This is a genomic window from Mesorhizobium onobrychidis (assembly GCF_024707545.1).
Lineage (GTDB): Bacteria > Pseudomonadota > Alphaproteobacteria > Rhizobiales > Rhizobiaceae > Mesorhizobium > Mesorhizobium onobrychidis.
Map to the genome: position 1 here is coordinate 7,182,594 of NZ_CP062229.1, position 57,671 is coordinate 7,240,264.

Here is a 57,671-nt window from a genome sequence, read left to right on the forward strand (position 1 = left end):
CAGGTTCTGGAGTACAGGGAAAAGCCGGCGGTCGCTGCTGGTCGCTGCGTGGCGGCGACAATTACACCGAACTCGGCGGCTTAGAGCAGGAATGCAAGTTCGACGAGGGTCTTGATATCAATCCCGGCCCGTGGCGTATCGCTTACCATCACCATGCCGTGCTGGATTACTGCAAGCGGCTCGGCGTCAAACTCGAGGCGTTCGTGCAGGTGAACCACAACGACTACTTGCATTCGGTCAAGGCGTTCGAAGGCAAGCCGCAGCGCTACCGCCATGTCAGCGCGGATTTCAACGGCCATGTCGCCCAGCTGCTTTCCAAGGTAACGAAGCAGGGTGGACTCGACCAGGCGGTCTCGACGGAGGACCGGGAGAAGCTGCTGGAAGCGTTGCAGAGCTGGGGCGCGCTTGACGAAAACCACGCTTACGTCGCTGGCACTCACAGCAGCGAGCGGCGAGGCTTTGATATTGAACCGGGCGGCGGCCAGATGCCGCTGGCCAAGCCATCGCAGCCGATAGGGCTCTCCGATATCGTGCAATCCGGCCTGTGGAGCAGCCTTAGCACTGGCAGTCTCTATGACTACCAGACCACGATGCTGCAGCCGGTCGGCGGCATGGACATGATAGCGATGGCGTTCGAGAGGGAAGTCGGCAGCCTTACCAAATACAACGTGAAGGTCACGGAGATCGACCAGGACGACGAAAGCGTCACCATCCGCTACGAGGATGCGCGAAAGGGCGGCGAGGCGCAGACCGCCACCGCTGACTGGTGTATGAGCGGCAAATCGCGGTCGAGGACGATGACAGTACGGTCCGCCATCTGCATCCCGATTTCTACTATCCGCAGACCGACACGGTGCATGAGCATTTCGCGCTCAACGCCGACGGAACCTCCCCATTTGCGGATTATGTTCAGCACGCTGAGAGCAAACGGCAGGCCTATCGGCGGAAGGAGATCGATTTTTTCGAGACCACTTTGGCGCAGGCGAGCAGCGAGACGCTGCTCAGCACACTCGAATTGGAGTTGGCGCGGCGCGCGGTTCACTTCCAGCGCAAGAGCTATGCCGAGATCACGAAGGCGGGCCACGCTTTTCTGGCGGCCCTAAGCACGTGCAATGCGTGTCCAAAGCCTGACAGTGGCGGACAAAATGTCAGGTTCAGAACAAACATTGGCAAAAATGTCAGGTTCATTACAACCGGCCATGTGGGGCACTGCAGAGGTTTTTCAAAGCATATTCATGCACTTACCGCGCGCTGAGCCCGCTGGCAAGGCCCTTGCAACCCTTGAGCAGGACGGCACGCAATGGAGCAAGACGAGGATGTTCTCTCCCCTGAACCGGGTGCCGTCTATGACAGGGAAATAAGCTCGTGCAGAAAATCTCGCAACCTTTGACAACAGCTTTGGAGAGCAACGTAGTGTTGCAGATCGAGTCCCCGGCTCCTTCGATTCAAGCGGAAACCTGGCTGCGTGGCGAGCCCCTCACCAGCTTCGAGCCCGGCAAAGTGTACATCGTCGAATTTTGGGCAACTTGGTGCGCCCCTTGTGTGGACGCGATGCCCCATCTGATCCAGCTGCAGGAGAAATACAAGGACAGCGGCGTTGAGATCGTCGGAGTCGCGGCTTCTGAACGCGCTCCGACGGCCGATGAGGCCCGAAGCAAGTTGGACGCTTGGTTGACCGAAAAGCTCACGGATCTGAACTTTCGGATCGCGTTCGACTCCACAGGCGAAATGAAAAAGCTTTGGATGGAGCCCAGCTTTTCTTTCGGGATTCCGACCTCGTTCGTGGTCGACCGAGATGGTCACATCGCCTTTATCGGTGGTCCGACGGAACTCGATGAGGTCTTGCCGAAGGTGCTTAACGGCAGCTGGCGCAGCAGCGATCAGGCAAAATCCGCCGATGCGGAGCGGATCGCGGAAGGCGAAACCATGGCGCGCGAACAAGCGCTGACCAAGCCCATATACGACAAATTTCGGCCGGCAATGGAGGCCGAGGATTGGAAGACGGCGCTCTCGGTAATCGAAGAGGGCATCACCTTGATGCCGGACAACCTCAATTTCCGCGTGCGTCATGCGCAACTGTTGCTTCACAATATGCGCGACATGCAGGCCGGCTTGCCCGTAATGCGCCAATTCGTTCGCGACGCGATCGACAGAAAGTCCTGGGGATGGATGTATTGGGCGCTATTCCAACTCTTCACGCCGGGCTTTGATTATTCCGGCTTTCCGTCTGCTGAGCGCTTCGCGATGGGTGAAGAGCTGTCCAAACACATCGTGGCACTGCCGCAAGGCGACGGCTATAAGTTCCTGTCTTATCCGGTGGTCGCTCAGTACTATCATGAGAGCGGCAAAGATCGCGCCATCGAGTTGGTCGAGCAGGCACTGAAAGCGCTGGAGGGTCCGGAGCCTATCTCGGACGACCTGAAACAGTCCCTTCTACCGGAGTTGCTGCAGGCTCTGGCCAACTACAAGGGTGAGAAGGTTTGTTACGGCGCTCTCTGTGTGGCTCCGCAAAAGGATTCTCCCAAAAGGTGAAAGGGGCGGCCAAGGAGGAAACCAAAGAAGGGGCGATAGTCGGAATGGCTTACTGGCCAATTCGTCCATTTCCCTGACGTGGTTGTGCAAATAGGCCGGCCCAGGCGTCCAGCCCAGCCTCGCTGTTATCCGCAAACACGTGACCGACAAGGAGAAGACGTGCCTGATCACCTCACCAAAACATACTGCCGCCGCGGGCCTCCCGGACCATCAAAAATGGCACTGGAGTAAGACTTGGAACATGAAGAAGGTTACTAGCCAGCTCGACGCTGCCCACCGACCCACCTGCTCCCACAGGGAAGACGGGGAGGCAGCCGACCGCCTATCTCAGCGCCACGATAGCACTCGCACGCTCCGGCAACGGAGAACCGTTCAACATCCGCACCAGGACATCCAAAATGGCAAAATCCAATTTCCGGCCGCTGCATGACCGCGTGGTCGTTCGTCGGGTCGAATCCGAATCCAAGACCGCAGGCGGGATCATCATCCCGGATACGGCGAAGGAAAAGCCGCAGGAAGGCGAGATCATCGCCATCGGTTCCGGCGCCCGCGACGAAGCCGGCAAGCTCGTCCCGCTCGACGTCAAGGCCGGCGACCGCATCCTGTTCGGCAAGTGGTCGGGCACCGAAGTCAAGCTCAATGGCGAAGACCTTCTGATCATGAAGGAATCCGACATCATGGGCATCATCGGCTGACACGCCGCCACCTTTCATCCGCACCATCCAATCTCAATTTAGGGCGAAATGCCCAGGAGTAAAAAATGCCGGCCAAGGACGTAAAATTCTCTCGCGATGCCCGTGAGCGCATGCTGCGCGGCGTCAACATCCTCGCCGACGCGGTGAAGGTCACGCTCGGCCCCAAGGGCCGCAACGTCGTCATCGACAAGTCGTTCGGCGCACCGCGCATCACCAAGGACGGCGTCACCGTCGCCAAGGAAATCGAGCTTGAAGACAAGTTCGAGAACATGGGCGCGCAGATGGTCCGCGAAGTTGCTTCGAAGACCAACGACATCGCCGGCGACGGCACCACGACCGCGACCGTTCTGGCGCAGTCGATCGTCCAGGAAGGCCACAAGGCGGTTGCCGCCGGCATGAACCCGATGGACCTGAAGCGCGGCATCGACCTCGCGGTTAGCGACGTCGTCGCGACGCTGATCAAGAACGCCAAGAAGATCAAGACCTCGGAAGAGGTTGCCCAGGTCGGCACCATCGCCGGCAATGGCGATGCTTCGGTCGGCTCGATGATCGCCGAAGCGATGCAGAAGGTCGGCAATGAGGGCGTCATCACGGTCGAGGAAGCCAAGACCGCCGAGACCGAACTCGAAGTCGTCGAAGGCATGCAGTTCGACCGCGGCTATCTCTCGCCCTACTTCGTCACCAACGCCGACAAGATGGTTGCGGATCTGGAAGACGCCTACATCCTTCTCCACGAGAAGAAGCTCTCCAACCTGCAGGCCATGCTGCCAATCCTCGAGGCTGTCGTGCAGACCTCGAAGCCGCTGGTCATCATCTCGGAAGACGTCGAAGGCGAGGCCCTGGCCACGCTCGTCGTCAACAAGCTGCGTGGCGGCCTGAAGATCGCCGCCGTCAAGGCGCCGGGCTTCGGTGATCGCCGCAAGGCCATGCTGGAAGACATCGCCATCCTCACCGGTGGCCAGGTCATTTCCGAAGACCTCGGCATCAAGCTCGAGAATGTTGGCCTCAACATGCTCGGCCGCGCCAAGAAGGTGTCTATCTCCAAGGAGAACACCACCATCGTCGATGGTGCCGGCAAGAAGGCCGAGATCCAGGGCCGCGTCGCCCAGATCAAGCAGCAGATCGAGGAGACCACCTCGGACTACGACAAGGAGAAGCTGCAGGAACGTCTCGCCAAGCTGGCGGGCGGCGTTGCCGTCATCCGCGTCGGCGGTGCGACCGAGATCGAAGTCAAGGAAAAGAAGGACCGCGTCGATGATGCCCTCAACGCGACCCGCGCGGCCGTCGAAGAAGGCATCGTTCCCGGCGGCGGCGTCGCACTGCTGCGCGCTTCGCTGAGCATCAAGGCTGTCGGCGCCAACTCCGACCAGACCGCTGGCATCGCCATCGTGCGTCGCGCGCTGCAGGCTCCGGCCCGTCAGATCGCGGCCAACGCCGGTGCGGAAGCATCGATCGTTGCCGGCAAGATCCTTGAGAACACGGGCGCGACCTTCGGCTTCAACGCCCAGACCGGCGAATATGGCGACATGATCGCCATGGGTATCGTCGATCCGGTCAAGGTCGTGCGCACGGCTCTCCAGGACGCGGCCTCGGTCGCCGGCCTGCTGGTCACCACCGAAGCCATGATCGCGGAGGCTCCGAAGAAGGAGTCGGCTGGCGGCGGCATGCCAGGCGGCATGGGCGGCGGCGGCATGGGCGGCATGGGCGGCATGGGTGGTATGGATTTCTAAGGTCCACGCAGCTCAACAAGCTCGGAAGGGCGGCAGTGATGCCGCCCTTTTCTCTGGCGCGGAGCCAAGCCGGATGCAAGAACGGAGGAAGGACGATGATGCACGTTTCACCTGTGACGACGGAGCAGACCGCCCCCGCGCAGATGAAAGCCGTCGCCGTCAAACGCGCTGCTGAGCACGGCCTCTACAATCCGCGTAACGAACATGATGCCTGCGGCGTCGGCTTCATTGCGCAGATGAAAGGCGTGAAGTCGCACCAGATCGTCGAGGACGGCTTGGCTATGCTGCAGAACCTGACGCATCGCGGGGCCGTCGGCTCGGACCCGCTGATGGGCGACGGGGCTGGCGTGCATGTGCAGATTCCCGACCGTTTCTTTCGCGAGGAAATGGCCAGGCAGGGCATCGAACTGCCGCCAGCCGGACAGTATGGCATCGGCCACTGGTTCATGCCGCAGGACGCCGCGTTGCGCGCGCATGTCGACGCGATCATCACTGAGTCGGCGCAATCGGAAGGCCTGCCGCTTATCGGCTTTCGCGATGTGCCGGTCGACAGTTCGTCGCTGTCCAAGGCGCCCGACATTGCGGCCGCCGAGCCGTACCACCGCCAGGTCTTTATCGGGCGTTTACCCGACATCGATGACGACGAAGAGTATGAGGCGCGGCTTTATCTCCTGCGCAAGGTGATCTCCGGCCGCATCTACGCGGAGAACGACAATCGCGACATCGGTTCCTACTGCGTCTCGCTGTCCGCGCGCACGATCGTCTACAAGGGCATGTTCCTGGCCTATCAGGTCGGCGCCTATTACAAGGATCTGAGCGATCCGCGCTTCGAAACGGCGCTGATCCTCGTCCACCAGCGTTTTTCGACCAACACCTTCCCGTCGTGGAAGCTGGCGCACCCTTACCGCATGGTCGCGCATAATGGCGAAATCAATACGGTGCGCGGCAACAACAACTGGATGGCGGCGCGCCAGGCGTCGGTCGATTCGGAGTTGTTCGGCAACAACATCTCCAAGCTGTGGCCGATCTCCTATGAGGGGCAGTCGGACACGGCCTGCTTCGACAATGCGCTCGAATTCCTGTTCCAGGGCGGCTATTCGCTCGTGCATTCCATGATGATTCTGATCCCTGAGGCCTGGGCCGGCAACAAGCTGATGGATCAAGATCGCAAGGCCTTTTATGAATACCACGCCGCCCTGATGGAGCCGTGGGACGGGCCGGCGGCGGTGGCCTTCACCGACGGCCGCCAGATCGGCGCCACACTCGACCGCAACGGGCTGCGCCCCGCCCGCTACATCGTCACCGACGACGATCGCGTCATCATGGCCTCGGAAGCCGGCGCGTTCACCGTGCCGGAGGAAAGGATCGTCAAGAAGTGGCGGCTGCAGCCCGGCCGCATGCTTTTGATCGACCTGGAGAAGGGCCGCATCGTTTCCGACGAGGAGATCAAGTCGGAGATCGCGACCAGGCATCCCTACAAAAGCTGGCTCGCCAACACCCAGCTTATCCTCGAAGACCTGAAGCCGGTCGAGCCGCGGGCGCTGGGCAGGGACGTCAGCCTGCTCGATCGCCAGCAGGCGTTCGGCTTTACCCAGGAAGACACCAAGCTGTTGATGTCGCCGATGGCGACCACCGGCCAGGAAGCGGTCGGCTCGATGGGCACCGACACGCCGATTTCGGCGATGTCGGACAGATCGAAGCTGCTCTACACCTATTTCAAGCAGAATTTCGCCCAGGTCACCAACCCGCCGATCGACCCGATCCGCGAGGAACTGGTGATGAGCCTGGTGTCGTTCATCGGGCCGAGGCCGAACATCTTCGACCTCGTCGGCAATTCGCGTCGCAAGCGGCTCGAAGTGCGCCAGCCGATCCTGACCAATGGCGATCTTGAGAAGATCCGCTCCATCGGTCATACCGAGGACCGTTTCGACACCAAGACGATCGACATCACCTATGCTTCGAACGAAGGCGCGGCCGGCATGCAGGGCGCCATCGACCGGCTGTGCGAGCGCGCCGAGGCGGCGGTCGCCGGCGGCTACAATATCATCATCCTGTCCGACCGCCAGCTCGGGCCGGACCGCATCGCCATCCCGGCATTGCTGGCGACGGCGGCGGTCCACCATCATCTGATCCGCAAGGGATTGCGCACGTCGGTGGGGCTGGTGGTCGAGTCCGGCGAACCGCGCGAGGTGCATCATTTCTGCTGCCTTGCGGGCTATGGCGCCGAGGCGATCAATCCCTATCTCGCCTTCGACACGCTGCTCGACATGCACAAGCGCGGCGAGCTGCCGGCCGAAGTCGACGCCAATGAGGTCGTCTCCCGCTACATCAAGTCGATCGGCAAGGGCATTCTCAAGGTGATGTCGAAGATGGGCATCTCGACCTACCAGTCCTATTGCGGCGCGCAGATCTTCGACATCATCGGGCTGAAGACCGATTTCGTGCAAAAATATTTCACCGGCACCGCGACGCGGATCGAAGGCGTCGGGCTGGAAGAGATCGCGGCCGAGACGGTCAGCCGCCACGCCGACGGCTTCGGCAACGACCCGGTGCTGCGCAACAGCCTCGAGGTCGGCGGCGAATACATGTTCCGCATGCGCGGCGAAGCGCATATCTGGTCGCCCGATGCGGTGGCCACCCTGCAGCACGCCGTGCGCCAGGGATCGTGGCAGACGTTCAAGGACTATTCCGCTCAGATCGACAGCGAGACGGCGCGGGCGCAGAGCATTCGCGGTCTGTTCAAGATCAGGCTGGCCGACGAAACCGGGCGCAAGAAGGTCGCGCTCGACGAGGTCATGTCGGCGGCCGATATCGTCAAGCGGTTCTCGACCGGAGCGATGTCCTTCGGCTCGATTTCCAGGGAAGCGCACACCACGCTGGCCCGCGCCATGAACACGATCGGCGGCAAGTCTAACACCGGCGAGGGCGGCGAAGAGGCCGACCGTTACCTGCCGCTGCCGGACGGCGGCAAGAACCCCGAGCGTTCGGCGATCAAGCAGGTCGCTTCCGGGCGTTTCGGCGTGACGGCGGAATATCTGGTGAATTCCGATGTGATGCAGATCAAGGTCGCGCAAGGCGCGAAGCCTGGCGAGGGCGGTCAGCTGCCCGGTCACAAGGTCGATGCCACCATTGCCAAAGTCAGGCATTCGACGCCCGGCGTCGGCCTGATCTCGCCGCCGCCGCATCACGACATCTACTCGATCGAGGATCTGGCGCAGCTCATCTACGACCTCAAGAACGTCAACCCGGCGGCCGATGTCTCGGTCAAGCTGGTCTCTGAAGTCGGTGTCGGCACGGTTGCGGCAGGCGTCGCCAAGGCGCGCGCCGATCACATCACCATTTCCGGCTATGACGGCGGCACCGGCGCATCGCCGCTGACCTCGCTCAAGCACGCCGGCAGCCCGTGGGAAATGGGCCTTGCCGAGACGCACCAGACGCTGGTGCTCAACGGCCTCAGGTCGCGCGTTGCCCTGCAGGTCGATGGCGGCCTGCGTACCGGCCGCGACGTCGTCATCGGCGCGCTGCTTGGCGCCGACGAATTCGGCTTCTCGACCGCGCCGCTGATCGCGGCCGGCTGCATCATGATGCGCAAGTGCCATCTCAACACCTGCCCGGTCGGCGTCGCGACGCAGGATCCGGTGTTGCGCAAGCGCTTCAAGGGCACGCCGGAACACGTCATCAACTTCTTCTTCTATGTGGCGGAAGAGGTCCGGGCGTTGCTCGCCGAGATGGGCTACACCCATCTCGACCAGATCATCGGCGACACCGAACTCCTGGAGAAGCGGGCGCTGATCCAGCACTGGAAGGCGCGCGGGCTCGATTTCAGCAAGATGTTCTTCAAGCCGGATGCCCCGCATGAGGCGGTGCACTGGACCGAGCGGCAGAAGCATCCGATCGACGACGTGCTCGACCGCAAGCTGATCGAGTTGGCCAAGCCGGCGCTGGAAGCCAGGCAGCCGGTCAGCATCGAGCTGCCGATCCGCAATGTCGACCGTTCGACCGGCGCCATGCTGTCGGGCGAAGTGGCAAAGCGCTTCAGGCACAAGGGCCTGCGCGAGGACACGATCTCGGTCAAGCTCACCGGCACCGCCGGCCAGTCCTTCGGCGCCTTCCTGGCGCGTGGGGTTTCGTTCGAGCTGGTCGGTGCCGCCAACGACTACGTCGGTAAGGGCCTGTCGGGCGGACGCATCGTCATTCGCCCGCCTGAGAACACGAAGATCGTCGCAGCGGAGTCGATCATCGTCGGAAACACGGTGCTTTACGGCGCGACCGAGGGCGAGGCCTATTTCTGCGGCGTCGCCGGCGAGCGTTTTGCGGTTCGCAATTCGGGCGTCGCCGCCGTCGTCGAAGGTGTTGGCGACCATGGCTGCGAGTACATGACCGGCGGCATTGTCGTCGTCATCGGCCAGACCGGCCGCAACTTCGCCGCCGGCATGTCGGGCGGCGTCGCCTATGTGCTCGACGAGGTGGGTGATTTCGCCGAGCGCTGCAACATGGCGATGGTCGAACTGGAACCCGTTCCCGAAGAAGACGACCTGATGGAGAAACTGCTCCATCATGGCGGCGACCTCGACCACAAAGGCCGCGTCGACGTGTCCGGCGACATGACCAGCCACGATGAGGAGCGGCTCTATCAGCTGATCTCGAACCACGTCCATTACACAGGTTCGGTGCGCGGCCGCGAGATCCTCGACAACTGGGCGACTTTCCGGCCGAAATTCCGGAAGATCATGCCGGTCGAATACCGCCGCGCGCTCCAGGAGATGGAGCGCCTGAGGATGAGCGTCGCGGTAGAGTGATGCTGGCTGCCCGGGGGCCAGCTCCCGGCGCCCTCCAAAGTGGGCACCTGAAGATACGTTTGCGCCTTAACAAGCGTAACGCGTTGCGATCTGAATCGCAGCGCGAACGAAAGGTCGGAAGCACCACGCGGCAACAGCGCTCGCCTGATTCGAGCCTGCCCGGCTACCCTGTGGACAAGCGCCACCCGAGGGCCACCATATCTGTTCGCCCGCTGGCGATGTATAAATCCAAATACTAACGCGGGTGCAACATGGCGTTCAAGACCAGCGGCCTCGATAAATTGCAGAAGCAACTCAAGGACGCTCAGCGAGCGTTGCGCGCTCGACGGTGATCTCGTCACATTGCGGTTTGACTCCAACGAGCCCGGCAGTGTCCTCGCGGCGGTCAGCCAGATGGAGAACTCGGTCGACCGCGTCTTGATCCCTTATTGAGGCAACGAGATCATCGAGAATCTCGCCGATCAGATGAAAGAAAGCTACCGGGAGCAGATCCCTGAACGTGCGTCTCAGGCGCGAGCCGATCAGAAAGACGAGGACAAACCAATGCAGACTGAGAAGTTGCCGGCACTCCTCAGGCAGATCGAGAACACGATCAATGACCTCCGTTGGGCCGAGTCGAATTCCTTCGACCGGCACATAAAGAAACTGTCGCGCCAACTGCATGACGCCGAGGTTGAAAGCGTCACGCAGCAACTTACCGAAGGCGTCGATTTGGCCGCGTGGTTGAAAGCCGGCGAAGAGACTCAGGGCGGGAAGGTCGGTTCGGCAACGCTGGAATAGCCCGCGGATCATGACGCCGAGCTCGGGACCGTCATCAGCTTGGTCGACAAGTTCGCGACTGAGATCACGTCATGCGGACCCTCCACATCGAGGAGGCCGTCAAAATACCCGCGAAAACAAAGCCAGCCGCCCGCAAAGTCTTTGTCGTTCATGGGCATCAGGACGGCGCCCGCGAGGCAGTAGCCCGATTCTTGGAGAAGCTGGGTTCGAGGCAATCATCCTCATGGAACAAGCCAACCAAGGTCGCACAATCATCGAGAAGTTCGAAGCTCATGGAGACGTTGGCTACGCTGTCGTGGTGCTGACCCCTGGCGACGAGGGTAACACCAAGGCGAAACCGTCCCAGCCGCGTGCACGCCAGAACGTTATTTTTGAACTGGGCTATTTCGTTTGCAGATTGGGCCGAAGCCGAATCATGGCCCTTGTGGAGGGTCAGATCGAGATACCATCAGATCTTCAAGGCGTGGTGCACGAACCCTACACGACAGGGGGCGCGTGGAAACAGGCGTTGAGTCGTGAACTCGCGGCAGCAGGTTTCGAGATCGACTGCAACGTCATCATGAAATCGTAGCGAAACTATCATCACGGCGGACAGAGGCGCGTTGCCGACCGGCTACTTTGGGGCCGCGAGGAGAAAGTCGGCTTTTGGCTTGCAAAACGAGATAGCTGACTTTCTACGGATCGGCAGTTGGCTCTGAATTGGCGGGTCATACCCGCTCGTCGTGCTTTGGCGAGAAGCTGGTGATGCGGAAACTTGGTTGACCACCGGTGCATGAAACTGACGAGCCACCGTGTTGGCGTGCCAACTCGAGTTTCGCCATAGCTTGAGCAGCTTGTGGTATAAATCGATAGGGGGGCAAACACATGATCCAGCCCGAACAGGAGCTCGTAGCGCGTGGCTGCGGCAAGTGGTTGGACCCGGACGTTCCGAAGAGCGGCTGGTCCTGCGCATATGTCCAAAGACCTTCACAAGTTCTGCGAAATGTGCGAGGCGATCCAAATTCGCTTCGTCCATGTCATGCGGCATCCGGCAGGCCTTGAGCTTGAGGCTAGCTGTACTGCGCGGGTCACATGGAAGGCAACCTTGCCGCCGCTAGGGAACGCGACGACGACCGCAAGCGAGCGGCGGAGCGTGCGGCGCGCCGTGAGAAGGCACTGATCAAAGCTCGGACCCAACTCGGTCAGATCGATGTTGGAACGAAGAGTCACGATCAGATGTCGTTGCTGGTGATCCCGACGCCGGAGCGGCTGCGCAAAGTTGTTCGCCCGTCGCGTTCGCGAAGCCGAGAAGGATGCGAAGGATCATGACTACGTCCTAGAGCACATCGAGCATTCCGACGTTCTGGCTGAAGTCGAATTGGCCATAAGCACTGCCAAGGACCGCCTGAAGGATTTGCTGGCTCAGGCGCGAGCCGAGCGAATCGCCTCCGAATTGGAGCATCCGGTCTGGCGGGAGACGCCCAGGGCAACGGTTCACGACCCCGCAGAAACGACCGCGTCCAGATTTTTCGACGCCCTGACGGTACGTGGAGCGGGCTATACCACCTAGACTAGCCGGCGACACTGAGGTGACATGGGCCACGCGACGCTACGATGACATGGATGCGGCAGCGAACGCCGCCCTTGCCGTGCTGCGCCAGAAACTTCGCAAGGCCGGCCGACTTCCCGGATGAATGTGATCACCGGTCGTCCGGCCGATTCAAACTCAATGCGGGGCGGCGAGAGGGCAGGAAGGCGGCCCCTTTTGGTCTTCGGTGACCTGATGCTCGGATCAGCTTCAATCGCGCCATGGCAGCCGAACGCTCTTCCCACGCGTCGTCTTGGGGGTCAGAAGCGGTCATTCTCCATAGCGAGATGAGGCGTCAACGCGTTGGCAAATTGTGAATAAAAGCGTGGTGGTGGCCGTCGACAATGCTCGATTCTGCGCAGTTTAGGTCGGCTTCTTAATGTCCGCCTTCGCAGGGCGAATGCATACCGCCGGACAACATATTGTGCCGCGCTGGAAGATTGGCAGGGCGCCGAGGATTTCAAGTTATCGGCAAATATTAGCGAAATCTTGAGCCTCTGACGCGAAGTCAAATACCCACTGCAGCTCAGAGAGTATATACCAATCTCGAATCAGCGTTTGCGGTGTGAAGAGGGGTCTCGATGGCGGTAGAACACGACTCGCATAAGGTCCTTTCAGACCTGCGAGATCATCTCGCGCGACATGACAAGCCCGTAGCATTTTTTTTTGGGGCGGGCACGTCCTGTGCTGTGCAGATCGCCAGTAAGGCCGACCCTGCCACCAAGGAGCCAATTATTCCTGCCGTGGCGGGCCTAACCAAGATATGCAAGGCGGATGTCGCTACTTTAGGCCCAAAGTTTGCCGATGCTTGGAGCCGCATTGAAGCAAATATCGCTGCTCTTGGCCAAATCCCACACGTTGAGAACATACTTTCGCGGCTTCGAATGATGCTCGGCGCCATTGGTGGGTCCGACACTTTGGTTGGCCTGACAATCGGCGAGATACAGCAGTTGGAAGAGTCCGTCCGAAAGACCATCGCGAGAGTGGTGAACCCCGAACTTACAGCCCTTACCCTGGATTCCCCGCACAGGCTCTTCGCTCGATGGCTCAGTAAAACGGTTCGTCGCACGCCCGTAGAGATATTTACCGTGAACTACGATGTCCTCCTTGAGCACGCGTTAGAAGCCGAGCGTGTGCCCTTGTTTGATGGATTTGTCGGTAGCTACCAGCCTTTCTTCAACTCTGACAGCCTTAGACGGACTGAAGCGGCACCTGCCGCGGCCTGGGCAAGACTGTGGAAGATGCACGGTTCGGTTACCTGGCGTCGTGTCGACCAAGACGGAAAGATGCGCGTGATCCGCACCACGCCTGATGGCTCAGGCGAGATGATTTATCCCTCTTTCGAGAAGTATGACGAGTCAAGGCAACAGCCCTATTCCGCCTTTTCAGACCGTCTCGGCCGTTTCCTTGACCAAGAGGACGCGTTGCTGGTGAGTGTGGGCTATAGCTTCGGGGACGAGCACATCAATAACCTGCTGTTTGGTTCCCTGGAGAACCGCAGCAGGGCGCACGCATATGCCCTACAGTTCAGTGAACCACCCGTAACAAGCGACCTTGCCAAGCGCGCCGCGCAACGTCCTAATATGCTTGTGCTTGGCCCCGACCAGGGGTGCATTGGGGGGCGGCAGGGCCCTTGGCGCAAGGACGGCGCAACCAGTTCTGAGGATGGGGCTTTCATTGCGACGCCGGGCGCCACCGCAGGCGCACCGGCCTCCGCTGTCTCCATGAAAATCGGCGATTTCAGCGTGTTCTGCAAGTTCTTGCAGAACATGACGGAGTAGAAAGTCAATGGGCATTTCGGAACCCACCTACATCGGCCAAGTTGGGTCGGTTAGCGGCTCGGTAGTGCGAGTAAGGCTGCGGGACGACCTTAGATCTACATTGGTGATGATTGCGGGCGAGTCGTATCGAATTGGCCAAATAGGCGGGTTTCTGCGTGTCCCGCTGGGTTACACTCACCTATATGCGGTTTGCACGCAGATTGGTGCTGATGCCGCCCCCGGCGGAGTGCCAGAGCCGCCACTCAACACACCTCTCGACCTCGACGGAGCTTCTCAACTCTCAGGTTTTCGGTGGATGACCATTGTGTTGTTCGGAGAGGCGATGGGGAAGCGGTTTGAACGAGGTGTCGGCCAGTACCCAACTGTGGGTGACGAAGTGCACTTGGTTACAAAGGATGATCTGGAAGTCATCTATGGTTGGTCCCAAGGTAAGAAGGGGACCATTTCAGTAGGTCAGATAGCGGGCGCTTCAGGAATTAGCGCGGACGTAAGTATTCCGGGACTCGTAAGCCGACACAGTGCCATCGTCGGTTCGACTGGCTCCGGTAAGTCCAACCTGGTAGCGGTGTTGCTCGAAGCCGCCTCGTCTGGGAGTTTCCCCAATGCGAGAATCGTTGTCATCGACCCGCACGGCGAGTACGCTTCAGCGTTGGGTGATCGTGCGTACGTGTTTCGGGTGCGACCGGATACAGCCGCAAGCGAAAAGCACCTCTACGTGCCCTATTGGGCTCTGCCGTTTTCTGAGCTGATTGAGCTGACCCTGGGTGGGGTGCAGCCTAACCATGAAGCAGCAATCCGAGACCTAGTTCTCGACATGAAGGTCGCATCGGCAAAACTTCTCCCGAACCCACCACCTCCCGAGACGCTGACGGCAGACTCCCCTGTTCCCTTTAGCATCAGGCAACTTTGGTTCGACCTAGATCGCTTCGAAAGGCTGACTTTCAAAACGAACAGTCAACTTCCGGCCGATGCGTATGAGCCAGATGACGCAGGAAACGCGCAGCTGTTGCAGTCTGCCAAATTTCCCGCAGCGTCCGCCTACAATACGGCTCCATACAAGAACGGCAAGAAGCGCAACTTGGAGAGACAGTTGGACTTCATGCGCATCCGGCTCCGGGACGGACGATTTTCGTTCCTTTTCGAGCCGGGAGACTACGCTGTAGCAACGACCGGGGAGGTCAACAAGGACCTAGACAGTCTCGTCAGGGAATGGATCGGGCACGAGAGACCCGTAAGCGTCTTTGACGTGTCTGAACTGCCCTCCGAGGTCTTGCCCACCATCGTCGGGACGATGCTGCGTGTGGTGTATGATTTGCTCTTTTGGGCACAGGACCTGGCAATGGGAGGCAGACAACAGCCGCTGCTAATTGTCATCGATGAAGCCCATCGCTTTGTCCCAGAAGGGAGTGGCAGTGCCGCTCACCGCACGTTGTCGACAATTGCAAAAGAGGGTCGCAAGTATGGAACCGGGCTCATGCTCGTGACTCAACGTCCGTCGGAGGTTGACAGTGCGGTGCTGAGTCAGTGCGGTTCGCTAATTGCACTCAGGCTTACAAACGCGTCTGACAGAAGCAAGGTTGGGGCCGCGGTTCCCGACGACCTTGGGGGGCTGGTAGATCAGTTGTCTTCCCTGAGGACCGGTGAGGGCATCTTTGTTGGCGAAGTAATGCCCATACCTTCGAGGGTTCGTGTTCGTAAAGCTATGCACAAGCCGATGGGAGACGACCCAAAGCTACCAGAGGCCTGGCAGGTCGTCCCGCGACCAGAGGGAAAGCTGTATACAAAGGCGCTAAGCATGTGGCGTAGGCAGACCACGTCGACCGAGGATGAGGCGACGAAAGCAGAGGGGGATTCAGATGCCTGACATGGTTTTTGTGGATTCAAAAAACGTTGAAGCGATTGGGTACGATGACGCTACCCAAGAGTTGCACATCCGTTTTCTGAAGTCGGGAGAGACATATGTCTACTACTCGGTCGAAGAATGGGTACACCAGGAGCTAATGCAGGCAGACTCAAAGGGAAACTATCTTAATAAAAACATCAAGCCGCGGTACCAATTTGGTAGGCTGTAGCTTCTATCGTACATGATGCAAGACCTCAAAACAGCGACTACACTACGGCGGGAGCATGGTGGATGAAAACTGAACTCGCATAAGAATGGGCAAAAGCGGCACGTTGCTGAGTTGCATTCCCTATCTTATCTAACAACGAGTCAAAGCTGACGGGTCATTGGCAATTGGATTTCCGAGCATATTTCGAGATATCTGCAAAACGCGTTGGCAAGCCGGATTTGTCGTGGCGTCTTGCACTCGGCTTCGAATACCTGCGGTGACGCGACGAGGATCGACAGGCACTTGGCCCTAGACGTTGCGACGTTGAAGCGGTCGAGGCTGTAGAGGAATTCCATGCCTCGCGGAGCATCCGCGTGCGTTGACGAAGCCATCGAATAGATGGCGATCGGTGCCTCCTGTCCCTGAAATTTGTCAACCGTACCGACCCTGGCGTCGGGCAGGCGCTGCTGAATTTCGAAAACCTGCGCGTTATAGGGAGCGATGATCAGGATATCTTCGAGGCTGATGGCCGCTTCTTTTCCATCCCGATTGGTCCAACGTGTATCTGACAGCAACACATGATCGACAAGGCGATGAATGGCGTGGGCTTCCTCGGGTGAGGAGTTTTGATTACCACCGTGGGCGACAGGTAGATAGCGAAGGCCAGAACCGTCGATTGGACCACTCGAGATGATTTGGCCCTCAAGGCCAGGCTTCGAACGCAGCTTGCCCTCATAAAACAGTTCCGAAGTGAATGCGCAGAGATCCGGATGCAGCCGCCAGGTCTCTTCCAGAAAGAGGCCCTGGCCGGCCGCGATCGTTTTTCCGCCACCAAGGATATGATTTAGCGCTGACACGTCGGTTCCTTCAGGATGACTCCCCTGCATCGGTTGATCGAGCTGCTGCGGGTCGCCAAGCAAAACAACGGTATGGGCTGCCTGCGAAACCGCCAGCACGTTCGCTAGCGACATCTGTGCGGCTTCGTCCACGACGAGAACGTCGACTGATGCGAACGCGTCGGCCCGTGACCAGAGAAAACTCGTCCCACCGGCGACCTTACAGGCCCCCGCCAGCGCTTTGTACACGTCGGCGTTTCCCTTCGCGAAAACCAGCCGGTGCTGATCGGATTCCGTCTCTTTCGCCTTCACGACGCAGGTCAGATCGACGTCTAGGTCGTCGGCCGCCTCGATGACCTTGTCGACCAGGTTTCGGATGACCTTGTGGCTGTTGGCGGTGATCCCGACAGTCTTATTTTCGCGAGCAAGAGTGCACACCATGCGCGCGCCAGTGAACGATTTTCCGGTTCCTGGGGGGCCTTGTATGGGAAAGACGCCGCCATCGAACAACGCGGCAACCCGTGTCGCAGCGGCCAAGCTGGTCTCCCCGTCGATCTTGATAGGTTGCCCCCGCAGCCGAGGCGCCAGGCGCAGCAACAGATCGCGCGCCGCACAAAATGCCCCATCGCCAGCCAGCCCATGATCCGCGACATACTCGCCGATACGCACCAGCGAATTGGCCTGTTCATCGGAACCGAAACTCTTCGAGCCGTAGATCGCCCGCGGGTGAATATCGACGGACTTTGCCGTCTTCTTGATATCGATCGTACGGTTGCGCTGCGACACCGCCACGGTCGTCCCGATCTTATCGCCGCCGACATTGTGCAGGTCTTCCTCCCCGCGAATGTCCGTTTCCTGCGGAATAAAGGAATAACGGTGCGTCGGCAGCTTTCCCGTACCGGGGACCTCGCCGACGAAGGTGAGGTCCGACAGACCGCCGCGCTCATCCATCAGCTCCTCGGCCGAAAGGTCGCGAAGCCGGAAGAACTCCCACCACATGGCCTTTGCCTCGCGCCGATGCCAATCGAGAATGTTGGCGAGTATCCAGCGCGCCTGCTGGTCGGCGTCTCGTGCCCGCGGATCGGCGGGGACGTCCGCCGTCAAACGTTCGATCAGCGGGCCGATCCTTGCCAGCCATGCCGTGACGTTTTCTCTGGCAACTTCGCCTTCGGGTTGAGGTCGGGCAATACTCGCTCCAGCCCCGATTGCCTGCGAGCGGAGCGCTTCCAGCCAGTCCCGTAAACACTGCGTCGACACACAGTCATCGCGGTTGTAGCTCTCGACCACGGATCTGTCTTGTTCGCGAATTTGGTCGGGGTGTCCAAGTTCAAGGCTCGATTGCAGACTGAGAAACGCGACATTGGCGTCGGGAAGAGCCATTTCGCGTTTAAATCCATAAAGCGGCTCCAGCTTCTTGATCGAATAGCTCTCGACGCTGGCACGAAGGCCGTTTCGGACAACGCCATATAGGTCGACGAACAGCTTCGAGCGCAGCATGTTGTCGAATTCTTCCTCCCGCGTCGCATAGCGCCCCATCAGGCGCTTCAAGGCCCCCGGCTCGTAGGGCGCGTAGTGGTAAACATGCAGGTCCGGATGGGCCTCCCGACGTCGCGACACGAAGTCGATGAAAGCCTCGAAAACCTGCTTTTCACCGTCGCGGGAGAAGGCCCAGTCGCCGACGTAACTCCACCCGCCGGCGGCGTCGCGAAACCAATAGCCAAACAGGTACTCAAGCCCGTGCTCGCCGACGAAGGGATCGCCTTCCAGGTCGAGGAAGACATCGCCATCCGACGGCTCCGGAAGACAGGACAGGCCAAAACCTGGTTCGGCGGGCAAGAGCTCGAAGCCGAGAACTCCGCTGTCTCTCGCCGCGATTTGCAAACGCGCTTGTTCGCGAACACGTTCATAGGAATGGGCCGAGCCGCGTTCGGGTTTCCATTGCAAGGGCAGCGGCATGCCGGCTAGCGATCGCATCGCCTCGACGCCTTGGCTTTTCAGCTCGTTTATCTGAACCTTGGAGATGCCGGCGACGAGGCTCAGGTGATCGTCGGCTCGGCGCCGCCCGTCGCATTGCTTGCTCCAGCGACAAACTTCGCAGTGGCTGTTTGGGTCGGGATAGGTATTCAAGTCGCCGGCGGCGTCGACTGTGAGTTCAAGTCCGGATTTGGCCCGGCGGAAGAACGCGCCGTAGTCAGCGAAGCGATAGCGCTCCGGCTGAAAATCCGCCCATGGCGGAACCACGTGCATGAACTCGGGGCTCGAGCCTTGCGCACGGGCGAGCAGATCCGAATAGAGGCAAAGCTGGAGCACGGTGCCACCCTTGGTCTCGCGCGCCAACTTGGTATCGACCGCCTCGTAAGACCAGGAGCCGAGCGCGGATGGCGTCTCGACGCGCAGCAGCACGTCCACCCTGCCGCTCCACCGTCCGTTCGCCAGAGCGCCCTGGACGATAACGGGCGTACCAGCCCGCATCGCCTCGAGCGTCCGCGCGGCCGACGCGGCCGTGATATCAACACCATCGATGCGCACCGCGTCGAGGTCCGAGGCTTTCAAATGATCGACATACGCTTGCTCATGCAGCGCGCCTCGCTCCCTCAGGATGTCAAGAAACGGATCATAGGTCGATGGCTTGGCCAGCGCGCCTTGCGCGACAGCGAGGTCAAGCGCTGTTAGATGGCGGCAGTTCAAATGGCCAACCAGATCCGTCGCCGTCAGATTTATTTCGTCCTCGGATCGCCTCATACGAGCAGCTTAGGAAGAATTACGCTTTGAACAACTGAATTTTATTTCGCCGCTCCTCCGCTTGAAGAACAACGTCGCGCCAAACAACACACTCATGAAGTGGAGGCGCCTGGTTTGCGATCTGCCCGCGCGGCAAGCCCAGCCAAGGGTGGGCTGAGCGCACGCGGGATTTTCCAGCGCATCGCTTTGTCGAATATCATGGCTTCGGCGGGTGAGAGCTCGAGCCGCAGGACCCGACGCGTCGCCGCGTCGTATCCTTGAAGTATGATGGCCACCATCGCGAAGAGGTGCCCGGCCCCAACAACTTCCAAGTCGATATGGTGTAAGACGCGGCCGAGATCCGTCGCGGCGAGCGGTTCAAATCGCAGCAATTCGGCCAGCAGCGGGTTCGCCAGGCTTGAACCAGCATGTTGGTCAAGAAATCGATGCGCGAGGCCGGTGATGACGGGATCGTCCCCCTTGAGATGAAGCAGCCGAGCCAACACCTCGTGTTCGCCACGAATGCCCGGGTGTTGCATCATAAAGGCCTTGGCCCGCTCCACAAAGCGCCGCCGCTGGCCGCTCCCCAGCTCGGCGTTGTAGATCCGAGCCGCGGTAGCAGGATCGGCGGCGGTGGACAGCCAACGGTCTTGGAGGCGGTCGAATCCTCGGCCCCTGGGTATGCGACTGAGTGACCACAGCACCGGCCCACTGACAGGATCGGTCACAAATCGTTCAATGAAGGCGTATGCATACTCAACCAGCTTGGGCGTCGCCGTCGATGCCAGCGATGAGGCAAGAACTTCGCCGACTGCCCTTGAGCTGAGATGTCTTCGAAGCCATTCGAGCACGAGGGCGCCGTGGAGGGACTTCACGCCGCGGCCCAGTTCCTTGGAAACAAACCGCAGTATGATCGGCTCCGGCTGAGCTCCCCGCAGGAACGCCGCCGCCGACAGTGACGCGGCGTCCGCTGTTTTGCCCTCAAGCAGCGACACGGCGATTTCCGCGCGATCCTGGGCAGCGACGCCTGGCGCGGAGAGAAGGGCGCGCCCCTGGGCTCTTAGCTCGGCCGTAGTCACCGCGGTCAGTCTCTTTGAAGCGTTCGCGGCCAGCCAAAGTCGAAAAAGTGGCGCCGCCTGTGTGTGCGTGCAAAGCCGCGTCACTTCCTCGTACGCGGCGTTGAAGATGTCGGCGGTTGTGTCCGCCTGACCGGCCTTGCCAAGCATGGCCACGATCATTCTGTTGTTCAGCAGGGCGCCGAGCAGGCCCCGGGCGGCGTTCTTGCGCGCGGCCCTAAGCTGCGCTGCGAGAACGCGAGCCAGGTCGCGTCCCCATTCGCCGCCGACGTCCGTTCGGTTGATGCCGCGGATATATATCGGCCAGATGACTTCCGCGTGCGCCAGCCGCAAACCGTCCTCTTGCTCTTGGGCGCTTAGCTCCACGTCGGTCCAGTACTGGGCGAACTTAGCCACGTCGGCCGGAGTCACCAGCTCGGCGGGCGCCGCGAAACCCAGCGCGTTCGCCGCCGCCACGCTTCGAACTCTTGCAAACGCCTCGGATCTCGCCGAGATTTGGCTATTCGTTTCCGGCTGTTCTTCGATCGTCAGAGCGAGCATGAACGCCGCCAAGCTGGGCTGGTTCACAGCGGGATCAACCAGCGGCCGCCCTAACCGAACTTCGGCCCATAGGTGGAACGCGTCGTATTCCGCGGCGTCCGGCGCTGGCAGCGAAAACCGCGTTAGGGCGAGGCGTTCAGAGGTGCTAAAGATCCGATAGAGGTCGTCCGTACCGCAAGTGATCAGACCGACGTAGGGCGTGCCACGATAGAATCCGTCGTCCACCACCTTATCAAGAGCGAAGAGGTCGATCTCGGCTGGCAGGTCATCAAGGAAACTAATCTCGGCTTGTTGTGTCCCGCTGGACCATCTCACGCAGCTGGCAAGCCAGGCTTCGAACTCCGCCAACCCTAGCAGTTCCGTGACCGAGGCCAGCCGGCCAGAGGTCACCAACGCCTCGACCAACTGAAGCAATAGAATTGACTTGCCATCGCCCGAGCGACCATCGATCCAGAAAACAGGGAGTCGGTGGTCGTCCGCGCCATAAGCTTCGCACAGGGCGCCGAGCCACGCATGAGCGGCGGCGACAATGTTGGCAAGCTGTTGTGGCCTAACGCGAAAGCGTCCTCCCACCAGATCGTCGAGCCGCGGACGAGGGCGAGTGAATAGGGCGTTGATCGCATTGGGACGTGGCAGGAACTCGTGCGCCGTTAACAGCCGACCCGGCACTCGATGTTCCGATTTAGAAGCCGCTAAGATGTCGCACATCACTTTGTGAAGCGCGGTTCGAACTCTATCGGGGTCTCGACCATCAAAAGCATCGAAAATATCCCCAAGCGCCCCTCGAGCCACTCGATCGGCCTCAAGCACGCCGCCCATAAGAAGCGTGCGACGAAGAGAGAGTCCCGGGTTCGACATAATTCGGATCGGTTCACCCTTGACGAACAAACGGCGCACGAGGGCGAGACGATCTTTATCGTAGCGTTCGCCTGTACCGAAAATGCTATCCGCGCCTAAGCCCTGAACAGTCAGGCCGGGGTCGCACCCTTCACAGACAATCTGGAACTCAATTCGGTCCACCATCGCGGGCGAACAGAGCGAAATGATTTCGTACGCCTCCTTCAAGGCGACTGCGAGGGTCTTGGCTGTCAGGGTGCGTTTGACTTGTGTCAGGCTTAACTTGTCACCGCAGACTAGGAAGTCGCTGAGCGATTCGATTTCAACGGCTGGGACCTCCCCGTTGATCAGGAACGCACGCACGAAACGCTCGAGTGCCACCGTTGCCTGAATTGAAAATCCGCTAAGCGCCCACCAGCCGCCATTGGCCCGCTTGGGAAACTGGCTGAACCACAGCTTTCGCAACGTGTCAAAACTGTCGGCCAGCTCCGGCGGCACTTGGTTCACGGAACCATCACTCCCCAAAAGGCGTACCGGCAGCCCGCCGCCGCATCACCAAAAAACCCGTCGCCGTCGGTCTTATCGATGTCATCAGTCGCATCAATCGCCGCGTCCTCCGCCGGCAAACTAGGTGCAACCGATCCTCCGAACAAGGTCAAGCGGAAAGGCCCGCGACTTGGCATTCTGTAGGATCAACGCAGCCATCCATGGCGCCCACCGTCTCAGTTCGAAGGCCACGACACGGGCCGAATATCCCGAGCCCCCGACCCGGCTATCGCGGCGCAGCCCCGCGTCGGCGCCGACAATGTCTGCTTTCAGGCCGGAGCAAAACTGACCTCAACGTCCGACATGGGGGCGCTGAGCCGCCGTTGCCATCGGGCACCGAGAGGACGCAGCGCGCCGCTTTTTTGGGGTCCTGATATCCAGAAGTCGAAGGTCCTGATGTTACTCGTCCTCGTCGATATCCTCTTCCGGCATGTCGTCGATCCTGACGAATTCAAACCAGTCTTTGTTCATCGCGTTGCTTTCCGCTTTGAACAGCTCGGCCATCGGAATCGGAATGCGGTAAGCCTTCGTACCGAGATCTACCAATGAGCCAAGCGTCACATCCTCGACCTCGCGCGCCAGCATGTAACTCCGTTCGATCTTCCCGCGCATGTTGCCGGCCGTGACGCAAGCATCGATCAGGAAGGGGCCCTCCGCACGCGGATCGATCGTGGCGATGCCATTGAACGTCCAACTCCGTCCGTGCCGGAAATCCGCGCAATGGACTTCAATTGTGTCGCCCCGGTCAGGGCCGATGGCAAAATCAATCTCGTGTCGCCCGGTGATCCGCGTTCGCAAGTCTCGCGGGTCAAAGAGTTGTCCTGGAAGCCTATGTGGCTGAGGACGTGGCGCGATCGGCCCGAACAGCGGATAGAGTGTGAAGCGATCGTGAAGCGTACCGCCGGTCGCCCGCAAGGTTAATACCAAGCTTTCCGCTTGCCGGTGTCCTTTATTGCTCAGTTCAAAGGTGAACGGCACCTGCCCATAGTGCACCTCGAAAAACCGATGCGCTGAGGCAGCGTATTTGGGAACCGTTTTCATCCGGTAGGTGTCGTATTTGTCGTCGTAGCTAGAGTCGTACTCGAAATCGAGACCGATTCTTGGGAACGATGAATGTCGCTGGATAACTCGCCGGTTTCCGGCGAGAACCAGTGAGGCGACGGCCTTTTGCTGGTCGTCCGACAATCTTCCGACGCGAAAAATCCGCACGGGTGGATTCACGCCGAAGGTGAGTGTCGGCGTGAGGTCCGGTTCCGCCGATTCCAGAACCTTCACCCGCGCCTTGAGACGCGCCATTTCCTTCTCGCTCGGGCTTGGCTCGGGTTCCATCAACCAAGCATCCGGCAGCTTGCGACATTTGAGGCCATGCCGCGACGCCATCGCGATCGGGTTGATGTCATGGCTCAGGAGTAATTTTTGGCCCTCTGGCACGTCGCGGGCGTGGAGGATTTGAGCAACCACCCGCGCATCGGCTTCTTCCGGATCAAGATCGTTCAGCTTGTCCCAATCAATCCGGGCGGTGCGGGCGACAGCGATATCAACCGCTGGCGGCCCTTCCGCGATCCGGGCTGGTTGACCTGTTTCGGCTGCCGGAGAGATCAACCGATTGAATTCCCGCGCCCTTTTGGACAGACGGCCGTCCCGCTTACGCTTGTCAATTTCGGTGCTGACCTGAGGCACGACGAGGACCAAAATCGGTCCTACAGGATCAATCTCTTTCCAAGGCAGTGTTGGCAGCGGCTTTCCTTCGAGCGCTACCATACTGTCCATAAACAGGATGGTGGAATAGTCGGTGTGGTCGAATGCCGGTCGCATGCGGCCAATCTAATCAGATTTGACCGGTCGATCCATTTTTTGATTGGCACGCCGGGCTTGGCCCAATCGAGCTATTGGGAAGCACCTTATCGGGGTCGTGTTGGCTGCGTTTGATCAATGCGCGGCTGGAGCGCGTGCTAGCGAAGGACAAAGTGCGCCGGCTCCTCCAGAGGCAGAGAGCAATGAGTTCGAAAAGACGCGGCAACGCTGCCGCTATATCGATACAGAGAATTGCCGCGCCGTAACGCCCGGTGAGCGCTTCGACGAGAGCGCGCATGCAACCTGACGATCCTCGCAGGGGAGCTTATGGCGGAGGTCCTGGGCCACGTTTCCTTGAGAGTTCGAGCGCACGGAGGAGAATGTCGTTGCCTTTGCGCCGGACGGTCTGTCCGAAGCAAAGGTCGGGCGGCGTTAAGCCGAGCAACCTTTTGGCGTAAGGTTGGGACGCAATGGCATTGAGCGAATAGAGCGATATCCGGGAACCTAACCAATCCACAGAAATATTTTGTTGGTATTTTTGTTGGCCAGTCCTGCTATAGCTCGAGTCCTAACCATTTGGAAACAGAGCGAGTTTTCCATCGCTTGGATTCCGCCTCTGGGCACCATTTTCCATGGCAATTGCTTAACCGTCCGACAGACGTTTCGTTGGACTTTGCCGGAAATGCTAGGGGGCGCAGATAAAATTCGACTTTGGCCCAGGACACGGAAGGATAGTCGTGCCTTTTTGGAAATCGCACAAGAAATATAGCGCAGGAACGTGGGACGATCGGCTCGATGGATTATTTTCATGCGGGGTAAACTACTCCGGCAAGACGATCCTTGACGTTGGCTGCAATATGGGCATCGTCGCTTATGAAATCGCCAAACGCAGACCGGCCTACATCCACGGCATTGACATTCTGAAACCACACACCCGCGTGGCGCGTTCCATCTTTCTAGGATCGAACGTAGAAAGTCGATTTGACACCATGAGCCTTGGGAGTCGAAAGCTTCAATCTGTTCTAAATGACAGTTACGATATCGTGCTTCTCCTCGCTGTGTACCAGCATGTCCGCAGGGGGTTGGGTCAGGAGGAGGCCGATCGCATCTTCATCGACATCATCAACCGCGCACAGACAATTGTGGCGCGAGTTCCCGACGAAGACGACATCCGGCTTCAGTCTTTAATCGAGGGTGCTGGGTTCACCTTATCTGATCGCCACAAGTCGCCACGCGGGAGTACCGTCCTGGCTTATCATCGCCACTAGACCGGTCGGATGGCGATTGCCTGCGCGACCCACGCACCAGACGTTGTGAGAGGAGGGTCGCCGCTCGATGGTCAGGGCGGTGGAAGATCTGAGGGTGCTGACCGGTGGATTTTGTGTCGCCGGATGATGCGATGGCGAACGCCCTTTCGGCGGTGGCACTCAAGCGCGGCTGCGCGGTTCTGTTCGACGTACAGGCGGGCGCCGATATCCTGCATCCGCTCTAGCGCAATTCCAAGAACGGTCTTCCGTCCGGAATTTAGCACAAACAAACGGTTAGAGTCTTTTTGGCTTTGATTGAGACAGTTCTGCCCGGGGGAATTTCGAGGGCCTCGGTGCAGGTCGGCGTCGCAACCCGCCGGACTTTCGCATTTGCATAAAGTTTCTCAGATATAAATTAGCTCTTCGTTATATTTGGTAGTTATATGCGGAGGTGCGATTCAAAAGGAGGAATCATGACATCCCGAAAGACTCTTTTCGCCGCGCTTGCCGTGTTCGCGCTTCTGGCATCTCCGGCGCTGGCCGGTGCAGGCGGTAACGGCCATGGTGGCGGTAACGGCCATGGTGGCGGTAACGGTAACGGCGGCGGCGGTAACGGCGGCGGCAATGGCAATGCTGGCGGCAATTCCGGCAATAGCGGTTCGCATGGCAAGTCGGCGTCAGCCAAGGGGCAGGTGGCCAAGGCCGAAACGGAGACGGTTGCAAGCGTTGACGACACTGAGCAGACCGCCTCTGTGTCCAAGGAAAAGAATATCCGTGCCAAGCTCGGCCGATTGAACTCGCTGCAGCGCAACGTCAACGCCTACATGAACTCCAAGAGCAAGAGGTTCGCTGCCGTACAGGCCTTTGCGTTGGCGTCCGCGAACGCCCAGAACGCACAGGCCGCGGCTGACAAGGCGGCCGCGGCGGCGGTCGACGCTCAGGCCCAATTGGATGCCCTGAACGCGCAGCTCGACACGTTGAACGGGCTTACGCCTGACCAGATTGCAGCCATGACGCCCGAGGAACAGGCGGCCCTGCCGGGACAGATCGCGGATCTGGAAGCGCAGGTCGCGGCCCAGGAAACCACGGTCTCGGATGCCGAAGCAGCGGCTGCCGCGGCCCAGACGGCTGCCGACCAGGCCGCTGTCGGCACCGACGATGCATCGCTCGACGCGGCACTGGCCGACATGGCCAACAAGCCCGTCGACGCCGAGGTCACGGACTGGGCCAAGGGTGTGCTTGCCGACAAGATCGACCAGGTGGCCGCCAAGCTGGCTCCGGCGCCGTAAAGCCGATCGCGGCTGAACGACCCAGTCGAACGACCAAGCCGCCGGGTTTCGCCCGGCGGCTTTTTTTTGGCGGCACGACGGAAGAGGGGCGCGCTGTCCCGCCAGCGCCAAAAAGTTCCTGTGGGCGTCACCTGCCCTAGGGTCGGCGTCACCACGCACTGAGGGCTATCGGCGTCATCGGCCGACGTGCTGCAGTCCGGCGGCGTTGCCAGTAGCGAAATAGGCCTCGCCCGGATCGGAGAACGGCGCCGCATCAATCGCGTTGCCGATGGCGGCCTGGGCCTGCCACCCAAGGTGGTTCAGGAACGGCTCGGCCATTCCTCTATCATGATGACGATGACGATGGACGTCTACGGGCAACTTGTTCCCGCGCGGCGATGATGCCGAGGAACTGGCTGCGGCCGAACGGGCACTTTTGGCCTGACGCGACATGAACGCGACATGGAGCTAAAAAGCTCAACGATTTCAACCATCGACAGCAGGCTGAAAATCCGCATGCCGGTGGCTCGAATCCACTTCAAGGGCACCTGGCAATTTCAGCAGCTTATGCCATGGCCGCCGAGTTTGCTAATCAGTTGGCAGGGATCAGCCCGTCGGTGTCACGGCATGCCGCGCAGCGTTCTCCCCCGGCGAAACATCTTTGCTCGCATTTGGCGGATGACGGATTTGATTTGCTTGGTGATCCCCTATCCTTAGGGCAAACTGCCTGCCGGGGCTCTAGGAGGCGAAATGAGAGCACGCGCAGCAACGGTTGGAGATCTGGAAAATGTTTTCAGTGATCTGTCCAAGCGGATATCGGACGAGTACGTCGCGGCCGGCAAGGACAGCAAGATCGCCTACGACAATCTGATGATGAACTTGAAAGAAGGCCGTGCTCATGCGCTCGTGCAGGGCGAAAAAACCGTAGCGCTCATCGCGTGGCACGAGAATAGCGACGCCGCTGATACGCTGTTCGCCGCACAGGAGGATTTCTTCAGCGCCGCGACCGTTCGCTTCTGCAAGCGGCACATTCGCCATATCCAGGCGCTCGCCGGCAACCTTCCCATTCACTCGCGCAGCTGGCTCCACAGACCGGACGTCGCAAAATGGTTCCGGATAATCGGCTATGTCGAGCGAGGCCAGGAGAATGGCGCCAATTTGTTCGAACTGCCGCCGGCGCCCGCCGCCTAAGAAATCTCGGCGTGCTGCGAAACCTGCCGTCGAGTTCCGGTGGCGCGACGCTTATATCGGCGTGCCGATGATTGAATCCAATCGTACCGCCGCTCCGATGCGCCAGCCAAAAAAGCCCGCCGCTCCATTTGCGAAGCGGCGGCCCCATATTTGGGGACGATTTCCGGGCTGTTGCCCGGCATTGCTTGCCGTGCAATTCACGTGCCAGACGACTGGCCCATAATGGGTCACCGCACCGGGAAGCGCGAACCATCCTCCGCGATCACACCACTGCCATACCGCGAAATTCCTGTTATATTTGCTTGCGGCGGACCTGATTTCCGCCTGGCCGGCGCCCATCAGGCAATCTACCCCAACGCCCCCCCAAAGTGGCGCCGGCCATCCTTCCCCGCCGACCCAATCTTCGCCACCGACCAATCTTCGCCACCGATGTCGTCAGGCACGCCGTTCGAGGGCGAAGCTTGCGCGTGATCGTCGTCAGGCCCGACAGTCAGCGGCAGCGGTTCGAATCCGCCTGCAGAGCGGCGGACGTTCAACTCGAAACGCCCGGCTGGCGATTCCAATCCGACAGATCGCCTGGAACGGCAGGACGATCCGACATAAATCCAAGAAACCGCTAGCAAGCCGCGGCCAGAAAGTGTTGAAGACCGTGCCGATCGCATTGAACGCGTCGCGATCCGGTTGCACTCGGCAAGGCTTGATGATTTGTTGCCGCTTCAAGGAGAATGAATGATGCGCGAGCCTGTCGGTCAAGACGAATATGGGTCGGCCAACCCCTTCGACCCGGACGACCTGACGACGTTGAACGTGATAGGGCCGGGTGTGGCCAGCAACGATTTCGAGAAATACGCGGTCGCCGTGATCATCGTTTTCGGCGCTCTCATCATTGGCGGCTTGATGGCCGCAACCCTGGCCTTGGGGCACCGCAACGGCTTCCTGTACGCGCTTGGCGGCGCCACCGCGGCGTGGATATCCGGAAATGCGCTTCTGCTCGATCGGCCGCGTATCTATGCGTTGTTCGTCGGCATCGCGGCGGTGATGCTGATTGCGTCCACCATCACGCTGGTCATCTGACGGGTCTGCCGATATTCAGGTGATGCCGGCCTGCGAATGGTGGTCTCCTGCGCTTCCGGTACTCACGTACCGAAAGTACGCTCCGTTCCGGTTCTCGGAAACCACGCAGTCTGGTCGCTTCGCGCCCGTCTTCGACTCCGGCTCGGCCTGACCTGAATCTCAACAGACCCGGGCGCACGAATTCTAATATCCGATGGCCTCGCCGGAAGCGGCGCGGCTGTCGATGGCGCCGTTGTAGCGGCCGCCGCCGCCCTTCTCGATTTCCGCCAGGCTCTTTCCGCCGACCAGAATGCCGGCCGCCTCACCCCAGGTCGCGTCGGCGAGATCGAGGTGGTAGCCCATGCTGGCAAGCAGTTTTTCGGTGTCCGGCGACAGGCCGAACGGCTCGATATAGACCGTGTCGGGCAGCCATTGGTGGTGGATGCGCGGCGCGTCGATCGCCTCCTGGATGTTCATGCCGTGATCGACGACATTGACGATCGCTTCCAGCGTGATGGTGATGATGCGCGAGCCGCCGGGGCTGCCGATGACCATGAACGGCTTACCGTCTTTGGCGACGATGGTCGGGCTCATCGACGACAGCGGCGTCTTCCTCGGCGCGATGGCATTCGCCTCGCCCTGGACGAGGCCGTAGAGATTGGGCACGCCCGGTTTCTGGGTGAAATCGTCCATCTCGTTGTTGAGCAGGATGCCGGTGCCGCCAGCGACGACGCCGGCGCCGAACGAACCGTTCAGCGTGTAGGTCACCGCGACGGCGTTGCCGTCATTGTCGATGATCGAATAATGCGTCGTCTCCTGGCTCTCGCCAAAACCCTTCGGCATCAACCAGGCAGACCACCGAGAACCAGATTCAGGAAATCGAAGCCGCAGGCTTCCACGTCGAGCCGCGCCGCAGCATCACCGAGACGGTTTCCGGAAGCACGGCCATTGCGCAACGGCAGGGCTTCACGCGGCTTATCGATCGGCTGGAATCAGGGGACGTACTGATCGTGACCAAGCTTGATCGTCTCGGCCGCGACGCCATCGACGTCAGCTCCACGGTCCGGACGCTGGCCGAAATGGGCGAGCGCGTTCATTGCCTCGCTCTTGGCGGCGTCGACCTTACCAGCTCGGCCGGGACGATGACCATGAACGTGCTCAATGCTGTCGCACAGTTCGAGCGGGATTTGCTGATCGAACGCACCCAGTCCGGCCTCAAACGCGCCAAGTCGGAAGGCAAGGCTCTCGGTCGCCCCTCGACCCTCAGCGAAAGGCAGAAGCAGGACGTGCGCGACGATCTGGCCATGAGTGTTTCGGCCGCCGCCAGAAAGTTTGCGACCAGCCGGCAGACGATCATGCGCATTCGTGACGAAAGCTCACGATCCGTTCGACCTTAGCGTGTCTGGGGGGAACAGTTCTTATTCCGACCCCTCATAGAATCGATTTGCAACCCGGGCTAGCCAACATCAGGGCTTGGCAGCAATCAGAACATAACCCCGCGTACGGTTGGCATTGTCCGAGTCCTGCGTGTTCATCGCGTTAAATAGGTCGGCTGTCGTCACCCAGACGGGGGGATATTTGTAGCGGGCAACGTCGAGGATGAGGAAACGGTCGGTCTCGGCATCATAGGCGGCCAAAGGCGAGATGTGGCCGCCTTTTTCCTGGCCCATGGCTTTGCGCAAGTAATTGACGATGACAAACTGCTTTTTGGCCGCGAGATAGCCTCGGGCTTCCTTGCGGAAGGTGTCCAGGCTGCTGTCAGCAGCATGTCGCACTTCAACCTGCACGGGCTGCAAGGCAAGAAGGCCACCCAATTCATCTAAGGTCATGCCCTGCTTTTTGATTGTCTCAGCCGGAATGACCTGCTCGCTGCGGGCATCCAGAAGATTGTCCTGAGTGAAGGTGCTGTAGGGGTCATACTCGGGCACTGGTGGGGCTGGAACGCCAATGGCATTCAGAACCATGACACTGCTGGCCACCCCACAAAAAGCTTGGTTCTTCTGGGTGACGAAATTTATGGCCAGCGGAAAATAGGCTTCCCGGGCATCGGCCTCGATCAGGAGCGTTTCACCGGCATCGGAAGCCGCCCCGATGAGATTTGCCGGCAGTGGCAACGTCTCGGCTCTGGCCTCCATCGAGGCCAATAACGTGGCAAACAGTGCGAGTCGAATGACATGCTTCATGAACATCGTCGCGCTCCTTGGCTAATCACTCTTCGGCCTGACAAACTTGCTCCTACGTTTCGCAACTGTCCAGAGGAGCTTCGGCGCAGTGAGAGCCATCTGTGACCCCTGATGTGAGTGACCCAGGTGGTTTGCGGCGTTTCTCCGACAACGGAAGCTGGAACGGTTTACAGGCGGATTCTTCATTATCGGGAACGGGCCTCCTGGTCGTCATTGCGGCGGCATTTTTCCTTGCCTCGAAGGCTAGAGCCGGAGAACTGGACACCGCTTGCACCTTCCGCGAAGCTGCCAATTTCCCCGCGGGGGAAATTGGCTGGCAGGGTGCTGTCCCTCGACCTCTCAAGGCTAGGTTCCTCGCCCGCCGCGAAGCGGGGGGATCGCGTCGACCATTGCGCTGGTCACTTAACTCAAGCGAATAACCTAATATCCGATGGCCTCGCCGGAAGCGGCGCGGCTGTCGATGGCGCCGTTGTAGCGGCCGCCGCCGCCCTTCTCGATTTCCGCCAGGCTCTTTCCGCCGACCAGAATGCCGGCCGCCTCACCCCAGGTCGCGTCGGCGAGATCGAGGTGGTAGCCCATGCTGGCAAGCAGTTTTTCGGTGTCCGGCGACAGGCCGAACGGCTCGATATAGACCGTGTCGGGCAGCCATTGGTGGTGGATGCGCGGCGCGTCGATCGCCTCCTGGATGTTCATGCCGTGATCGACGACATTGACGATCGCTTCCAGCGTGATGGTGATGATGCGCGAGCCGCCGGGGCTGCCGATGACCATGAACGGCTTACCGTCTTTGGCGACGATGGTCGGGCTCATCGACGACAGCGGCGTCTTCCTCGGCGCGATGGCATTCGCCTCGCCCTGGACGAGGCCGTAGAGATTGGGCACGCCCGGTTTCTGGGTGAAATCGTCCATCTCGTTGTTGAGCAGGATGCCGGTGCCGCCAGCGACGACGCCGGCGCCGAACGAACCGTTCAGCGTGTAGGTCACCGCGACGGCGTTGCCGTCATTGTCGATGATCGAATAATGCGTCGTCTCCTGGCTCTCGCCAAAACCCTTCGGCATCAATTCCTGCGACACGCCGGCCCGGAACGGATCGATCTTTTCGCGGATTTCTTTCGCATAATTTTTGTCGAGCAGCTTTTCGACCGGGTTGTCGACGAAGTCGGGATCGCCGAGCGCCAAGTTGCGATCGACATAGGCGTGGCGCATCGCCTCGACCATGATCTGGACCGTCTGGGCAGAACCCGCGCCGAGATAGGACAGCGGGTAGAATTCCAGCACGTTGAGAATCTCGCAGATGATGACGCCGCCCGAGCTCGGCGGCGGCGAGGAGGTGATCTCATAGCCACGGTAGTTGCAGGTCACCGGCTCGAGTTCGCGAACCGCGTAGTTCTCGAAATCCGCCTTGGCCAGAATGCCGCCCTTCTCCGCGCTCGCCTTGACGATGCCGTCGGCGATCGGTCCTTTGTAGAAGGCATCGCGACCTTCATTCGATATGGCCGAGAGCGAGGCGGCGAGATCGGCCTGGACGAGGCGCTCGCCGGTGGCATAAGGCTTGGCGCCCGGCTTCAGGAAGATGGCGGCCGCCGCTGGGTCCTTGGCCAGCCGCGCGGCCCCGCCTTCGAGCGAGGTCACGTCGCCCTGCTCCAGCACGAAGCCGTCCCTGGCATAGCGGATGGCCGGCGCCATCAAGTCCTGCCGCGTCAGCGTGCCGTATTTTTCCCGCGCGGTCTCGAAGCCGGCCACCGAGCCCGGCACGCCGACAGCGAGATAACCGTCGAGGCTGGCGCCCTTCACCGGCTTGCCGTCCTTATCGAGATACATGGTTTTCGTCGAGGCGAGCGGCGCCAGCTCGCGGAAATCCAGAAAGGTCGAGCGGCCGTCCTTGAAGCGGATGGTCATGAAGCCGCCGCCGCCGATATTGCCGGCGTTCGGATAGACCACAGCCAGTGCATAGCCGACGGCGACCGCCGCATCGACGGCGTTGCCGCCCTTCTTCAGCACCTCGACGCCGACTTCAGACGCCAGATGCTGGGCGGTCACCACCATGCCATGCTCGCCCTTCGCCGGCTGCGGCGAGGCGGCCAATGCAGCCGCCAGCGGCGCAAAGGTCAAGGTGAGGGAAAGACCGACGGCGATTAGGGTGCGGCGGTGCATGGCCGTTCTCCGGGGCGTGGGATGCGCCCAGAAGAAACTGTTAGAGGGGGCGAGTCCATGGCAATAGAACGGAAAGGGATTGGTGCAGCCCTCACCGGCCGCTTCGCAAGCCGCCGTTGCGATCTTCGGCTGATGTAACGGCATGGATCCTAGGTGTTTAGTCCCGGCATTTGATGGGTGGGATCGAGTCGGAACCGTTCGGGCTCTTTTGCCCAGATTTTGCAGATGAATTCGTGGGGCGTGAGGCCCTTGAGGGTCTTAAGCCGGCGCGCGAAATTGTAAGCTAAGATGAAGTCGGCGAGATGCCGACGCAGTTGCTCGTGATCGTCATAGTGGAAGCGCTTGACGGTGGCGTCCTTGATGGTCCGATTCATCCGCTCGACCTGGCCGTTCGTCCAGGGATGGTTGATCTTTGTGAGCCGGTGCTCGATGCCATGTTCGTCGCAGATGCCGTCGAAGATGTGCTGAAGGGCATGCCGGTCGCAGGTCCGGTTGGCGAACTGAATGCCGTTGTCGGTCAGAATGGTATGGATGGCATAGGGCACGGTCGCGATCAGGTTGCGAAGGAATTGGGCCACCGCCATCTTGCCCGCCGTCGGGTGCAATTCCGCATAGGCGAATTTCGACGTCCGATCGATGGCCAAGAAAAGGCGCAGCTTGCCCTCGGCGGTCTGCACCTCGGCGAGGTCGATATGGAAATAGCCGAGCGGATAGGCGTTGAACTTCTTCCTGGCCGGCTTGTCGGCGTCCACCTGCGGCAGCCGCGAAATGCCATGGCGCTGAAGGCAGCGATGCAACGACGAGCGCGTCAGATGCGGGATCGAGGGCTGTAGGGCATAGAGACAATCATCCAGCGCCAGCAACGTGTGCTTGCGAAAGGCGACGATCACCGCTTCCTCTTCGAGCGACAGCACTGTCGATCTTGGTTTCTTCGGGCCGGTGGGAAGATCGGCGGTCGAGATCCGGTTCCTCCACTTTCTAACTGTCTTCTGATCGATGCCGTAGCGCTTGGCCAGCGCTCTCAGGCTCTCTTGACTATGCTGTATCGCTCGACGGACTGCCTCTGTCGTCGTGGCGCGGCGGTGTAGAACCTGTCCCATAGCGCATCCTTTGATTCGGACGGCAATGATGCGCCATTAAAGTCCGGGATCAAACACCTAGGATCCATGCCGTTACCTCTCAGCGTCGCAGCGTTGGGCAAGCCCCATGCTTCACGCTTCAGCCATTTTGTTCTTGCTTTGTGCCGGCCACTATGCTAGTAATTCAACGATGGTGCTGATTTGCGCCGCGACCCGCCTCAAGCGGGTTTTTTTCGTTTCGGGCCGGTATCAAACAATCCCGCCGCTGCCACCCGCAACCGCCGGCCGTTCCGCCGCGACCTTGGCCCGATAGCCTGCGGCGCGGTAGGCGGCGACCGGATCGATGGCGCCGCCCGTGTTCAGCCGCGCCATGGCGAGGATCGGCTCGACGTCGGTGCGATAGGCGGCTTTCAGCGTCTGCGTCGCCATCAGCGCATCATTGGCGTCCTGATAGCCTTCCAGCGCCTTGCGGTCGACCAGCAGCGCCTGCGCATAGGCGCGCTGCACCTCGACCGCCGACAGCATCAGGCTTTCGATCGGATCGGTGACGTTGTGGCTCTGGTCGAGCATGTGGGCCGGATCAAAACCTTCGGCACCGGAAAGCTCGGCATCGACCAGTTCGTTGAAGACGAGGAACAGCCGGTAGGGATCGATCGAGCCGGCGTCGAGGTCGTCGTCGCCATATTTCGAATCGTTGAAATGGAAGCCGCCGAGTTTCTTGAACTGGATCAGCCGCGACACGATCATCTCGATGTTGACGTTGGGCGCATGATGGCCGAGGTCGACCAGGCAGAAGGCCTTGTCGCCCAATTCGGTGGCGATCATGTAGTTGGTGCCCCAATCCTGCACGACGGTGGAGTAAAAAGCCGGTTCGTACATCTTGTGCTCGGTGAACAGCTTCCAGTCGTCCGGCAGTCCGGCGTAGATCTCCTTCGTCGCGTCGAGATAGCGCTCGAACGCCTTGGCGAAATTGACTTGGCCGGGGAAATTCGAGCCGTCGCCGATCCACACCGTCAGTGCCTTGGAGCCCAGCGTCTTGCCGATCTCGATGCATTCGAGATTGTGCTCGACCGCCTGCCGGCGCGTTGCGGCATCGGCATGCGACAGCGAGCCGAACTTGTAGGAAAGTTTTTGGTCCCTGGCGTCGGAGAACGTGTTCGAATTCATGGCGTCGAAGCCGAGGCCGAAGCGGGAGGCCGCCTGCTTTAGCCGGTTCGGGTCGGCCTTGTCCCACGGAATGTGCAGCGAGACGGTCGGCGTCGCCTGCGTCAACTGCCGGATGACGGCGCAGTCCTCGATCTTGTCGAAGATATCGCGCGGCTCGCCGGCGCCGGGAAAGCGGGCAAAGCGGGTGCCGCCGGTGCCGACGCCCCAGGACGGGATCGCCACGGTGAATTTTTCGACCTTGTCGCTGATAGCGTCGATGGCGATGCCGCGACGGTCGAGGCGCTCGCCGAGCGAACTGTAATCGCGCTTGAGGTCGGCCGCGCGCGCGGCGTTGTCCTTGTCGACGATGTCGGCGGAGATGATCTGTTCCATCGCCCGTCTCCGCTCAGCGCGTGAACGACTGGGCATTGCCCGCGTCGACATTGACGATGTTGCCGGTCGACTTGGCCGACATGTCGGAGGCGAAGAAATAGATCGCCTCGGCGATGTCTTCGGGGAACACCGAACGCTTCAGCATCGAACGCGAGCGGTAATGCTCCTCCAGATCGTCGGTCGACATCTTGTAGGCGGCGGCGCGCTGTTCCTTCCACTCGCCGGTCCAGATCTTCGAGCCGCGCAGCACGGCGTCGGGATTGACGACATTGACCCTGATCTGTGCTTCCGCGCCCTCCAGCGCCAGGCAGCGCGCCAGATGGATCTCGGCGGCCTTGGCCGTGCAATAGGCGGCGGCGTTGGGCGATGCGGCAAGACCGTTCTTGGAGGCGACGAAGACGACGTTGCCGCCGATCTTTTGCGCACGGAACAGACGGAATGCTTCCCGCGAAACCAGGAAATAGCCGGTCGACAAGATGTCCATGTTCTTGTTCCACAGCGCCAGCGTCGTCTCCTCGATCGGCGCCGAGGTTGCCAGGCCGGCATTCGACACCAGTATATCGATGCCGCCGAACTCGACCGCCGTCTCGGCGAAGCCGGAGATCACCTGGTCCTCTGACGTGACATTGATGACCAGCGGCCGCACGAAATCCTTGCCATAGGCTTTCGCCAATTCCTCATTGGCGCCGGCAAGGGCGGTCTCGTCGATATCGGCCAGCACGACGCAGGCGCCTTCGCGCAGCAGCCGGTTGGCCGTCGCCCGGCCGATGCCGCCGGCGCCACCGGTGACCAGCGCGATCTGGCCGGCAAGAGTCTTTGGTTTCGGTAGGCGCTGCAGCTTTGCCTCCTCGAGCAGCCAGTACTCGATGTCGAACGCTTCCTGCTCGGGCAGCCCGACATAGGTCGACACCGTCGAGGCGCCGCGCATGACATTGATGGCGTTGACGTAGAATTCGCCCGATATGCGCGCCGTCGCCTTGTCGCCGGCGAAGGTGAACATGCCGACGCCCGGCATCAGATAGACCACGGCGTTCGGATCTCGCACCGTTGGCGAATCCACGTGCTTGCACCTGTTATAATAGGCCTGGTAGCCGACGCGATACTCCGCCACGTCGTCGGCGAGACGGGCGATGACGGCGTCGACATCGGGATTATCGGGATCGAATTCGATGACCAGCGGCCGGATCTTGGTGCGCAGGAAATGGTCCGGGCAGGACGTGCCGAGCGCTGCCAGCGGACGCAAATCCTTCGAATTGACGAATTCGAGCACGGCGGGCGAATCGTCGAAATGGCCGAGCTTGTGGCTTTTCTCCGAGATCAGGCCGCGGATCCTCGGCATCAGCGTTGCCGCAATGGCGCGACGCGCCGGCACGTCGAGCGATTTGACGAGTTCGCCGCCGAAGATCGGCTTGCCTTCAGACTTGCGCTCGAACCATTCGATCGCCTGGTTGATCACCGAGATCGTCGTCTCGTAGCATTCCCGAGACGTCTCGCCCCAGGTGAACAGGCCATGGCTTGCCAGCACGACGCCCTTGGCTTCAGGGTTTTCAACGCAGAATTTTTCCAGCGACAGGCCGAGTTCGAAGCCCGGACGCTTCCATGGCAGCCAGCCGATCGCGTCGCCGAAGATCTCCTTCGTCAGCGCCTGCGAATCCTTGGCGGCGGCAATCGCGATGATGGCATCGGGATGCATGTGGTCGACATGGGGCTTCGGCACGAAGGCGTGCAGCGGCGTGTCGATCGAGGCCGCGCGCGGATTGAGGTTGAAGGTGCAGTGAGGCAGATGGCCGACCATCTCGTCCTCACGCTCGACGCCGCGATAGAGACCCTTCAGCGCGCGCAGTTTGTCCATGTAGAGCGTGGCGAAACCGTCGAGCTTGATCGAGGCGCTGTCGCCGCCCGAGCCCTTGACCCACAGCACTTCCACGCTCTCGCCGGTGAGCGGATCCTTTTGCCAGATCTTGGAAGAGGTGTTGCCGCCGCCATAGTTGGTGACGCGCTTGTCGGAGCCAAGAACACTCGAGCGATAGACGAGACGTTCCGGCTCGCTCATCCCCAGGGCTTTCGCCTCATTCCAAAGATTGGCGAGGCGCGTGCCGGAGCGCTTGTCGAGCATAGGTAATCCTCCCGTGACGTGAGACGCGCAAAACGGCGCGGTCCCTTTGGTCCGAATTTCTACGCAAGCGGCGGCGTTGTCAATCATAAACGATCAACATCGATCATATTGCACTGCACAATGGATTTATCTGATCGGAAATGATTGACACTGCGCGTTTTGAGTGCCTAGATGTGCTGGCAGGGAGGAACCATGCACGAAAAAGAGCGCCACAGGATCATTTTGTCCGCCGTCCAGGAAAAGCCTGTGGTGACGGTGCAGGAGATGGTCGACCTGACGGACTCGTCCGAAGCGACGATCCGGCGCGACATCGCTGCATTGCATGTGCAAAAGCGCCTGCGCCGCGTGCGTGGCGGCGCCGAGGCGATCACCCCACCGCAGTTCATCGGCCTTGCCGGCCGGCCTTTCTCCGTCAACGAGACGATCAACGCTGCGCAGAAGCGGGCGATCGCGCGGGACGCGGTGGAACTCTGCACGGACGGCGAGCCGATCATCATCAATGGCGGCACCACCACCTTCCAGATGGTGCATTTCCTGACCGGCCGCCGGATGCCGATCTTCACCAATTCCTTTCCGATCGCCGAGCACCTGCTCAAGCACTCCAAGAACACGGTGATGCTGTCGGGCGGCACCATCTACCGCGAGCAGAACATCATCCTGTCCCCCTTCGAAAATGACGTGACGCGCAATTTCTATGCGCGCCGCATGTTCATGGGCGCGCAAGGGCTCGGGCCACTCGGCCTGATGGAAGGCGATCCGCTGCTGATCCAGGCCGAGCAGAAACTGATCGATCAGGCCGACGAACTGGTGGTGCTGGTCGACTCGTCGAAGTTCCGCAAACGCTCGAGCCTGATCCTGTGCGGCCTGTCGCGCATCGCCACGGTCATCACCGACGACGGCATCGAGGACCGCGAGGCCAAGATGTTGGAGGCAGCCGGCGTGACGCTGGTCGTCGCCCGCACAACGGCAAGCAATAAGGAAGAATCTTCGCTACAGGCCTGAGACGAACTCACGCCCGCAGCGGCGATGGAATGCAACGCTCAAGGGAGGATATTCGAATGAGCTTCTTGAAGAAATTGATGGTTACGGCGGCGTTGTCCGCCGCCATGTTCGTGAATGCCGCCTATGCCGAGAATGTCAAGATCGCGCTGGTGGTCAAATCGCTCGGCAACGGCTTCTTCGATGCCGCCAACAAGGGCGCCGAAGAGGCGGCCAAGGAACTCGGCGACGTCGACATCATCTACACCGGCCCGACCAAGGCGACCGCCGAAGCGCAGATCGAGGTGATCAATTCGCTGATCGCCCAGAAGGTCAACGCCATCGCCATTTCGGCCAATGACGCCGACGCGCTGGTTCCGGCGCTGAAGAAGGCGATGGACCGCGGCATCACCGTCATCTCGTGGGATTCGGGTGTCGCTCCGGAAGGCCGCCAGCTGCACCTCAACCCGTCCGACACCAACCTAATCGGCGAGACCATCATCAAGCTTGCCGCCGACTACCTGCCGGAAGGCGGCGATGTCGCCATCCTGTCGGCTTCGTCGACCGCGACCAACCAGAATGCCTGGATCGACGCGGCCAAGAAGGTGCTGCCGGAGAAATTCCCCAAGATCAATCTCGTCGCCACCGTCTATGGCGATGACGACTCGGCCAAGAGCACGGACGAGGCCAAGGGCCTGCTGAAATCCTATCCGAACCTCAAGGCGATCATCGCACCGACCACGGTCGGCGTCGTGGCCGCCGCCCAGGTGGTGACCGACCAAGGCCTGATCGGCAAGGTCAACGTCACCGGTCTGGCGCTGCCGTCGGAGTTCAAGAAGTTCATCGACAACGGCGCCAGTCAAGCGGTCGCACTGTGGAACCCGATCGACCTCGGCTACTCGGCCGTCTACCTCGCCCATGATCTGGCGGTGAAGAAGGAAGAAGCCAAGCCGGGTGCGACGCTGTCGATCGGCCGCGTCGGCAAGGTCACCCTCGACGACACCAATTCGGCCGCGATGGCTCCGCCGTTCAAGTTCGACAAGTCGAACATCGAAGAGTTCTCCAAGATCTATTGATCCTAGAGCCCTTCAAGCCGGCGCGGCGGAGCTCAAGTTCCGCCGCGTCCTCAAACGAACCTGCTTGATACGACCATGGACACGACAGCCCAACTCGACCCTACCACCGAGCAGCCTTTGGCTCCGGCTCCACGCCTGACCCTGTCAGGCATTTCGAAAAGTTTTCCCGGCGTGCGCGCGCTGCATGATGTCAGCCTGTCGCTTTACCCCGGCCAGGTGACCGCGCTGATCGGCGAGAACGGCGCCGGCAAGTCGACGCTGGTCAAGATCATGACCGGTATCTACCAGCCTGACACAGGCACGATCAGCATCGACGGCCAGGCCGTCACACTGCCCAGCGCGCATGCCGCCTTTGGGCACGGCATCACCGCCATCCACCAGGAAACCGTACTGTTCGATGACCTGACGGTGGCCGAGAACATCTTTCTCGGCCATGCGCCGCGGTCGCGCTTCGGCACCATCGACTGGCGCACCATGCGCAAGAATGCCCGTGAAGTGTTGAACACCATGGGCGCCGGCCACATCGACGCCGACGCGCGGCTGAAGGATCTCGGCATCGCCAACAAGCACCTCGTCGCCGTCGCCCGCGCCATGTCGATCGACGCCCAGATCGTCATCATGGACGAGCCGACCGCAGCGCTGTCGCTGAAGGAGATCGAGGAGCTCTTTTTGCTGGTCGAGTTCCTGAAGAGCGAAGGCAAGGCGATCCTGTTCATCAGCCACAAGTTTGATGAGATCTACCGCATCGCCGACCGCTATACGGTGTTCCGCGACGGCGAGATGGTCGGCGAAGGCCTGATCAGGGATGCCGGCCAGAGCCAGATCGTGCGCATGATGGTCGGCCGTGCCGTCGATCACATCTTTCCGCAGCGCAAGGCCGAGATCGGCGCGCCGGTGCTTGCCGTCTCCGGCCTGTCGCATCCGACCGAGTTCGATGACATCGGCTTCGAGCTGCACAGAGGCGAAATCCTCGGCTTCTACGGCCTTGTCGGCGCCGGCCGCAGCGAGGTGATGCAGGCAATATCAGGCATCACCCGCACCAGCAGCGGCACGATCAGGCTGGAAGGCAAGGCAATCGTGCCGAAATCGGCGGCGGATTCGATCGACGCCGGCATCGTCTATGTGCCGGAAGAACGCGGCAAGCAGGGCGTGGTGATCGGCCTGCCGATCTTCCAGAATATCTCGCTGCCCTCGCTCAAGCGCACGTCCAAATCGGGCATGCTACAGCTCGCGGAGGAGTTCGCGCTGGCCCGGTCCTATACTGAGCGGCTCGACCTGCGCGCCTCCTCGCTCAGCCAGGATGTCGGCACGCTGTCGGGCGGCAACCAGCAGAAGATCGTCATCGCCAAATGGCTGGCGACGGCGCCTAAGGTGATCATCCTCGACGAGCCGACCAAAGGCATCGACATCGGCTCGAAAGCCGCCGTGCACGGCTTCATGGCCGAGCTCGTCGCGCAAGGCCTGTCGGTGATCATGGTGTCGTCCGAACTTCCCGAAATCCTCGGCATGTCCGACCGCGTCGTCGTCATGCGCGAGGGCCGCATTGCCTCGGTCTACGACAATAAAGGACTCGACGCCGAAACGCTGGTCAAGACGGCAGCGGGGATCGCGGCATGAGGACTTTTCTGAAGTATCGCGAAGTCTGGCTGCTCGCGGCCATTGTCGTGCTGATCGGGCTGATCTCGATGCGATTTCCGGGCTTTGCCGCTCCCGCCAATCTGCGCCAGGTGTTCAACGACACCTCGATCCTGATGATCCTGGCGCTGGGTCAGATGGTGGTGATCCTGACCCGCTCGATCGACCTGTCGATGGCATCCAACCTCTGTTTCACCGGCATGGTGGTGGCGATGCTGAACGCCGCGCATCCAGCAATTCCGATCCCGCTGCTGATCGTCATCGCACTACTGGTCGGACTGGTGCTCGGCGCGATCAACGGGTTTTTGGTGTGGCGGCTGAACATCCCGTCGATCGTGGTAACGCTCGGCACGCTCACCATCTATCGCGGCGCCACTTTCGTCATTTCAGGCGGCGCCTGGGTCAATGCCGACCAGATGAGCACTGATTTCATCGGCCTGCAACGCGCGGCGTTCCTCGGCATTCCGGTTCTGTCGTGGATCGCCATACTGGTCATCGCCTTGTTCTTCCTCTTGATGACGCGCACCGCGCTCGGCCGCTCGATCTACGCCATCGGCGTCAACCCGACCGCGTCGGTCTATGCCGGCATCGATGTCGGCCGGACCAAATTCATCGTCTTCTGCATCTCGGGGATGATCGGCGGTCTCTGCGGTTATCTCTGGATCTCGCGCTATGTCATCGCCTCGGTCGAGGTCGCCAATGGCTACGAGCTCAACATCATCGCCGCCTGCGTAATCGGCGGCATCTCGATTGCCGGCGGCATCGGCTCGGTCGGCGGCGCGGTGCTCGGTGCGCTGTTCCTCGGCATCACCTCCAACGCGCTGCCGGTGATCAACATCTCGCCGTTCTGGCAGATGGCAATTTCGGGCAGCGCCATCATCCTGGCCGTGGTGCTCAACGCGCGCGGCGAACGCCGGCAAGGCCGCATCATTCTCAAGAAGGCGGAAGCGGCATGACCGACACCCCTGCTCCACGCCACATTCCCGACCGGCTCGACAAGCCCTTCACTTCGGCGATGTTCTCATGGGAGGCGCTGCTGGTCGCGGTGGCGGTCGCCATCTTCGCGGTCAACAGCTTCGCCTCGCCCTATTTCCTCGACGCGTGGTCGTTGTCGGACCTGACCTTCAACTTTACCGAAAAGGCGCTGATCGCGCTTGCCATGGCGCTGCTGATCATTTCGGGCGAGATCGACCTGTCGGTCGCAGCCATCATTGCATTGGCTTCGACGATGATGGGCATGGCGGTGCAGGCCGGCGCCGGCACGCCGGTGCTGGTGGCGATCGGCATCGTGGTCGGGCTTGGCTGCGGCGCCTTCAACGGGCTGCTCGTCACCAGGCTCGGCCTGCCGTCGATCGTCGTCACCATCGGCACGATGAGCCTGTTTCGCGGCATCGCCTTCATCGTCCTCGGCGACCAGGCCTACAAGGGCTATCCCCCGAGCTTCGCCTTCTTCGGCCAGGGCTATGTCTGGTGGGTGGTGTCGTTCGAACTGACGCTGTTCCTCGTCGCGGCCGTCGTCTGCTGGTTCCTACTGCACCGGACGAGCTTCGGCCGCCGCGTCTTCGCCATCGGCAACAACCCGGTTGCGGCGCAGTTTTCCGGCGTGCGTGTAGACCGCATCAAATTCATCCTGTTCTGCCTGACCGGGCTGATGGCGGGCATCGCCTCGGTGCTGATCACCTCGCGGCTCGGCTCGACCCGGCCATCGATCGCGCAAGGCTATGAATTGGAAGTCATCACCATGGTGGTGCTCGGCGGCGTCAGCATCCTGGGCGGCGCCGGCAGTATAGTGGGCGTGGTGCTCGCCGCCTTCATCATGGGGCTGGTGACTTTTGGCTTGGGGCTGCTCAATGTGCCAGGGATCGTCATGTCGATCTTCATCGGCCTGCTGCTGATCATCGTCATCGCGCTGCCCATCGTCTGGCGGCGGGTGCGGCGGGAGCGTTTTACCTGATGGCCGAGAAATACGCGTTCAAGATGAAGCTCAATCCCGGCATGAAGGCCGAATACAAAAGGCGCCATGACGACATCTGGCCCGTCGCTGGTCGCACTGCTGAAACAGGCCGGCGTTTCCGACTATTCGATCCATCTCGACGATGAGACCAACATACTGTTCGGCGTGCTGTGGCGGCTCGACGACCACGGCATGGACGAATTGCCGAAGCACCCGGTGATGCAGCGCTGGTGGGCCGAGATGGCCGACATCATGGAAACCAAGCCTGATAACGAGCCGGTGGCGGTGCCGCTGGAAACAATGTTCCATATGGAATGACCCGTCACGTCGCCGTCATCGATATCGGCAAGACCAATGCCAAGGTGGCGCTGGTCGATCTTGCCGGCATGCGCGAAGTCGCGCTGCGCCGTATGGCGAACGCACCCGTTGCCGACGGTCCCTACCCGCATCATGATGTCGAGCTTCTGTGGTCGTTCATCCTCGACAGCCTCGCCGGGATCAATCGCGAACAGCGCATCGATGCGATATCGATCACCACCCATGGCGCGACGGGCGTGCTGGTGGACGCTGCCGGTGAGCTGGCGCTGCCGGTGCTCGACTATGAATTCACCGGGCCCGACGCCCTCGCCACGGACTATGACGCGATCCGCCCAGCCTTCGCCGAGACGGGCACGCCGCGCCTGCCGGTCGGTCTCAATCTCGGCGCACAGTTCTTCTGGCAGCAGAAGCGCTTCCCGCCGGAGTTCGCCAGGGCCGCCGCGATCCTGATGTACCCGCAATACTGGGCCTTGCGCCTGACCGGCGTCGCCGCCAACGAAGTGACTTCGCTGGGCTGCCACACGGATCTGTGGAACCCGTGGAAAGCGGATTTTTCGACGTTGGTCGACAAGATGCAATGGCGGCGCCTGATGGCGCCGGTGCGGCCGGCGAAGGATCGCCTCGGCCCGATCCTTCCCGCGCTTGCGACACGGACCGGGCTCGATCCGCAGACTCCGGTGTTTTGCGGCCTGCACGATTCCAACGCCTCGCTGCTGCCGCATCTCCTGTCGGACAGACCGCCTTTCTCCGTCGTCTCGACCGGCACCTGGGTGGTGTCGATGGCGGTCGGCGGCAACAAGATCGCGCTCGACCCGGCCCGCGACACATTGGTCAACGTCAACGCGCTCGGTGATCCCGTGCCCTCGGCGCGTTTCATGGGCGGCCGCGAATTTTCAGTGCTGACGGAAGGCCAATCGGAAGACTGGACCGAAGAGGATATTGGGACGGTATTCGCCAGGACAACCCTGCTGCTGCCGGCGACGCAACAAGGTTCTGGGCCGTTCCCGCATCATACCGCCGCATGGCTCAACGCCGACGGGATCAACAACGGCCAGCGCTTTGCCGCTATCTCTTTTTATCTGGCGCTGATGACCGCAGCCTGCCTCGATCTGATCGGCGCCGAAGGCCCGGCCATCGTCGAGGGCCCTTTCGCCCGCAACTGGCTTTTCACGCGCATGCTGGCTGCGGCCACGGCGCGTGCCGTCATTGCGTCCGATGCGGCCACCGGCACCAGCATCGGCGCTGCCTTGCTGGCGTCGGACCAAGGAAAAATCCAAGGCAAAGGCGAAAGGGTCGAACCGCCAGCCGACCCAGCCTGGGCAAACTACGCGCGCGTGTGGCGTGCGGCGGTCGACGCACAGGGCTGACATTTCTTGAGCATGATCTTTTCCGAACCGAAGGTCAGCGCAGCAAAAACCGGTGTCCACGTTTCGCTGGCGCGGTCCTTCGGTTCGGGATCATGCTCAGAGAATCCGCTTGCCAAAGGCCGACATGACGAAGTTGACCGTTTCCGTCGCCAATCGCGGTTCCAAACCTGATGTCAGGCCGGAGACATCCATCGACAACAGCCCGCCGGACAGCGCCATCGCCTCCATCGCCTGATGCGTTTCGCGCACGGTGATGCCGCCGGAGCCAGCCGCCCAGCCGGCGAATTCGGTCACCTCAGGCGAATAGCTGACATGGAAGCCTTGCGTGCCGGAGGTGGCGATGCGGATCGCCTCGTGCATCAGGTCGCGCATGCCCATGGCGTCGATGTCGGTCATGGTGAAGGCGGAGACGCGCGAATCCTTCAGCACCCGGGCCTCGGCTGGATCGGCATGGCGCAGCCCGACGATGACGACGTTTTCCGGCGACAGCTGCGGCTGCAGCGCGCCGGGCTTGTGATCGAGGCCGAGCGCCCGCGCCAGCACCGAACGCTCCGGCAGGTCGATGCCATCCTCTTCCTCGGGCATAAGTGCTGCGATGGAATCGATCCAGATCAGGCCAAACGAGTGTGTCGCCCGCGCCGTCGTCGTCAGCGCCTTGTGAGCGATGCGCCGGTCACTGCCGGCGGTGAGCCGGACCAGGCCGGATGGGGGCCGCTCGATATCGGCCAGCTCGACGACATCGAAATTCATCGCCTCCAGCCGGGCGCCGGTCTCCTCCCTGGCCAGAATACCGGCGGCCGCCGGTTCGGCTGATATCGACACCATCTTGCGGCCGGAGAAATCCTCGACATCGTGCATCGGGGCCTTTTCGACATATTCCGAGGTCATCGCCAGAAGCATGGCGCCATAGCTCATGCGGAAGGCAACACGGTCGCCGACGGCGGGTGGCGGCTCGGCATCGGTCACGTCGAGCAGCAGATGATCGCTGGAGGCGCCGAGCACCCGCACGCCCTTGGCGATTGGCGTCAAACCTTCGATCAACACGTCCTCGCGGCCGATATTGGCGATGGCGCGCAACCTGTCGCCCTCGTCGGGAAATACCGGCTGGTTGCCGAAAGCGTCGTAGCCGGATTGGCCGATCGGCCGCGACGGCTTCAGCTTGACCTCGATGATGTCGCTGGTCAGCCGGCAGGCATCGGGTTCCAGTTCGGCCCACGGCGTCTCGCGGAAGGTCTCGACGCCACCCTGCAGGATTGCTTCGCCGACGCGCAGATTGTTGATGCCCGCGGGCAGCCTGCCTTCGAGCAGCAGCGTCAGCGACGATGACGCCCCGCCCGATATCCAGTCGAGCCTTGCGCCAGACAGGCGCTCGGTCTTGTAGGCATGGGCGACAAGTTGCCCGAGATTTTCCTCCGTCGGCATGATGGCGCCGAAGCAGCCGAGATTGGTGCCGATGCCGGCGATGCGCACGCCCTTGAGCGCCAGTATCTGCTCGACCGTCGGGATGAGGTCGTTCGGCCAGATGCCTTCCCTGAGATCGCCGAGATCGATCATCAGCATAATGTCGTGGACGCGGCCCATGCGCTCGGCGATGCGCGATAGCTCGCGGATGGTGGCGAGCTCGGACTGCAGGCTGATGTCGACGGTGCGGACCACCTCCTCGATGCGTGCCATCGGTGGGCTGCGCAGCAGCATGATCGGCGCATTGATGCCGCTGTCGCGCAACCGGCGGATGTTTTCGAAGCGCGATTCGGCGATGCCGGCGACGCCACCGCGCAGCATGGCACGCGCCACCTGCGGCATGCCGCAAGTGCCCTTGGTAACGCCGAAGACCTTGATGCCGGACAGGGCGCAGCGGTCGATGATCGTGCGCGCATTGCGCTCGATGCGGCCAAGGTCGATGGCGACTTGCGGTCCGGACATTTTTTACTCAGAAATTGTGCACGGTACTAGGCGCATTTATCTTCTCGGTATCGTAGCTGGCGAGAATTAATATCAATCCGCATTGGGTCGTGTTCATGCCGGAAACAAGGGCTCTTGTATGTGGGCACGTCTTTCGCTCAGAGAGGCCAGTCACATTGGTCATTCGTCATCTCGATGGGGAGTGGCAACTAACCTGTGGCGAGCACGACCATCCCGCAGACTGCGGAGATTTCGAAATTGTCGGCTTCAGGCATCTCACCGTCAGGCAAGATAATCTGACGCAGATTGGCGAGCTTGAATGCGGCTGGCTTGCCGAGTGGGTGCTGGGCGAATGGACCCGGTGCCGACACGACGGTTAATTCCCCCTCAATTGACGTAGACCAGCCCTTGCGGGTCGATCTCCGGCTTGCGGCCGGCGACCACATCGGCAAGGAATTTTCCGGAACCGCAGGCCATTGTCCAGCCGACATGGCCGTGGCCGGTGTCGAGGTAGAGATTGCTGTAGCGCGCCTGGCCGATGACTGGGACCGAGTTCGGCATCATCGGCCGCAGACCGGCCCAGAGCTCGGCCTTGTTCTCGTCGAAGGCGCCGGGGAAAAGCTCGTTGCCGGTCCTGAACATGGCGGCGAAATCGCTCGGCTTGTGGCTGCGGTCGAAGCCGGTGAACTCGGCGGTCGAAGCAAGCCGCAGCCGGTTGCCGAGCCTGGAATAGGCGATCAGCTGATCCTCGTCGGCGCCGCCCATCGTCGGCCCCTTGCCCTCATCCTCCAGCGGCACGGTCGCCGTGTAGCCCTTGACGGGATAGACAGGCAGGTCGATCCCGTAGCGGCGACCGAGCAGGCCGCTTTCCGGGCCTATCGAGATGACCACGGCGTCGCTTGTTATCGGACCGGCCGAGGTCATCACCGCGCGCACCCGATCGCCTTCGATGTCGAGGCCTTCGACTGTCGTGGTGTAGAGGAATTGGACGCCGAGTTTCTCGGCGGCATAGGCAGCGAGGTTTTGGGTGAATTGGCTGGAGTCGCCGGTCTGGTCGATCGGCGAATAGACGCCGCCGGCTATTCTGTCCCTGGCCCCGGCAAGGCCGGGCTCGAGCTCAACCAGCCGGTCGCGGCCGACGATCTCGATCGGCAGACCGTGCTCGGCGAGATAGCGGTAATTGTCGGTGCCGGTATCAAAACTCTGCTGCGAACGGAAGAAATAAAGAATGCCCCTCTTGCGCTCGTCATAGTGAATGCCGGTGTCGGCCGAAATGGCATTGATGCAGTCGCGCGAATAGAGCGCCAGGCGCAGCTTGATGTCGGTGTTGGCGCGCAGGCGCGCTTGCGTGCATTGACGCAGGAAGCGCAGGCTCCAAGCGAAGAAATAGGGATCGAAGCGCAGCCGCACCTTGATGCCGAGATCGTGGTTGTAGAGCGCGCGCAGGAACGTCTTCAGCGCAGCTGGCGAGGCCCAGGCAGTGGCGTCGCCGGGCGACACCAGACCGGCATTCGATTGGCTGGTGCCGCGCGCCGCCATCTGATGGCGCTCGATCACGGTCACCTCGTGGCCGTCGCTCGCCAGATAATAGGCGGCCGCCGTGCCGACAACGCCAGCGCCAAGGACCAATATTCTCATGCTGCCCCCAAGGATCAATCACGGCCGAAACGCCTCCACGCTTCGCCGCGCGCTCCTTCAATAGCGCTTCTGTGTGGAGCTTTCGAGCCTAAGAACTTGGCTCAGCTCCGCGCCGAATTCTTGCCGGTCAGGATGCGCTCCCAGGCCAGCGCGTCGGCGACAATCTGGTCGAGGTCGTCGTGCTGCGGGGTCCAGCCGAGTTCGCTGCGCGCCAGCTCCGAATTGGCGACCACCGCGGCGGCGTCGCCCGGACGGCGTTCGCCGATCCGCACGTCGAAATCATGGCCAAAGACGCGCCGCACGCTGTCGATCACCTCGAGCACCGAATAGCCGTGGCTGTAGCCGCAATTGGCGACGAGGCTTGTCCCGCCGGCGCGCAGCCGTTCCAGCGCCAGCCGATGCGCCGCCGCCAGATCGCTGACATGGATATAATCGCGCATGCAGGTGCCGTCGGGTGTCGGATAGTCGGTGCCGAACACCTGCATGAACGGTCGCTTGCCGAGCGCCGTCTCGGCGGCGACCTTGATCAGATGCGTGGCGCCCGGCGTCGACTGGCCGGTGCGGCCCTTCGGATCGGCGCCGGCGACGTTGAAATAGCGCAGCGCCGTATAGCGCAAGCCATAGGCAATTGCGGCGTCGCGCAGCATCCATTCGCTCATCAGCTTGGACAGGCCATAGGGCGATTCCGGTGCAAGGCGGGCATCCTCGCGCACCGGCTCCAGCCCGGCGCCGCCATAGACGGCGGCGGTCGAGGAGAAGATGAAATTGGGAACGCCTTCGCGCACCGCGGTCTCGATCAGCGTGCGCGTCTTGCAGGTGTTGTTCTCGTAGTAGCCGAGCGGGTCGGCGACCGATTCGGGAACCACGATCGAGCCGGCAAAATGGATGATCGCATCGACGTGATTGTCTCGGATGATCGAACCGACCAATTCCCTGTCGGCGACATCGCCGACGACCAGCTTTGCCTCGGGCGCCACGGCCCACTCGAAGCCGGTCGAAAGCCGGTCGAGGACGACGACGCTGTCGCCCGCATCCAGCAGCTCCCAGACCATATGGCTGCCGATATAGCCGGCACCGCCTGTCACCAAAACCGTCATCCGTGTCCTCGCTGCTCAAGATTTGTCGGAAACTGTCTCGACCCCCGCCTTACTGGAAAGCCTGCCACTAGGCCATTAGTACCATTAGTGTCTGCGGTAACCGGTCTCGTCGGCGCATGGCATCGTCCTGAAACAAAATTCATGCACATCAAGGGAATAGGCCATGATCCGTGGCCGTTAGGAACAGGCTTGGGGCGTGGCATTTTGACCAAAAAGGCCAAGTAGACGTCGAATAGGGCAATGATTATGATCCCACGCAAAAATTGGGAAGCCGAAATGAACTATCAGCGGTTCTTCGAAGACGCGATCGACCAGCTCCACGCAGAGCGTCGCTATCGCATCTTCGCCGACCTCGAGCGCATCGTGGGGAAATTCCCACGCGCCATCTGGCGCGCCAACGGCCGCGCCCAGGAAATCACCGTCTGGTGCTCCAACGACTATCTCGGCATGGGCCAGCATCCAGACGTCATCGCCGCGATGCAGAACGCCGCCGGCAAGATGGGATCCGGCGCCGGTGGCACCCGCAACATCTCCGGCACCAGCAACCCGCTGGTCGAGCTCGAACTGGAACTGGCCGACCTGCACGACAAGGAAGCCGCACTCGTCTTCACCTCCGGCTTCGTCTCCAACGAAGCCTCGATCTCGACCATTGCGCGGCTTCTGCCCAACTGCCTGATCGTCTCGGACGAGTTGAACCACGCCTCGATGATCGAAGGCGTGCGGCGTTCGGGCGCCGAGAAGAAGATCTTTCGCCACAACGACGTTGCGCATCTGGAAAGCCTGCTGCAGGCGGCGGGTCGCGAACGCGCCAAGCTGATCGTCTTCGAGAGCGTCTATTCGATGGATGGCGACATCGCGCCGATCAAGCAGATCGTCGATCTTGCCGAGCGCTACAACGCCATGACCTATATCGACGAGGTCCACGCCGTCGGGATGTACGGACCGCGCGGCGGCGGCATCACCGAGCGCGAAGGGCTGGCCGACCGTATCGACATCATCGAAGGCACGCTGGCCAAGGCGTTCGGCACGCTCGGCGGCTATATCACCGGCACAAGTGCCGTGGTCGATGCCGTGCGCTCCTATGCGCCGGGCTTCATTTTCACCACGGCGCTGCCGCCGGCCATCGCCGCCGCCGCGACCACGTCGATCCGCCATCTGAAGCGCTCGCAGGCCGAACGCGACGCGCAGCTGCGCCAGGCGACGCGGACCAAGCAGGTTCTTACCGCCGCCGGCCTGCCGGTGATGGACTCCGCTACCCACATCGTGCCGCTGCTCGTCGGCGATCCGGAACTGTGCAAGATGGCCAGCGATCGCCTGCTAGGCGTCCACGGCATCTACATCCAGCCGATCAACTACCCGACCGTGCCGCGCGGCACCGAACGGCTGCGGATCACACCGACGCCATTCCATTCGGATCAACTGATCGCGGAACTTCAGGACGCGCTGGTCGAGACCTGGGATGCTTTGGGCATCCGTTACGGCTCCGCGGGCCGGCCTTCGGTAGCCGAGAGCGATCGTGTCATTCCACTGCTGGTGCCGAAGTCCGGCGGCTGATCTTCAGCCGAGGGCATGATGGCGGTCTCCGCTCCCGGTGCCGTCTTGTTCTTCAGTGCTGCGACGCTCAGTGGTCACGGCATGGATCCTAGGGTTTCCGCGACGTCGCTTCGCTCCTGCTCCGCCCTAGGATGACGAACGCGTGATGGCATAAGGCAAATCGTGGACGTCGGAGATTGGCGAAAAGCGACACCCCCTTCGTCATCCTAGGGCGTAGCAAGGAGCGAAGCGACGCGGCGCAGACCCTAGGATCCATGCCGTTACGTTGGCCAAGGAGTGCAACGGTTCGCGCTGTCCGACCTGGCGCGAACCTCAACAAACCTCAAGCAGTTCTCATCCACTTCGCCAGCCGGTGCGCGGCTTCCTCGAGTTGGTCGAGGCGGCGGTGGAAGCATAGCCTGAGAAAGGCTTCGCCGCCGGGACCGAATGCGGTTCCGGGCGCCAGACCGACATTGGCGCGGTCGACGATGTCGAAGGCGGCGGCGCGTGAATCGGTGATGCCGTCGACTGCAAAGAACAGATAGAACGCGCCCTGCGGCACGGTGAAGCGTGCCCTGCCGGTCGCAGCCAGGATGCCGCAGACCAGGTCACGCGCCGCCCTCGCCCGCTCCACCTGCTCGACGATGAAGGCGTCACCCTCGTCGAGGGCGACGACCGCGCCGCGCTGCATGAACTGGGCAACGCCTGAGGTCGAATACTGGACCAGGTTCTCGAACACCTGCTGCAGCGAAGGATGGGTCTTGATCCAGCCGACCCGCCAGCCGGTCATCGCCCAGTTCTTGGAAAAACTGTTGACGAAAAGAATGCGATCCTCGTTGGCCATGATGTCGATGAAGGACGGCGCGCGACTATCGCCGTAGTGGAACAGCGAATAGATCTCGTCGGCGATGATCCACAGGCCCCTTTCGCGGGCAAGATCGAGGATCGCCTGCAGCGTCTCCCTTTCGGCGGTCCAGCCGGTCGGGTTGGACGGTGTGTTGACGAACAGCGCCTTTGTCCTTGGCGTGATCGCCGCCTCGATCTTGCCGACGTCGCAGGACCAGCCATTGCCGGACTGGTCGAGCGTGACAGCGACCGGGACGGCGCCCGCCACGCCGGCGGCTGCGGCGAAGTTCGGCCAAGCCGGCGACAGATAGACGACCTCGTCGCCGTTGCCGGCGACGGCGTCGAGCGCCAGCTGGATGGCATGCATGCCCGAGCCGGTGACGATGAATTCTTCCTCAGCGAAGCTCTTGCCGAAATGCCTGACGTAATAGCGGGCGAGCGCCTGCCTCAGCTCGGGGATGCCTTTCTGCCAGGTATAGAAGGTCTCGCCACCGGCCAGCGCCCGGGCAGCGGCATCGGTGATAAAGGCGGGCGTCGGCAGGTCGCCCTCGCCGGCCCAGAGCGGGATCATGCCGTCGCGGTCGCGGCCGCGGTTCATGACGGCGACAATGCCGCTTTCCGGCGCGGCCCGGGCCTCGGCGCGCAAATTCTCGATCAGGGTCATGGATAAATCCGTGTTCGTCTTCTGGACAGCTAGCGTGTTTTACGACAGGCGAAAATAGAAAACCCCGGCCGAAATCGACCGGGGTTTTGGTCCAGAGATCTTACCCCTGCGCTATTTCCTGGCGAGGAGATCGCGAATTTCGGTAAGCAGCGCAACATCGGCCGGCGGAGCGGCAGCAGGCGCAGGGGGCTTCTCACGCTCCAGCCGCTTGCGCAGATTGTTCACGGCCTTGACCATCAGGAAGATAATGAAGGCGAGGATGATGAAATTCAGCGCGACGGTGATGAAACTGCCATAGGCGAAGACTGCGCCCTGCTTCTTGGCGTCCGCCAGCGATGTGGCGTTGACGGCTGAGGACAAGGGCAGGAAATAGTTGTTGAAGTCGAGTCCGCCGAAAATCGCCCCGATTATCGGCATGATAATGTCATTGACCAGTGAATCGACGATCTTGCTGAAGGCAGCGCCGATAATGACGGCGACGGCCAAGTCCATGACATTACCCCGGGAAATGAATTCCTGGAATTCTTTCAGCATTCGACCCTCCTTGTTCTGACGGTCAGGCCGCCGCCCTCGCCCGCTCGTTGGCTCCACTGGCACAATAGCAAAAACCTGCGGTTGCAGCATGGACAAAAGACCGTTTCCGCCGGCCAAAATTCCCGAAGCCGCAGCCATCCTGCGCCGAAAGCCGCGATGGACTTGACCGCCAAGCTGTGATTGCGTCTCAGCGGGCCGGATGCAAAACCGGCAAGGGAGGATTATCGGGCCGTGCAGGGCTGGTTCATCGTCATCATCGCGATCGCCTATGTGACGTTGCTGTTCGTCATCGCCAGCCTCGGCGACCGGCGCTCAACGACATCCGGGCCTGACCGGGCCCGGCCCTTCATCTATGCGCTCAGCCTGGCGATCTACTGCACCTCCTGGACGTTCTTCGGTTCGGTCGGCCTTTCCTCCGAGCGCGGCCTTGAATTCCTCGGCATCTATATCGGCCCGGTGCTGGTGTTCGTGTTCGGCTTTCCGCTGCTTCGGCGCATCGTCAGGCTGGCCAAGACAGAGAAAATCACTTCGATCGCCGATTTCCTCGGCGCCCGCTACGGCAAGAGTTTTGCCGTAGCAGCGATCGCCACGCTGATCGCGACGATCGGCGCGGTGCCTTACATGGCGCTGCAGTTGAAGGCGATTTCCGGCTCGGTCAGCCTGATGGTCGAGCATTATACCGGCTCGCCGCCCTCCTTCGATCCGTTCGTCAGCGACATCTCGCTGGTCGTCGCCATGCTGCTTGCGCTGTTTGCGGTGCTGTTCGGCACGCGCCATGCCGACGCCACCGAACACCAGGATGGGCTGGTGCTGGCGGTAGCCGTGGAAACCGTGGTCAAGCTCGCCGCCTTTCTGGCGATCGGCCTAATGGTCACCTTCCTGATCTTCGGCGGCCCAGGCGATATGGTCGACAAGCTCGCCCAGAATTCGCAAGTTCAGCAAGCAATGGGCTACCGCACGTCGCTCGCCACCTGGCTGGTGCTGACATGTTTGAGCGGTTTCGCCATCATCATGCTGCCGCGCCAGTTCTACGTCACCATCGTCGAGAACCGCAGCGAGGCCGAGTTGCGTACTGCAACATGGGTATTTCCGCTCTATCTGGTGGCGATCAACCTTTTCGTGCTGCCGATCGCGCTCGCCGGCCTGGCGCTGGTCGGCACCAGAACCAGCAGCGATCTCTATGTCCTGTCGCTGCCGCTGCTCAGCGGTCACGATGTGTTGGCCATGGCCGCCTTCATCGGCGGGTTGTCGGCGGCGACCGCGATGGTGATCGTCGAAAGCGTCGCGCTGTCGATCATGATCTCCAACGACCTCGTCATTCCGCTGTTTGTTCGTCGCCTGCTCAAGACCACGACATCCGAGAACGAGGACTGGTCAGCGCTCATCCTCAACGTGCGACGTGCGGCGATCTTCATCATGCTGTTCATCGCCTTCCTCTACTATCGCGAGAGCACCGACAGCGCGCGGCTCTCTTCTATCGGCCTGATGTCCTTCGCCGCGATCGCGCAGTTCGCGCCGGCCTTGATCGGCGGTCTGATCTGGCGCGGCGCCAACGGCAGGGGGGCGGCACTCGGCATGGTCGCCGGCATCGTCGTCTGGAGTTACACGCTGCTGCTTCCTTCTCTCGCCGCGTCCGATACCGGCATCGTCGTCCACGGCCTGTTCGGTTTCGAAGCATTGCGGCCGCAAGCGCTGTTCGGCACCGTCGCCGAGCCGCTGAACCACGGCGTCCTGTGGAGCCTGTCAGTCAACACGCTGTTCTTCGTGCTCGGCTCGCTGTCGCGCGCGTCGGTGCCGCTGGAACGCATCCAGGCGTCGATTTTCGTGCCGCGCGAGGCGAGCCCGATGCCGAGCCTGCGCCGCTTCCGCACCACCGTCACCGTCAACGACCTCAAGGACACCATCGCGCGCTACCTTGGCGTCGAACGCACTGAACGGTCCTTTCAATCGTTCGAAAAGAGCAACGGCGCTTCGCTGCACGGCAACGAGCAGGCCAGCATGGACGTCATCCGCTTCTCCGAGCAGCTTCTGGCAAGTGCCGTCGGCTCCTCCTCGGCGCGGCTGATCCTATCGCTGCTGCTACGCCGCAACGATCGCGAATCCAAGGACGCGTTCCGCCTGCTCGACGACGCAACCGAGGCGCTGCAGCACAACCGCGACCTGCTGCAGATCGCGCTCGACCAGATGGAACAAGGCATCACCGTCTTCGACAGGGATTTCCGGCTGATCTGCTGGAATCGCCAGTATCGGGCGCTGTTCGACCTGCCCGACGAGATGGGCCAGGTCGGCGTCTCGCTTGACCGCATCCTGCGCCACCTGGCCGAGCGCGGCGACATTCCGGCCGACCAGCGGGTGACGATGCTCAACCGCCTCACCAGTTTCGTCAGCCCCTGGCAGATGGAGCTGAAGACCAGCGGCCGCATCCTGGAGTTGCGCTCCAACCCAATGCCTGATGGCGGCATCGTCGCCACCTATGCCGACATCTCAGGACGCGTCGAGCAGGATCTGGCGCTCAAGCGCGCCAATGAATCGCTGGAACAACGCGTCAAGGACCGCACCGTCGAACTGACCCGCGTCAACGAGGAACTGGCACAGGCGCAGATGCTGGCCGAGGAGGCCAATCTCGGCAAGACGCGGTTCCTTGCCGCCGCCGGCCACGATATCCTGCAGCCCCTGAACGCCGCCCGCCTCTATTGCTCGTCGCTGATCGAAAAGGCCGGCAAGGGGCCGACCGGCAAGGCCGCAAACAACATCGAATCTTCGCTGGAATCGGTCGAGACAATTCTCGGCGCGGTGCTCGACATCTCCCGCCTCGATGCCGGCGCGATGAAACCGGACGACACCGTCTTCAGCCTGGACGAGCTGCTGCGGCAGATCGGCAACGACTTCCAGCCGCTTGCCGCCGAGAGGAAGCTCGGCCTGACGATCATGCCCTCGTCACTCAGCGTGATGACGGATCGCAATCTGCTACGCCGCCTGATCCAGAACCTGGTGTCCAACGCCATCAAATACACGCGCCGGGGCCGCGTCCTGGTCGGTGTGCGGCGGCGCGGCGAACTGGCCGAGATCGAGGTAATCGATACCGGCATCGGCATTGCCGCCGACAAGCTGAACACGGTCTTTCACGAATTCACCCGGCTCGACGAGGGTGCGCGCGAAGCTGACGGCCTCGGCCTCGGCCTTTCCATCGTCGACCGCATCGCTCGCGTCTTGCGCCTCGAACTCCAGATCTTTTCAAACCCGGGCAGGGGCACGCGCTTTTCCGTCATCCTGCCGGTCGCGGCAGCGCAGGAGCCACGGCGCGTGGTCACGGCGAAAGCGCCGGTCCGCACTGGTGCTTCGCTTGCCGGGCTTCGCGTGCTCTGCATCGACAATGATGCCCGTATCCTCGACGGCATGCGACTGCTGCTCGAAGGCTGGGGCTGCAGCGTCGAGACGCTTGCCGGCTCGGGGGATCTCGAGCGATCCGGCATGCGTCGACCCGACATCGTGCTTGCCGATTATCATCTCGACGGCGAGACCGGTCTCGAAATGATCGCCAAATTGCGCGCCATCCACGGCCAGGACATGCCGGCCGTGCTGGTCACCGCCGACCGCTCCAGCGAGGTGCGCGCCAGCGCCGGCAGGCTCGACGTGCCGGTGATCAACAAGCCGCTGAAGCCGGCGGTGCTGCGCTCGATGATGGCCAGGGTCAGGCCGCTGGCGTCGGCGGCAGAGTAGAGCCGGAAGGGTCAACCCGTGGCCTGCAGCGGATCGCTGCCGATCTTCGACAGCAGGATCACCGCCTGGGTGCGGCTGTCGACGCCAAGCTTCTGCAGGATGGCCGAGACATGCGCCTTGATCGTCGCCTCGGAGACGCCGAGTTCGTAGGCGATCTGCTTGTTGAGCAGCCCTTCCGCCAACATGCCGAGCACGCGCGTCTGCTGCGGCGTCAGCGCCCGCAGCCGCTTGATCAGATCGGAGATCTCGGGATCGCGCTCGACGCCGAGATCGATGCCCGCGGGCGCGGCGATG

Annotated in this window: 42 protein-coding genes and 4 pseudogenes (2 of these 46 cut by a window edge); 29 read left to right on the forward strand and 17 right to left on the reverse strand. The window is 61.4% G+C overall.

Annotation, left to right across the window (positions count from 1 at the left end; genetic code table 11):
- The 14 genes and pseudogenes from IHQ72_RS35395 to IHQ72_RS35455 form a co-directional block, all read left to right on the forward strand.
- A protein-coding gene (locus tag IHQ72_RS35395; RefSeq protein WP_258120465.1) for an NAD(P)-binding protein crosses the window boundary here: on the forward strand, positions 1-84 show its final stretch. Its footprint begins 162 nt before the window's first position; 84 of the gene's 246 nt are visible here — the last part of the coding sequence; the start codon falls outside the window, past its left edge; the stop codon is at positions 82-84.
- Positions 45-683: pseudogene (locus IHQ72_RS35400) on the forward strand (flavin monoamine oxidase family protein); the annotation flags it as partial. The gene IHQ72_RS35395 and the pseudogene IHQ72_RS35400, both read left to right, overlap by 40 nt.
- 83 nt (positions 684-766) lie before the next feature.
- Positions 767-1,255, forward strand: coding sequence for a hypothetical protein (locus IHQ72_RS35405; RefSeq protein WP_258120467.1), 489 nt, complete (start codon positions 767-769; stop codon positions 1,253-1,255).
- A gap of 110 nt (positions 1,256-1,365) precedes the next feature.
- Positions 1,366-2,532, forward strand: coding sequence for a TlpA disulfide reductase family protein (locus tag IHQ72_RS35410; RefSeq protein WP_258120469.1), 1,167 nt, complete (start codon positions 1,366-1,368; stop codon positions 2,530-2,532).
- A gap of 398 nt (positions 2,533-2,930) precedes the next feature.
- The gene (gene groES / locus IHQ72_RS35415; RefSeq protein ID WP_258120471.1) at positions 2,931-3,227 is read left to right on the forward strand and encodes a co-chaperone GroES; all 297 of its coding nucleotides are present in this window, start codon (positions 2,931-2,933) and stop codon (positions 3,225-3,227) included.
- 65 nt (positions 3,228-3,292) lie between these two features.
- Entirely contained in the window at positions 3,293-4,957 is a 1,665-nt protein-coding gene (gene groL, locus IHQ72_RS35420) for a chaperonin GroEL (protein WP_258120473.1), read from the forward strand.
- A gap of 95 nt (positions 4,958-5,052) precedes the next feature.
- Positions 5,053-9,756 (forward strand): glutamate synthase large subunit, encoded by a 4,704-nt coding sequence (gene gltB, locus IHQ72_RS35425; RefSeq protein ID WP_374120318.1) that lies wholly within the window; start codon positions 5,053-5,055, stop codon positions 9,754-9,756.
- 342 nt (positions 9,757-10,098) lie between these two features.
- The gene (locus tag IHQ72_RS37545) at positions 10,099-10,188 is read left to right on the forward strand and encodes a hypothetical protein (protein ID WP_502572796.1); all 90 of its coding nucleotides are present in this window, start codon (positions 10,099-10,101) and stop codon (positions 10,186-10,188) included.
- A 33-nt stretch (positions 10,189-10,221) separates the two neighbouring features.
- Positions 10,222-10,536, forward strand: coding sequence for a hypothetical protein (locus IHQ72_RS37550; RefSeq protein WP_502572797.1), 315 nt, complete (start codon positions 10,222-10,224; stop codon positions 10,534-10,536).
- 10 nt (positions 10,537-10,546) lie between these two features.
- On the forward strand, positions 10,547-11,107 hold the full coding sequence (locus IHQ72_RS35435) for a TIR domain-containing protein (protein ID WP_258120477.1): 561 nt from the start codon (positions 10,547-10,549) through the stop codon (positions 11,105-11,107).
- Between the two features lie 687 nt (positions 11,108-11,794).
- On the forward strand, positions 11,795-12,085 hold the full coding sequence (locus tag IHQ72_RS35440) for a hypothetical protein (protein ID WP_258120487.1): 291 nt from the start codon (positions 11,795-11,797) through the stop codon (positions 12,083-12,085).
- 599 nt (positions 12,086-12,684) lie between these two features.
- Complete coding sequence (locus IHQ72_RS35445; RefSeq protein WP_258120489.1) at positions 12,685-13,884, forward strand: SIR2 family protein; 1,200 nt, start codon at positions 12,685-12,687, stop codon at positions 13,882-13,884.
- A gap of 295 nt (positions 13,885-14,179) precedes the next feature.
- Positions 14,180-15,748: an ATP-binding protein gene (locus IHQ72_RS35450; protein WP_258120498.1), complete on the forward strand. Its 1,569-nt coding sequence runs from the start codon at positions 14,180-14,182 to the stop codon at positions 15,746-15,748.
- A 1-nt stretch (position 15,749) separates the two neighbouring features.
- The gene (locus IHQ72_RS35455; RefSeq protein ID WP_258124061.1) at positions 15,750-15,956 is read left to right on the forward strand and encodes a KTSC domain-containing protein; all 207 of its coding nucleotides are present in this window, start codon (positions 15,750-15,752) and stop codon (positions 15,954-15,956) included.
- A gap of 140 nt (positions 15,957-16,096) precedes the next feature.
- On the opposite strand, the gene IHQ72_RS35460 is transcribed toward IHQ72_RS35455, so the two are convergent.
- The 3 genes from IHQ72_RS35460 to IHQ72_RS35470 form a co-directional block, all read right to left on the reverse strand.
- The gene (locus tag IHQ72_RS35460) at positions 16,097-19,513 is read right to left on the reverse strand and encodes a TM0106 family RecB-like putative nuclease (protein WP_258120500.1); all 3,417 of its coding nucleotides are present in this window, start codon (positions 19,511-19,513) and stop codon (positions 16,097-16,099) included.
- 92 nt (positions 19,514-19,605) lie between these two features.
- Complete coding sequence (locus IHQ72_RS35465; protein WP_258120502.1) at positions 19,606-22,452, reverse strand: hypothetical protein; 2,847 nt, start codon at positions 22,450-22,452, stop codon at positions 19,606-19,608.
- 438 nt (positions 22,453-22,890) lie between these two features.
- Entirely contained in the window at positions 22,891-24,306 is a 1,416-nt protein-coding gene (locus IHQ72_RS35470; RefSeq protein WP_258120504.1) for a hypothetical protein, read from the reverse strand.
- Between the two features lie 716 nt (positions 24,307-25,022).
- Here IHQ72_RS35470 and IHQ72_RS35475 point away from each other — a divergent pair.
- Both IHQ72_RS35475 and IHQ72_RS35480 read left to right on the forward strand, forming a co-directional pair.
- Entirely contained in the window at positions 25,023-25,553 is a 531-nt protein-coding gene (locus tag IHQ72_RS35475; protein WP_258120506.1) for a class I SAM-dependent methyltransferase, read from the forward strand.
- Positions 25,554-26,005: 452 nt separating this feature from the next.
- Positions 26,006-26,821 carry a hypothetical protein gene (locus IHQ72_RS35480; protein ID WP_258120508.1) on the forward strand — a complete coding sequence of 272 codons (816 nt, stop codon included), beginning with the start codon at positions 26,006-26,008 and terminating at the stop codon, positions 26,819-26,821.
- Between the two features lie 174 nt (positions 26,822-26,995).
- On the opposite strand, the gene IHQ72_RS35485 is transcribed toward IHQ72_RS35480, so the two are convergent.
- Entirely contained in the window at positions 26,996-27,139 is a 144-nt protein-coding gene (locus IHQ72_RS35485) for a hypothetical protein (RefSeq protein ID WP_258124085.1), read from the reverse strand.
- On the opposite strand from IHQ72_RS35485, the pseudogene IHQ72_RS35490 reads away from it, so the two are divergent.
- The 3 genes and pseudogenes from IHQ72_RS35490 to IHQ72_RS35500 form a co-directional block, all read left to right on the forward strand.
- Positions 27,074-27,245, forward strand: a pseudogene (locus tag IHQ72_RS35490) (site-specific integrase); the annotation flags it as partial. The gene IHQ72_RS35485 and the pseudogene IHQ72_RS35490 overlap by 66 nt on opposite strands.
- Before the next feature lie 305 nt (positions 27,246-27,550).
- A complete protein-coding gene (locus IHQ72_RS35495) occupies positions 27,551-27,991 on the forward strand; it encodes a hypothetical protein (protein WP_258120509.1) in 441 nt (146 codons plus the stop codon).
- A 729-nt stretch (positions 27,992-28,720) separates the two neighbouring features.
- Positions 28,721-29,065, forward strand: a complete 345-nt coding sequence (locus tag IHQ72_RS35500; RefSeq protein WP_258120510.1) for a hypothetical protein — start codon at positions 28,721-28,723, stop codon at positions 29,063-29,065.
- Positions 29,066-29,248: 183 nt separating this feature from the next.
- On the opposite strand, the pseudogene IHQ72_RS35505 reads toward IHQ72_RS35500, so the two are convergent.
- Positions 29,249-29,890 (reverse strand): annotated as a pseudogene (locus IHQ72_RS35505) (gamma-glutamyltransferase); the annotation flags it as partial.
- Positions 29,891-29,913: 23 nt separating this feature from the next.
- Between IHQ72_RS35505 and IHQ72_RS35510 the strand changes: the two are divergent.
- Entirely contained in the window at positions 29,914-30,441 is a 528-nt protein-coding gene (locus tag IHQ72_RS35510) for a recombinase family protein (protein ID WP_258124063.1), read from the forward strand.
- Between the two features lie 69 nt (positions 30,442-30,510).
- Here the strand turns inward: IHQ72_RS35510 and IHQ72_RS35515 are convergent, their stop codons facing one another.
- From IHQ72_RS35515 to IHQ72_RS35535, 5 genes are all read right to left on the reverse strand, one after another.
- On the reverse strand, positions 30,511-31,233 hold the full coding sequence (locus IHQ72_RS35515) for a phytochelatin synthase family protein (protein ID WP_258120511.1): 723 nt from the start codon (positions 31,231-31,233) through the stop codon (positions 30,511-30,513).
- A gap of 414 nt (positions 31,234-31,647) precedes the next feature.
- On the reverse strand, positions 31,648-33,381 hold the full coding sequence (ggt, locus tag IHQ72_RS35520; protein WP_258120512.1) for a gamma-glutamyltransferase: 1,734 nt from the start codon (positions 33,379-33,381) through the stop codon (positions 31,648-31,650).
- Positions 33,382-33,530: 149 nt separating this feature from the next.
- Positions 33,531-34,481, reverse strand: a complete 951-nt coding sequence (locus IHQ72_RS35525) for an IS481 family transposase (RefSeq protein ID WP_258116642.1) — start codon at positions 34,479-34,481, stop codon at positions 33,531-33,533.
- A gap of 228 nt (positions 34,482-34,709) precedes the next feature.
- Entirely contained in the window at positions 34,710-35,999 is a 1,290-nt protein-coding gene (gene rhaI, locus IHQ72_RS35530) for an L-rhamnose catabolism isomerase (protein ID WP_258120513.1), read from the reverse strand.
- Between the two features lie 13 nt (positions 36,000-36,012).
- Entirely contained in the window at positions 36,013-38,115 is a 2,103-nt protein-coding gene (locus IHQ72_RS35535; protein ID WP_258120514.1) for a bifunctional rhamnulose-1-phosphate aldolase/short-chain dehydrogenase, read from the reverse strand.
- A 192-nt stretch (positions 38,116-38,307) separates the two neighbouring features.
- Between IHQ72_RS35535 and IHQ72_RS35540 the strand changes: the two genes are divergently transcribed.
- From IHQ72_RS35540 to IHQ72_RS35570, 7 genes and pseudogenes are all read left to right on the forward strand, one after another.
- A complete protein-coding gene (locus tag IHQ72_RS35540; RefSeq protein WP_258120515.1) occupies positions 38,308-39,117 on the forward strand; it encodes a DeoR/GlpR family DNA-binding transcription regulator in 810 nt (269 codons plus the stop codon).
- A gap of 56 nt (positions 39,118-39,173) precedes the next feature.
- Positions 39,174-40,169 carry a rhamnose ABC transporter substrate-binding protein gene (gene rhaS / locus IHQ72_RS35545; RefSeq protein ID WP_258120516.1) on the forward strand — a complete coding sequence of 332 codons (996 nt, stop codon included), beginning with the start codon at positions 39,174-39,176 and terminating at the stop codon, positions 40,167-40,169.
- A 75-nt stretch (positions 40,170-40,244) separates the two neighbouring features.
- Positions 40,245-41,786: a sugar ABC transporter ATP-binding protein gene (locus IHQ72_RS35550; protein ID WP_258120517.1), complete on the forward strand. Its 1,542-nt coding sequence runs from the start codon at positions 40,245-40,247 to the stop codon at positions 41,784-41,786.
- Positions 41,783-42,760 (forward strand): ABC transporter permease, encoded by a 978-nt coding sequence (locus tag IHQ72_RS35555; protein ID WP_258120518.1) that lies wholly within the window; start codon positions 41,783-41,785, stop codon positions 42,758-42,760. Before IHQ72_RS35550 ends, IHQ72_RS35555 begins: the two co-directional genes overlap by 4 nt.
- On the forward strand, positions 42,757-43,758 hold the full coding sequence (locus tag IHQ72_RS35560) for an ABC transporter permease (protein WP_258120519.1): 1,002 nt from the start codon (positions 42,757-42,759) through the stop codon (positions 43,756-43,758). The genes IHQ72_RS35555 and IHQ72_RS35560 overlap by 4 nt, the downstream gene beginning before the upstream one ends.
- Positions 43,758-44,076 (forward strand): annotated as a pseudogene (gene rhaM, locus IHQ72_RS35565) (L-rhamnose mutarotase). The gene IHQ72_RS35560 and the pseudogene rhaM overlap by 1 nt, the downstream one beginning before the upstream one ends.
- Positions 44,073-45,443, forward strand: coding sequence for an FGGY-family carbohydrate kinase (locus tag IHQ72_RS35570; protein ID WP_258120520.1), 1,371 nt, complete (start codon positions 44,073-44,075; stop codon positions 45,441-45,443). Before rhaM ends, IHQ72_RS35570 begins: the two are co-directional and overlap by 4 nt.
- Before the next feature lie 96 nt (positions 45,444-45,539).
- Here IHQ72_RS35570 and IHQ72_RS35575 read toward each other — a convergent pair whose 3' ends face one another.
- The 4 genes from IHQ72_RS35575 to galE all read right to left on the reverse strand — a co-directional run bounded on the left by IHQ72_RS35575 (position 45,540) and on the right by galE (position 50,080).
- The gene (locus IHQ72_RS35575; RefSeq protein WP_258120521.1) at positions 45,540-47,366 is read right to left on the reverse strand and encodes an alanine racemase; all 1,827 of its coding nucleotides are present in this window, start codon (positions 47,364-47,366) and stop codon (positions 45,540-45,542) included.
- A gap of 188 nt (positions 47,367-47,554) precedes the next feature.
- Entirely contained in the window at positions 47,555-47,716 is a 162-nt protein-coding gene (locus IHQ72_RS35580; RefSeq protein WP_258120522.1) for a hypothetical protein, read from the reverse strand.
- Positions 47,717-47,732: 16 nt separating this feature from the next.
- Positions 47,733-48,983, reverse strand: coding sequence for a D-amino acid dehydrogenase (locus IHQ72_RS35585; protein WP_258120523.1), 1,251 nt, complete (start codon positions 48,981-48,983; stop codon positions 47,733-47,735).
- Positions 48,984-49,084: 101 nt separating this feature from the next.
- Positions 49,085-50,080 (reverse strand): UDP-glucose 4-epimerase GalE, encoded by a 996-nt coding sequence (galE, locus tag IHQ72_RS35590; RefSeq protein WP_258120524.1) that lies wholly within the window; start codon positions 50,078-50,080, stop codon positions 49,085-49,087.
- Between the two features lie 276 nt (positions 50,081-50,356).
- Between galE and hemA the strand changes: the two genes are divergently transcribed.
- Positions 50,357-51,634 carry a 5-aminolevulinate synthase gene (gene hemA, locus IHQ72_RS35595; RefSeq protein ID WP_258120525.1) on the forward strand — a complete coding sequence of 426 codons (1,278 nt, stop codon included), beginning with the start codon at positions 50,357-50,359 and terminating at the stop codon, positions 51,632-51,634.
- A gap of 322 nt (positions 51,635-51,956) precedes the next feature.
- Here hemA and IHQ72_RS35600 read toward each other — a convergent pair whose 3' ends face one another.
- Together IHQ72_RS35600 and mscL are read right to left on the reverse strand one after the other, a co-directional pair.
- The gene (locus IHQ72_RS35600; RefSeq protein ID WP_258120526.1) at positions 51,957-53,123 is read right to left on the reverse strand and encodes a pyridoxal phosphate-dependent aminotransferase; all 1,167 of its coding nucleotides are present in this window, start codon (positions 53,121-53,123) and stop codon (positions 51,957-51,959) included.
- A gap of 111 nt (positions 53,124-53,234) precedes the next feature.
- On the reverse strand, positions 53,235-53,657 hold the full coding sequence (gene mscL / locus IHQ72_RS35605) for a large conductance mechanosensitive channel protein MscL (protein WP_258120528.1): 423 nt from the start codon (positions 53,655-53,657) through the stop codon (positions 53,235-53,237).
- A 231-nt stretch (positions 53,658-53,888) separates the two neighbouring features.
- Between mscL and IHQ72_RS35610 the strand changes: the two genes are divergently transcribed.
- Positions 53,889-57,377 carry a PAS domain-containing hybrid sensor histidine kinase/response regulator gene (locus IHQ72_RS35610; protein ID WP_258120529.1) on the forward strand — a complete coding sequence of 1,163 codons (3,489 nt, stop codon included), beginning with the start codon at positions 53,889-53,891 and terminating at the stop codon, positions 57,375-57,377.
- An 11-nt stretch (positions 57,378-57,388) separates the two neighbouring features.
- Here the strand turns inward: IHQ72_RS35610 and IHQ72_RS35615 are convergent, their stop codons facing one another.
- A protein-coding gene (locus IHQ72_RS35615; protein WP_258124064.1) for a response regulator transcription factor crosses the window boundary here: on the reverse strand, positions 57,389-57,671 show its end. The gene runs 377 nt beyond the window's last position; the window shows 283 of its 660 coding nt (coding positions 378-660); its start codon lies beyond the right edge, outside the window; its stop codon occupies positions 57,389-57,391.

Bases quoted from the DNA above. Each gene is read 5' to 3' on its own strand.
- IHQ72_RS35550 (WP_258120517.1), top strand. From the start codon at position 40,245: ATGGACACGACAGCCCAACTCGACCCTACCACCGAGCAGCCTTTGGCT.
- IHQ72_RS35570 (WP_258120520.1), top strand. From the start codon at position 44,073: ATGACCCGTCACGTCGCCGTCATCGATATCGGCAAGACCAATGCCAAG.
- gltB (WP_374120318.1), top strand. From the start codon at position 5,053: ATGATGCACGTTTCACCTGTGACGACGGAGCAGACCGCCCCCGCGCAG.
- IHQ72_RS35500 (WP_258120510.1), top strand. From the start codon at position 28,721: ATGATGCGCGAGCCTGTCGGTCAAGACGAATATGGGTCGGCCAACCCC.
- IHQ72_RS35600 (WP_258120526.1), bottom strand. From the start codon at position 53,123: ATGACCCTGATCGAGAATTTGCGCGCCGAGGCCCGGGCCGCGCCGGAA.
- IHQ72_RS35470 (WP_258120504.1), bottom strand. From the start codon at position 24,306: ATGCGACCGGCATTCGACCACACCGACTATTCCACCATCCTGTTTATG.
- IHQ72_RS35450 (WP_258120498.1), top strand. From the start codon at position 14,180: ATGACCATTGTGTTGTTCGGAGAGGCGATGGGGAAGCGGTTTGAACGA.
- IHQ72_RS35575 (WP_258120521.1), bottom strand. From the start codon at position 47,366: ATGTCCGGACCGCAAGTCGCCATCGACCTTGGCCGCATCGAGCGCAAT.
- IHQ72_RS35435 (WP_258120477.1), top strand. From the start codon at position 10,547: ATGACGCCGAGCTCGGGACCGTCATCAGCTTGGTCGACAAGTTCGCGA.
- IHQ72_RS35455 (WP_258124061.1), top strand. From the start codon at position 15,750: ATGGTTTTTGTGGATTCAAAAAACGTTGAAGCGATTGGGTACGATGAC.
- galE (WP_258120524.1), bottom strand. From the start codon at position 50,080: ATGACGGTTTTGGTGACAGGCGGTGCCGGCTATATCGGCAGCCATATG.
- groL (WP_258120473.1), top strand. From the start codon at position 3,293: ATGCCGGCCAAGGACGTAAAATTCTCTCGCGATGCCCGTGAGCGCATG.
- ggt (WP_258120512.1), bottom strand. From the start codon at position 33,381: ATGCACCGCCGCACCCTAATCGCCGTCGGTCTTTCCCTCACCTTGACC.
- mscL (WP_258120528.1), bottom strand. From the start codon at position 53,657: ATGCTGAAAGAATTCCAGGAATTCATTTCCCGGGGTAATGTCATGGAC.
- IHQ72_RS35525 (WP_258116642.1), bottom strand. From the start codon at position 34,481: ATGGGACAGGTTCTACACCGCCGCGCCACGACGACAGAGGCAGTCCGT.
- IHQ72_RS35555 (WP_258120518.1), top strand. From the start codon at position 41,783: ATGAGGACTTTTCTGAAGTATCGCGAAGTCTGGCTGCTCGCGGCCATT.
- IHQ72_RS35535 (WP_258120514.1), bottom strand. From the start codon at position 38,115: ATGCTCGACAAGCGCTCCGGCACGCGCCTCGCCAATCTTTGGAATGAG.
- IHQ72_RS35480 (WP_258120508.1), top strand. From the start codon at position 26,006: ATGACATCCCGAAAGACTCTTTTCGCCGCGCTTGCCGTGTTCGCGCTT.
- IHQ72_RS35585 (WP_258120523.1), bottom strand. From the start codon at position 48,983: ATGAGAATATTGGTCCTTGGCGCTGGCGTTGTCGGCACGGCGGCCGCC.
- IHQ72_RS35485 (WP_258124085.1), bottom strand. From the start codon at position 27,139: ATGGCCGAGCCGTTCCTGAACCACCTTGGGTGGCAGGCCCAGGCCGCC.
- IHQ72_RS35540 (WP_258120515.1), top strand. From the start codon at position 38,308: ATGCACGAAAAAGAGCGCCACAGGATCATTTTGTCCGCCGTCCAGGAA.
- IHQ72_RS35445 (WP_258120489.1), top strand. From the start codon at position 12,685: ATGGCGGTAGAACACGACTCGCATAAGGTCCTTTCAGACCTGCGAGAT.
- IHQ72_RS37550 (WP_502572797.1), top strand. From the start codon at position 10,222: ATGAAAGAAAGCTACCGGGAGCAGATCCCTGAACGTGCGTCTCAGGCG.
- IHQ72_RS35495 (WP_258120509.1), top strand. From the start codon at position 27,551: ATGAGAGCACGCGCAGCAACGGTTGGAGATCTGGAAAATGTTTTCAGT.
- hemA (WP_258120525.1), top strand. From the start codon at position 50,357: ATGAACTATCAGCGGTTCTTCGAAGACGCGATCGACCAGCTCCACGCA.
- IHQ72_RS35515 (WP_258120511.1), bottom strand. From the start codon at position 31,233: ATGTTCATGAAGCATGTCATTCGACTCGCACTGTTTGCCACGTTATTG.
- rhaI (WP_258120513.1), bottom strand. From the start codon at position 35,999: ATGGAACAGATCATCTCCGCCGACATCGTCGACAAGGACAACGCCGCG.
- groES (WP_258120471.1), top strand. From the start codon at position 2,931: ATGGCAAAATCCAATTTCCGGCCGCTGCATGACCGCGTGGTCGTTCGT.
- IHQ72_RS35560 (WP_258120519.1), top strand. From the start codon at position 42,757: ATGACCGACACCCCTGCTCCACGCCACATTCCCGACCGGCTCGACAAG.
- IHQ72_RS35460 (WP_258120500.1), bottom strand. From the start codon at position 19,513: ATGAGGCGATCCGAGGACGAAATAAATCTGACGGCGACGGATCTGGTT.
- rhaS (WP_258120516.1), top strand. From the start codon at position 39,174: ATGAGCTTCTTGAAGAAATTGATGGTTACGGCGGCGTTGTCCGCCGCC.